This window comes from Aquimarina sp. MMG016 (assembly GCF_018100805.1).
GTDB lineage: Bacteria > Bacteroidota > Bacteroidia > Flavobacteriales > Flavobacteriaceae > Aquimarina.
On the sequence record NZ_JAGJEA010000009.1, the window covers coordinates 57,672 to 115,342 of the forward strand.

Here is a 57,671-nt window from a genome sequence, read left to right on the forward strand (position 1 = left end):
TCTAATATATCTCATAGGTTCATTTTTAGTGGTTTTTCAACTAAAATATTCTGAAAACAAAGACATTAATGATTAGAATTGATAAAACTCAGACTACAATTGATGATCCGCAAAATTTTAATACTTACAGCTATAATTCTGAATAAAGTCGGATCTAGAGTGGTTCGTCAATAATTTGAATATGTTCGTCAATAAATCAAGGGGATCGTATCCGTTTAAAAACTATTTTGTTATTTTACTAAGTCTTAAGTAATACGTTTTATGCAGATAGCATTGGATACTATCAAAAGTTCTAAGATACTTGTCGGTCTCTACCGGTACAAAGCACATCACCTCTTATTTTGGTTTGTGTATCACTATATGTGGTGGGCCATTGGGATTGGTAGTGCTAAAGAAGCTGCAATCAATATTTTCTTTTCGCCATATACTACTAAATTTCTATTCTATTTTATTTTTCAGGCGGCGGCTGTTTATTTCAATTTATATTATTTGATTCCAAAGTATTTAGAGAAAAGAAAATACCTTACCTATCTGTTTTTTTTCGGTTTAACTATATTAATTACCGTATTAATTATTACTTCCGGATATTTCGTTACGGCTTACGTTGCTAATGCTACAGTTACCGAATTATTTGGTGATCAAACTTTTATGAAGTTGGTAAAATCTAGCCCTTTGTCATCTACATTAGCAAGTATGACACTAGCAATGAGCATCAAACTGGCCAAAAACTGGATTAAATCGCAACAAAGACAGCAGTTATTAGAAAAGGAAAAGGTAGAAACTGAACTAAAATTTTTGAGATCTCAATTCAATCCTCACTTTTTATTCAATACGATCAATTCGATTTTTGTATTGATTCATAAAAACCCGGATATGGCTTCAGAATCTCTTGCCAATTTTTCGGATCTTATGCGTTATCAGTTATATGAATGTAATGAAGCAAAAATTCCTCTGAATAAGGAAATTAATTACCTAAAAAACTTTATTGAGCTAGGAAAACTCAGACTTGATAACACTGTCAAAGTTACTACTAACATTGAGGAGCAAATCTATGGTGATGTTTCTATAGCGCCTTTTATTTTGATGCCTTTTGTAGAAAATGCTTTTAAACACGTATCACAAAATCAAGATCAAAAAAATTGGATTTCTATACATTTACGTTTTTCTGAAGAAAAAGTTGTATTCAAAGTAGAGAATACTGTAATTAAACACACCGAAAATAATGTTGATGATCTTATGAAGGACAGTGGAATAGGTTTAAAAAATGTACAAAGAAGGTTGGATCTAGTATATCCTGATCAGTATGAGCTATTCATTGAAAAAACTAGAGAGATATACAAAATAAAGCTTGAATTACAATTAAATGCAATTCCAGTTTTAACCGAACAACCTATTGTTCCTGTAACCTCATTACAATCTTAAAAAGAAGATCATGGTTTTAAAATGTATTGTAATTGATGACGAGCCTTTAGCCAGAGAATGTATTTCTAATTACATCAAAGAAGTGGATTTTCTGGAACTGCAAGGATCTTGTAACAATCCTTTAGAGATTACAAAAATTAAAAATTCGCATGAGGCAGATCTTCTTTTTTTAGACATACAAATGCCTAGAATGAATGGTATTGAATTTTTAAAATCTATGAAATCAAAACCGATGGTAGTTATTACCACTGCTTTTCCGAACTATGCTTTGGATGGTTTTGATTTGGATGTTATGGATTATCTGTTAAAGCCTATTACGTTTACACGTTTTTTTAAAGCAGTTTGCAAAGTAAAAGAACAGCATCTTTTGATACAAAACAAACCTGGAGTTACTCAAAATCAAGAGAATTCGAAACCAGATCATGTGTTTATAAAATGCGAGAATACGTATAAAAAAATATATTTTGATGATATTCTATTTATCAAGTCTATGCAAAACTATGTTGGTTTTCACACTACCGATGGAAAGAAGCACCTATCCTTAATTCCGCTTAAGGAAGTAGCTAAACAACTAGATTCAGAAATTTTTATGCAAGTTCACAAGTCATTTATTGTTTGTATTCCTAAAATTGAAGCCGTTGAAAAAGAAGGAATAATCATTGGTTCTCATTACATTCCGTTAGGTCGTAATTATAGAACATCCATTATGAAAAAAATAGTCAATGATAGAATACTGAAGCGGTAATTTTTCAAACTATAATCTACTATTTAATGAATATGTGATTAAGAAAATAAAAAGGCCGCTAACTCCCATTTTTAGCGGCCTTTTATTAACACCTAATATTAAATACTAGATCACATTAACTAATTAAATTCTTGGTAAATCTCCTTCTCCTTTAAGTGGTAGATTAGAACTACCCATTAAATATGTATCTACGTGATGAGCTGCTTGTCTACCTTCGGCAATTGCCCACACGATTAATGATTGTCCTCTTCGTGTATCTCCTGCTGCAAAAACACCTTTTACATTAGTAGCATAATTATCCTCTGTAGCTTTGATATTGGTTCTGGCATCCATATCGATCCCTAATTGTTCTGCAATAGTAGGTTCTGAACCCGTAAATCCAAGTGCTAATAAAGCTAACTCACACTTCCACTCTTTCTCAGTATCTGGGATTTCTTTTAAAGTAAAACGACCATTTTCTTTTACCCATTCTACTTGAGAAGTTATCAGTCCTCTAAGGTTACCGTTTTCGTCTCCTAAAAATTCTTTCGTAGAAATACTCCAATTACGCTTTACTCCTTCTTGATGAGAAGAACTGGTACGCAAACGCATTGGCCAGAATGGCCAAGGCTGGTTAGCCGGACGTTCCGTAGTACCTTTTCCCATAATTTCGAAATTGGTTACAGAAGTAGCACCATGACGTACTGAAGTACCAATACAATCTGATCCTGTATCTCCACCACCTATTACAATCACATCTTTGTCAGTTGCCAAAATCTCTTCTCCCAAATCCTTAATTCCGTCTACTCTTCGGTTGTTCTGTGGTAGAAAATCCATTGCCTGTACCACGCCCTTAAGATCAGATCCTTTTACTGGCAAGTTACGACGAACAGTAGCTCCTGTACACAATACTACAGCATCAAAATCTGTTTTAAGCTGATCCGCTTTGATATCTTTTCCTATAGCAGTATTTGTTTTAAAAACAATTCCTTCCTCTTCTAAAACTGCCACACGACGATCGATTACATGTTTTTCCATCTTAAAATCAGGAATTCCATAACGTAACAATCCACCAACTTTTTCATCTCTTTCAAAAACCGTTACCAGATGTCCTGCGCGGTTTAATTGTTGCGCGGTTGCCAATCCAGCAGGTCCAGATCCAATTACTGCAACAGTTTTTCCTGTTCTACTTGCTGGAGGGTTAGCTTTTACCCAACCATTCTTAAAAGCTTGCTCTACAATATTTTTCTCAATATTCTCTATCGTTACAGGATCTTCATTAATTCCTAAAACACAAGCTTCTTCACAAGGAGCAGGACATAATCTACCGGTAAATTCCGGAAAATTATTAGTAGAATGCAAGATACTTGCCGCCTTCTCCCATTTACCGCGATATACGGCATCATTAAAATCAGGAATCAAATTACCTAATGGACATCCACTGTGACAAAATGGAATACCACAATCCATACAACGCGCTCCCTGATTCTTGAGTTTTTTCTCCGGCATTTCTACCGTAAACTCATTATAATCTTTTATACGATCTTTAACAGGCTGGTACTGTTCCGTTTCTCTCTCAAATTCTAAAAATCCAGTTATCTTTCCCATGTTCAATATCGTTTTATGCTTGTGCTAATTTTTCTTCTTCTAATCGTTTTAAGGCTTGCTTGTACTCTTCTGGGAAGATTTTAATGAATTTTGGTAATTCATTTTCCCAGTTTTCCAGAATTCTTTGTGCCAAAGGACTCAAAGTAGCATTGTAATGATTTTCGATCAGTTCTTTTAATTCATCAATATCCTTTTGTCCTATGACCGGATCAAGGTTCAACGCTTCTTTGTTACAATGTGCTTCAAAGGTCTTTTTATCATCATATATATAGGCAATACCTCCTGACATTCCTGCTCCAAAGTTTCTACCAACTTCTCCAAGGATCACTGCAACACCTCCGGTCATATATTCACATCCGTGGTCTCCGATACCTTCTACAACCGCTTTAGCTCCAGAGTTACGAACACAGAATCGCTCACCTGCTTTACCATTGATATATACTTCTCCAGCCGTTGCACCATATAAAGTAACATTACCAGTGATAATATTTTCTTCAGGAACAATAGTTGCTTCATCAGGTACCTTGATTACCAATTTGGCACCAGAAAGGCCCTTCCCCAAATAATCGTTAGTATTACCATTAACCACCATTGTTAATCCCTTAGTAGCAAAAGCTCCAAAACTTTGTCCAGCTGCTCCGGTAAAGTTTAATTTTAAGGTGCTATCTGGTAATCCCTGAGCTCCATATATTTTAGAAATCTCATTACTTAATATAGCTCCGACAGCTCTATCCGTATTGGTAATATCAAAATCCAATGTTGTCTTCTCCTTACGGAATAGCGCCGGGTGTGCTTGTTCTATAATTTCGAAATCAATAGACTTTCCTAAACCGTGATCCTGTTTTTCGGTATTATAAACTGCTACCCCTTCTGGAGCTTCTACCTGATGTAAAATTGGTGTAAGATCTATACCGGCAGCTTTATAATGTTCAATCGCTTTTTTATGATCTAGTTTTTGTACTTGCCCAACCATTTCATTTACAGTACGGAAACCAAGCTGAGCCATAATCTCACGTAATTCTTGTGCAATGAAATACATATAGTTAACTACATGTTCCGGCTTACCTTTAAACTTTTTACGAAGTTCAGGGTTCTGAGTTGCGATACCAACCGGACAAGTATTTAGATGACATACCCTCATCATAATACATCCTGATGCTACTAATGGTGCAGTCGCAAAACCAAACTCTTCTGCTCCTAAAAGGCAAGCTACTGCGACATCACGCCCTGTTTTTAACTGCCCGTCACATTCCAGTACAATTCTACTACGAAGATTATTACCGACAAGCGTTTGTTGTGCTTCTGCGATACCTAATTCCCAAGGTAATCCTGCGTGTTTTAACGAAGTCAATGGTGACGCACCTGTTCCTCCATCAAATCCGGAAACTAAAACAACATCGGCTTTAGCTTTTGCTACCCCAGCAGCTACAGTACCTACTCCGACTTCAGATACTAATTTTACATTTATCCTTGCATCTCTATTTGCTGATTTTAAATCAAAAATCAACTGTGACAAATCTTCAATAGAATAAATATCGTGATGTGGTGGTGGTGAAATCAATCCTACATAGGGTGTAGAATTACGGGTTTTAGCAATTTCAGGATTTACTTTAGGTCCTGGTAACTGTCCTCCTTCTCCTGGTTTTGCCCCTTGAGCCATTTTTATCTGAATCTCAGCAGCATTAGTTAAATAGTTTGAAGAAACTCCAAATCGTCCTGAAGCAACCTGCTTGATTGCACTATTCTTCCAGTCACCGTTTACATCCTTATAAAAACGTAGTGGATTCTCTCCTCCTTCTCCAGAGTTACTTTTTCCTCCGATACGATTCATTGCTATGGCAAGATTCTCGTGTGCTTCCTGACTTATTGATCCATAAGACATCGCTCCTGTTTTGAACCTTTTCACAATCTCTGTCCATGGTTCTACCTCATCAATCGGAATCGGATCATAATTAGAGAATTCTAATAATCCGCGAATTGTCATTAATGATTTAGATTGTTCATTGATTAATTCTGCATATTCCTTATAAGTCTTTGGATCATTATCTCTTACAGATTTTTGTAATTTTGCTACAGACAATGGGTTAAACTGATGTTTTTCTCCATTACGTCTCCATCTGTATTGTCCTCCAATTTCTAAATCAAGATTAGCATCAACTTCTCTTTCTGTGTAAGCTCTTTTGTGTCTTTTGGAGATCTCTTTTTCAATCTCATATAAGCCAATTCCTTCAATACGGGTAGCTGTATTAGGAAAATATTGATCTACAACTTTCGTATTGATACCAATACATTCGAATAACTGAGAGCTTCTATAAGAATTTAAAGTAGAGATACCAATCTTATTCATCACCTTCAGTACCCCTTTACCAACAGCTTTGTTATAATTATTGACTGCATCTTCAAAAGTAAGCTCGGTAATATTATTTTCAGTGATCTCTTCTCCTATAATTTCATTTACCATATATGGGTTAATGGCACTTGCACCATATCCAAATAGTAACGCAAAATGATGTACCTCTCTAGGCTCTGCAGACTCTATAATAAGGCTAACTTTAGAGCGTTTACCAAGTTTTTGCAAACCACTATTTACATATGAACAAGCTAACAATGCAGGTATTGGTGCTCTATGTTTACTTACATTTCTATCAGAAAGGATGATAATATTTGTACCACCATCTATGGCTTCTGAAGCATCTTTCAACACTTTATCTAAAGCGTCCTCAAGACCATTTAATCCTCTATTAACATTATATAATATAGGTACAGAAGTTGCTTTGAAGCCTTTATCAGAATACGTTTTTATTTTATCTAAATCCTCTTTAGAAATAACAGGATTCTGTATTTTTAACTTATTACAGTGTTTTTCATTAATATCAAATATATTATGATCAGCTCCTAAGGTCAAACTAATATCACAGATTAATTCTTCACGAATTCCATCTAATGGAGGGTTAGTAACCTGAGCAAATAATTGTTTGAAATAATTATAAATCAGTTGTGGTCTTTCAGAAAGTACTGCAATTGGTGTATCTGATCCCATCGAACCGATTGGCTCTTTACCCAACTGTCCCATTGGTGAAATAATAGTATCTATATCCTCCTGAGTATAACCAAACACTTCTTTACGTTTAGAAACGGTTTCTTCGCCTAAAAATAAAGGACAGTCGTTATATGGGATTTCTTTAAGATGTACTAAATTGTCATTAAGCCATTCGCGATATGGATGTTGCGCTGCAATTTTCTCCTTAATCTCTTCATCGTTCACAATTCTACCTTCACTCATATCTACCAGGAACATCTTACCAGGTTCTAATCGGCCATGAAATTCTATATTCTCTGGTGCGATATCAACCACTCCTGTTTCTGAAGACATAATTACATAACCATCTTTAGTTACTGTATATCTAGATGGCCTCAATCCATTTCTATCTAAAACGGCTCCTATATAATTACCATCAGTAAAAGGAATGGACGCAGGGCCATCCCATGGCTCCATAGCACAAGAATTATACTCGTAGAATGCTTTTTTAACATCAGACATCTCAGGGTTTTTCTCCCAAGCTTCAGGCACCATCATCATCATTACTTCAGGAAGTGATCTCCCGGTCATTAATAACAACTCTACCACCATATCCATAGAAGCAGAATCCGATTTACCTTTTAATACAACCGGAAGTATTTTCTTAATATCTTCTCCGAACCAGTTACTCTCGAGTAATTCTTCTCTCGAACGCATTCTGGTCACGTTACCTCTTAAAGTATTGATCTCTCCATTATGACACATATATCTAAAGGGCTGCGCCAAATCCCAGGTAGGAAATGTATTAGTAGAAAAACGCTGGTGTACTAATGCTAATCTCGTAACTACTTTAGGATCCATAAGATCTGTATAGTATAACTTAATATCCTCGGGCATTAAAAGTCCTTTAAATATTAAAGTCTTAGTAGACAAACTTGGTAAGTAGAAAAACTTACTTTCAGATAATTTAGAGCTATAAATTGTATGTTCTGTTATCTTACGAGCTGTAAAAAGTTTTAGATTAAAGTCAAAATAACTTTGATCTGCATCTTTTTTACCAATAAATATTTGTTTTATAAATGGCTCAGTAGTGGCAGCTATTTCTCCTAAATGTATATGATCTACAGGAACATCTCTCCATCCGAGTAATACGAGATCTTGATCAACTATATTCTGTTCGAATGTATCTATACAAAATTGTCTCTGATTATCTTTTTTTGGTAAGAAAACGTTGCTAACAGCATATTCTCCAGCTTCTGGTAAATCAAAATCACAATTTTCCACAAAAAAATCATGAGGAATATCTATAAGTATTCCAGCTCCATCTCCTGTCTTGCCATCAGCACTTACAGCTCCACGATGTTCTAATTTTTCAAGAATTTCTAAAGCTTTATGAATAATATCATTAGACTTTTTTCCTTCCAAACTACAGATAAATCCGGCACCACATGCGTCGTGCTCAAATTCCGGTAGATACATTCCTTGTTTCTTCATATTATTTTCCGACTTAAAAGTGTTTCAAGATGTTGAAATTAACAAAACGTTAAGGAAGAAGAAAGAAAAACTGTTCAATCCAAGGTACTTTTTAGAGCTCAACAATAAAAGTGGTAATTGAATCAAATAATCACAAAATAAAGACTATTGATTACGAATTTGATAATGCGATTTTCCTAGAAATAACCTGAGTTTACACGAATATCTACCTATCTCATTATCAATAAATTCTAATGAAAACGTTTTCGTAAAAAAGTGGCAGTAACATAGTGCGAAATCATCATTTTTTTACCTAAAAAATATATACCCCCTATTTTTTAGGGGTAAAATATTTAATATCAATAAAAATTACGTGATTACCCTATGATTTTTGGATGTAAGAAATAAAATAACATATTTTTGGTTCGAATTTAACATTAATTTTAACTTTTTAGTCTTTATGAAGAAAATAGAAGCAATCATCAGAAGATCAAAGTACCGTGCTGTAAAAGAAGCTTTACACGATAAAGGGGTAATGTTCTTCTCATACTGGGATGTAACCGGTGTTGGCCACGAGCAAAAAGGCAGCGTATATAGAGGAATTTCTTATAGTACCACGGATATTCAAAGACGTTTTTTATCTATAGTAGTGAATGACGATTATGAAGAAGCTGCTATCTCGGCTATTCTTGAAGCCGGAAAAACAGGTGAAGTAGGAGATGGAAAAATATTTGTTTCTGACGTTAAAGAAGCATATAGAATTCGTACTTCAGAAAAAGGTGGAGGGACATTAAACTAGTATTCCGATCACTAAAATTGACCAACTGAAAACAAAAAATAAATTTAAATAGTCATATATATAATGGAAATGTTAACTGTAAACAATGTATGGATGATGGTGTGTACTGCACTGGTATTTTTCATGCACTTAGGATTTTCTTTTTTAGAAATTGGATTAACTCGTCAAAAAAACACAATCAACATACTTTTTAAGAATGTATTTATTATCTGCGTAGGCCTATTATTATACTGCCTGGTAGGTTTCAACTTAATGTATCCTGGATTTGCTGAAGGCTCTAGCGGAGTTCTTGGTTTTGCAGGTTTTGGATTAACTTCTCCTGTTGTTGATGGGTCATTGGACTTAACTTATAATGAAGGATACACATACTGGACAGATTTCTTATTCCAGGGAATGTTTGCTGCTACTGCCGCAACAATTGTATCTGGTGCCGTTGCAGAACGCATCAAACTTGGAGCATTTATGATTTTTACCATCGTCTATGTTGGTTTAGTATACCCAATAGTAGGTTCATGGCAATGGGGAGGTGGATTCTTATCTTCTTTACAAATAGGTGAAGCTGAAGGGTTTTATGACTTTGCTGGTTCTACATTAGTTCACTCCGTAGGAGGATGGGCTGCATTAGTAGCTGTATGGTTGCTAGGATCCAGAATTGGTAAATTTAGCTCAGAAGGAAAACCACAAGCGATCCCTGGTCATAATATACCTCTAGCTGCTGCGGGTGTATTAATCCTATGGTTAGGATGGTTCGGATTTAATGGAGGTTCTGTGCTTTCTGCCGATGCTGCCGGAACTTCACTTACTCTAGTTACAACTTCCTTAGCTGCTGCTGCAGGTGGTGTGGTTGCATTCTTAGTTTCTACATTGATGTATAAAAACTATGACCTTACTATGTTTCTTAATGGTATACTAGGAGGGTTAGTTGGTATTACTGCTGGTGCAGATCAAATGAGTCCAACTGATGCAGTATTAATTGGAGCTATTGCAGGTGCAATTATTGTATTTGGTGTAGCACTAATTGACAAATTAAGATTAGATGATCCTGTAGGTGCTATTGCCGTTCACTTGATCTGTGGTATCTGGGGAACGCTAGCAGTAGGAATCTTTGGAGCTAAAGCTGGTTTTGATCAATTCCTTGTTCAAGGAATTGGAGTATTAGCAGCAGGTGGATTCTGTGTAGTAACTGCTTTTATAATTATATTCACACTTAAGAAGACAATTGGTATCAGAGTTTCTGAAAAAGAAGAAATCGATGGTCTTGATAGCCACGAACATGGTATGGATGCTTATCCTGACTTTAGACTTAACCAACACTAAAATCTAAATAGTGTTTAACTATAGAAACGGGCGATATATAATCGCCCGTTTTTTTATATTATTATTTTATAATTTCCATTGATAACGGATATGAAGGTCTTTCTCCATTATTAGCTTTAATTGCATTTATAATAGGAAATACAAAACACAGTATAGCTATCACAATAAATCCTAATAAACCTAGTCCAAATAAAAGTGTAAGAGGAATACAGATTAATGCATAAATAAACATACTAATCTGAAAATTCATGATCGATTTACCGTGTTCATCCATTGCTAAAACTTGCTCTCTCTGAGTCAACCATAGTATCAATGGCACTATAAACCCTCCAAATCCGGTTATAAGATCCAATAATTGCGATAAATGTGTAATAACGAGTAATGATTTGTCCTGTCTCATGATTTCTTTGTTTTTGATTGATTATTGATGAAAAATGCTAATAAAATTAGCAATCTATACTTATATGACGAAAATATCATCAAAGTGTTACAGTAAATATTCCAAATTTCATATCAACTAGATAGTAGTCTCCAAAATACAATCAACCTATCAAACGTTTATCTTTATTTTTTATTAATTCATAAATCAAAAGGCTATTGAACTCATTCAATAGCCTTTATCAATTAAAAATATTTTTAAAAATTATTCGGTCTCTTTTTCAAAAAACTCTTCTAACTCATTCTGAAAAGGAGCTTCATTAGGATTAAAACCATTAAATTCTGATACTATCTGTCCTTCTTGATTAATTAAAAAACTATTGGGGATACCTCTAATTCCATAAGTCATTGGAGCAATTCCATCCATACCTTTAAGGTCAGAAATATTAATCCAAGAAATACTATCCTCTTCTGAAGCTTTCTTCCAATGTTCTTTATTCTTATCTAATGAAAAACTTACTATTGCCAGTCCTTTTTCTTGGTAAGTTTCATGTAGATCAGTATACTGCTTACTTTGCATACGACAAGGTCCACAACCTGCTGCCCAAAAATCCAGAATCGTGTATTTATGTTGCTTTACTATTGCTGCTAAGGATTTGACTTCTCCAGAAAGTGTCTCTCCTTGTAGATCTGCCAATTGATCTCCTTTTTCTAATATTTTATCAATATTCATATATTGTTTTATAGCTTTCCCTTCATCAGTTTCTTTAAGGTCTTGGTCCAATGCATTATAAATAGCTCTCAATTCTTCTTTTGAAAGATTATCTGTTAAGTATAAGGTACTGGATAGTGACACATAATTATTAGGGTTTTCTTTTACAAAACGCATAGTGATACTATCATTTATACGCATCGCTTTTTGAACCTCAGAAGATACCCTTCTATTATTTTCGTTATCATCATTATATAGTTTTGATAAACTATCCATTCTTCTGTTAATAGGTTGAGTTAATTTAGAAAGTTCTCGATTAATGTCATGAAGTTTCAAACCACTAACTTTAGGAAACCTGAAATCATTATAATCTCCTTCAAAATTGATCACCCCATTATCCACCCAAAAAGATGTGTATTTATGAGTATCTTGGTTTTGAGGATCAAACTTAGTCGTTAAAAATAGTCGTTTAGGTTTATTAAGTTTTCCTTTAAACTGAAACTCTCCATTTATAATTGTAACACTATCAATTCTAGCTTGAGTATCAGGATCATCCAGATATAACAATGTACCTTCTTTAAAATTCGTGGCTTTTCCGTTGATTACAAACCCTTTTTCTACTTTATCTTTTTGTTGTTTGTTACATCCTAAAAGAAGTAATGCTGTGATAAGTAAAAATATTTTTTTCATAATAGTCATTCTTTTTATAAATTTTAATGTATTCCGTTATTTTATCCTTTTATATTACCCTCAATAACTTTAATCAACTCCTCTATATTCAAACCAATGCTTACGTACAAGATCACTTTTTCTTTATTGAGAAGGTAAAATGTTGGAGCTGCAGAGGTTCCGTATGAAGCGGCAGTTTTTTTACCTTTATATAGTGTAGGTATATTAACTTTTTGTTTTTTAATATACTTTTCTAATCCTTTGTCATCTGATTTTGTAAATTCTATACCGTATACTGCTAATCCTTTTTCTTTATATTTCTCTTGAATTTCATTAATATCAGGTACCGCTTTTACACATCCTATGCAATATGGAAACCAAAATTCTAACAATATAAGTTCATTATTTAATTTAGAAAGAGAAACCGGATCTCCATCAATCATTGGTAACATAAAATAAGGTGCTTTTTGGCCAATTTTATTCTCCGTTTTCATTCGTTTCCTTTTAAAATATTCTCTTTCTGACAGGATTAAATATCCTTCCGGAAATCTATTATAACTCCATATTGATTGATCTCTAGTTGCAGATATATTAAAATCACTCAATGAAACTGTAATTACTTGATCACCTATAGAATTTTTCGTCTTCACAAAAACAGGAAGTTTTTCTTCTTTAGAAATTACAAGTTCATAATAAGACTTATAACCTTTCATATTTTCCGAAACCGCTGTTAAATCGCCTTCAGAAATATATCTATTTGGTATTACGAAATTAAACTTGTAGCAAACTACATTATTAATTATTGTATCCTTGTTTTGTGTTCTAACAATTGTAGCGTCCTTTAAAAAAACTGGTAAAATAGTCCGTATTTCGTTTAATGACCTTAAAGAAAATATTGAACTGTTTACCTGATATTTATGAGGTTTATTCTCATAAAGAACTCTTTGATTTTTATTATTGGAGTCGAATTTTTGCTTTCCATTAAAAACTTGTTCTCCTGCCTCGGATACAAAATGATATTTAGCACCTATCAAGGTGTCTTTACTAGTAAAATCAAAATAACAATTTGCTTTATATGTAGTATTTTCATCTTCGTTTTTATAAAGAAATTTCACTGATGTATTATACTCAATAGTCTTTAAAGAGTTAAGTTTTAAGATCGTTTTGTTTAGAATTTCGGTACTTGATTGAGCATAGTTGTTACATAGGCTAATCATAGCCATAAAAACTAAAGTTCGTTTCATGATTGATGAGTTTTAGATATTGGTTATATCAAATGTTCAAATTTTGATTGATTGAATGTATTTCTTTTCACAAAACTATTTTATACGGTAGGTAGCACCTTCATAAAAATGCTTTCCGGATGTTTGTTCGAGATAGATATAGTATTTTTCTGCATGTTTTTTAGAAAGTCTAACATTGTTGAGTAATAAGACTCCTCCAGGCTTTGCATTAAATGCTACTTGTGCTTTTTCGTAATCCGGATCTACTAATTTATCTTTTTGTAATTCATAAACGATTTGCTTTAAAAAAGCACTATCCGCTGCTGTCAATCTAGATTTTGGAAAAGCGTTTGGATATTTGGTTCTATATTTTTTTTGTAAATCGTTTGGTATCCTTTCATCATACAAATAAACAGCTCCCAGTAATGCATATTGAACACCCCTGATAACATCATCTGGTTCCATCAAACAATATCCACTTAACTCTCTTTGAAAATTATTCCAATCAGAATTATCTTTTCTTTTACTGGCTGAAGCAATTATTTGTCCAGAAAATTTATCTATATATGTAATATCAGTATAATCGCCTTTGTAAACTTCTTTAACTTCAAAATTAGACCATAATTCATCATTTTTCATTATCCCATCTTCATAATAAGAATATTCTGTCTCACAATATAAATGTACATGTCTATGCTCATCCATCTGAAAAATTAAAGTATCTATATTAACATAAAATCTGGGATACACAATCACATCTTTAGCTATGACCTTTTCTAAAAAATCATTTTTAGTAAAAACACCAAACCCTAATGTCATAAATATAAAACCTGCTGCAAATAACCCTAACAATATACTTTGACACTTATTTTGTTTACGAGTTGAAGTTTGAAACCAGGTAAGATTTTTAATTCTAGAAAATACATTTTGACTACCAAAACTCAGTGCTAAATCATAATGCAGCTCATAAGAACGTTCTAATGCTTTTGCATACATTAATTTAGAATACCCTTCGTTAATCACATTGTAGTCACAAGAAGCTTCTCTTTCATTCTTAACCATTTTAGAAATATGTCGTACAAAAGGATTAAAAAAGAAAATAGCTTCCACCCATAATTGTATAAGATTAATCAGATAATCATTCCTCTTGATATGTATCAGTTCATGAAAAAGAATTAATTCTAACTCATCTGCAGAAAAGCCTGTAATTACTTGTATTGGAAAATACACAATTGGTTTGAAATATCCTACAGTGAATGGATGACTCCCATTACGTATAAACTTAATTACAACCTCTCTATGAATCCCTAACTTGTGAAGCAAATCAGTTTTTAAAACATCCAATCCATAATCAGAAATCCCTGTTTCCTGAATACTTTTAATAGCTCTGGACTGGTTAAAAAGTTTTACCAGATATATCATTGTTCCCAAAAACCAGAATAGGCATATATAATAATTGTAAGTAACAATGAATAGCTGAACTTTATCTATAAAATCAAAACTTATCGGTTGATGTTCAGGCGTATAATCAACCATTAATATCATTATTTTGGGTTTCAACCAGGATTGGTATATAGAATTGTACCCAAATGATATTACAAACAGTGCTAATAAAAATCCGACCAAAACAAATAAGGATATATAATATCGTACTCTAGCATATTTTCCATTAATTATCTTTAAACACATCCATAAAAACAACCAGAATACACCCCCAACCCAAATAGAGTCCAACAAAAAATCCAACCATCCACTATAAAAAACCTCAAGCATCTTTTTCCATTTTTTTGATCATTTCTTTAATGGCTTCCAATTCTTCTTTAGTAGGTTTAGTATTACCCAGAAAGCTTTGAGCAAAACTAACAGTAGATCCCCCAAAAAGCCCACTAATCATTTTCTTAATTCCAGAAACTTGAGCTTTCTTTTGATCTACTTTTGGTATGTAAATATGTTTCTTTCCCTCTTTTCTTCTATCCAAAAGTCCTTTATCATACATGATCTGAATTTTCTTCAGAGTAGTGGTATATCTACTGGTAGTATTAAGTTTTTCATGAACTTCCTGAACAGAACCTTCCTGTAATTCCCATAAAACAGTCAAAATCTCGAATTCTTTATCTGTAAACGATTTCATTCTACGAATATTTTCGTAACAAACATACGAAAGAATTCGTAACAACCAAAAAGAATAGTTACATGTTATATAAATCCAAGATAATATATAACAAAAAAGCACCTCGAATTTCGAGGTGCTTAAACTAAATTTAATGTGTTTTTTTTAATATAGAGTTATCTAATGATAAGCTTCTGAGTGGTATTAATATTACTACCTTTTACCTTAACTAGGTAAATACCTGTTGGCAACAATAGCTCACTAGCGGATAAAGTATTAACACCCTGTTTTAATCCAATCTCTGCTTTTACGCTTCCTAAGATATTATATATTGTAGCATTAATCTTTTCATTGGATCTAAAGTTACCTTTAACACGGATTGAAAACGCCCCGTTTGTAGGGTTTGGTGATATATCAACTCCTAAGAAATCATCTTCGCCTTCTGTACCCAAAGTTGGAGTAGCTCCTCCTAATTGAGCAATTGCAGCTTCCGTAGTTAATGATCCTGCACAAGATCCTTCATAAATCTTTACATTAGAGAATATAGATGTATTTCCTGATCCCACATCATCATCATTAATGAATACAAATCTATTCATAGTACCAGTATAGAAATTACCAACTGGGATTACATATGATGTTGTACCTCCAGCATAATTATCATAGTTGGTTACTCCATAATTCTGAGTACCGTGAACTTTAAAATATCTAGCAGGTGTTAAAGCATCATCATCTTCAAATCCAATTGCATGGATTTCTCCTTGTGCTGAACTACTGAAATCAAATTCTACAACTGTATTAGCGGTTACTGTATAATTAAGAGCAATTTCTTTCCAAGTATTGTTTTGCATAGATAATCCCGCCCCGCCATTTACAATAGTAGCAGTACCACCTCTATCTTGATTAGAGAAAGGATTGATTTGGAAATCATTAAGATTCAGTGCAGCACAATCTGGATCTGGTCCTGGACCTCCGTTACCATTTTGTATACTAACAGCGTCTATAGCAATATCACTTTGCCAGCCATCTCCACCACTACCAGTAACAACATTAAATCGTAATTGTACACTTGCTTCTCCGTCATAAGCTGATAGATCTACATCAGCAGTATTCCAGTTAGAACCTTGTGCTCCATTTTTATTGAATACACTTGTCCAGTTCCCAGTATTATCAGTTCTGGCTTCAACAGTTAAAGAATTAATAGCGCTACCAAACATATGATACTGGAATGTAAGTGTTGGAGTCGTTAAACCATTAAAATTCAAACAAGGAGAGTTTAAGATTGCTCTTTTGTTAGGATATCCTGTTCCATTTCCAGAAGCTTCTACATAAAGGTAGAAACTACCATCTGCTCCACTACTTGGCCCTGTATTGTTAGATGGAGTACCATTAGCATCTCTTGTCCAATCGATATCATCTCCTGATGTAGCATTTTTCCATGCCCCAAGACTGGATTCAAAACTTTCGGCATATGGAAAAGAAGAAACATTACCCGTACAATCTTCACTTGGTGGTGGAGGTGGTGGAGTACCTAATCCCATTGCATTCCAAAATGCAGGAATCGTTGCTCTTTCTCCAGAATTAGAACCTCCTGATCCTGAACAACCTCCATACGCATGAACACCTACTGCATTACCCGTTGCTGCATCAATAATTGGACTTCCTGAATTACCTCCGGTAGTATCGGTTCTATATCTCACAAAAGTATTATTCGAAGAAGATAATGGCCCTGTGTGAATCTGTTGCGTTTGGTTATCAATTCCTGTATCAGTACCAAATCCGGTTATTGTAATATTTGCTCCTGGGGCATCCCGTACTACATTGTATGATGCTCCTTGTCCTTGAATTGGTGTTAACCCTGTTTGAGAATTGGCAAAACCTTCAAAAACCGCCCAGTCGTTTGCCTGGCTTGCATTACCTGGATATGGGGATACAAAGTTACCAATTGGATACTGATCCTCTGGACCCGGATGAACAATAGTTCTATCCGGATTTGATTTAGGTACATTAAACTCTATAATCTGTGCACGGCTACCTACACAATGTCCTGCAGTTACCAATTTTCCATTAGTTATAATCCATCCGGTACAACCAATCGGTACAATTCTACCAATAGCAGCATCATTAGAATCTACTCTATCGTCTCTGGATCCACATTGAGATTTAATCGTAGGATCTAGTTCTCCAATTCCTATTTCTTTAATATTAAATCCAATAGACTTTTCTCCTGCCGCAACCGTAAGCTTAAGAGTAATTTTATCTCCATTAAAATAAGCAGTTGTATTCTTCCAGTCTTTAATGGTAGCAGAAGTTAATGTTTGTGTAGCTCCATCTAAATCTGATGTAATGGTTAAGCTACTATTTTTACCAAGGTTAACATTTTCCAGGAATAAACGCAACCATGTCGCGCCTTTTTCCGAAACAGTTTCTGTAATAACTTCAGTGGTATTCTTAGCTTGATTGCCTTTTGACTTTAAAGCAAGGCTACGTGTTTCATATCTGCTTTTTAATGGTGCAGTTTGTGCCCAATTTATAAGTGGGACAAACATACAAGTTGCTAAAATAAGTAAGCTAAATTTCCGAAAGGAATAAAAGCCACATGAATTAGTTGAGTTTGTGTGTTTAGAATTCATAAGAATTAAGGTTAAAATTATTGGTTAGACATTAAATTTAGTTCGTACATTAGAATTGCTGTAATTGTTATTACAACAAAATTGTTTCCCAATAAACCGTTATTAAGTAATTAACCTAATATCGGAAATCTAATTTTTCTCTTAATTCTTTTTCCCTAAAACGGGAAACGGGTAGATACTTTAAAGAAGTATTTTTACTTCATTCCTCGTACAAGATAACAAAAGAAAAACAACTCCTCAAAAAAAGTTTAAGAATGCGTACTTAAAGTGAATAGATTAATATCTATTTTTGCCATTCAGTACACGAATATGATTTCTCAAGATACCATAGTAGCACTAGCCACCCCTTCTGGAGCAGGAGCTATTGCTGTAATAAGAGTTTCCGGAAAAGAATCAATTGATATTTGTTCTTCACTTTTTAGATCAGTGAGCGGAAAAGATTTAAATAAACAGAAAAGCCATACGATACATTTGGGACATATTATGGATGATGAACGTGTGTTAGACGAAGTACTCGTTTCTATTTTTAAAGGAACTAATTCTTATACAGGAGAACCAACGGTAGAAATTTCTTGTCATGGATCCAGCTATATTCAGCAAGAAATCATTCAATTACTACTTCGAAAAGGATGTAGAGCGGCTAATGCCGGAGAATTCACCTTACGCGCTTTTATCAATGGAAAACTAGATTTATCTCAGGCAGAAGCAGTAGCAGATCTTATTGCATCGGATTCTGAAGCTTCTCATCAGATTGCTATGCAGCAAATGCGTGGTGGATTTAGTAATGAAATTAAAAAGTTACGAGATGAACTTCTCAATTTTGCATCGCTCATTGAACTAGAACTTGATTTCGCCGAAGAAGATGTAGAATTTGCAAATAGAGCACAGTTTCAGGATTTAATATCAAGAATTACCAGGGTTTTAAAACGATTGATTGATTCTTTTGCAGTAGGAAATGTGATCAAAAATGGAATTCCGGTTGCAATTGTTGGTGAACCTAATGTTGGTAAATCTACGCTACTGAATGCTTTATTGAATGAAGAACGAGCCATTGTTTCTGACATTGCAGGAACTACTCGGGACACCATTGAAGATGAAATCAATATTGGTGGTATAGGATTTAGATTTATTGATACTGCAGGTATTAGAGATACTAAAGATGTAGTAGAAAGTATTGGAATCAAAAAGACTTTTGAAAAGATAGATCAAGCCCAAGTAGTTATTTATTTAGTAGATAGTTCAGAATTAACTTTGGACGGTTTGCAACAATTAAAAACTGAAATTGGCAAAATAAAAAATAAGTATCCCCAAAAACCACTAATTGTGGTAGCTAACAAAGTGGATAAACTTGATGAATCTCAGATTACAACCTTAACTTCAGAAATTGAGAATATCCATTTGCTTTCTGCCAAGCAAAATGTTGGTGTAGAAGAATTACAAAACAAACTTCTGGATTTTGTTAACACTGGAGCTTTGCGTAATGATGAAACCATTGTAACGAATTCTCGTCATTATGATGCATTGTTAAAGGCTCTAGAAGAAATCCAAAAAGTACAGTATGGTATTGACAATGGTTTATCAGGTGACCTAATGGCTATCGATATCCGACAGGCGTTGTATCATTTTGGTGAAATCACTGGTGAGATCACATCTGATGATTTGCTAGGTAATATTTTTGCTAATTTCTGTATCGGAAAATAGATTTACTTTATCCTAAAAAAGTATCATCCTTTATAGACACATAAAACTTTGTGCCTTGACTCTAATTTAATACTCGGATGATTATTATTTATACGTCTCTAATAATTTACACTGCTCTTCAATAGCAGTTTTGAATTCGGTTTTCAAACCCGAAACTAAATCATTTACAGTAAGCGAATTGCTAATAGTTGCCACACCTTGACCTGCAGACCAAATAGTTGCCCAAGCTTTAGCCTCATTTTCATTGACCGTCAATTCTTCTCCAAAATCGACTTTTTTCTTCCTCGCTAACATTTCTTCTGTTATCCCCATAGCATTTAAACTTGGACCTAAAAAGTTGGCAGAAACACCAGAAATAGCTGCTGTATATACAATATCATTTGCTCCGCAATCTATGATCATATCTCTATATGCTTTTGGTGCTTTGCTTTCTTCGGTATTAATAAAACGAGTCCCCATATATGCCAAATCTGCACCCATTTGCATGGCAGAAGCGATATCTTTTCCAGTGCTAATACAACCAGAAAGTAATATGGTTTTCTTAAAGAATTTTCTAATTTCTGAAACAAATGGCATAGGATTTAAGGTTCCCGCATGACCACCAGCCCCGGCTGCAACAAGAATTAACCCATCTACTCCCGCTTCATTAGCTTTTTCGGCATGACGTTTTTTGATAACATCATGAAACACTAATCCACCATAATTATGAACAGTATCAACCAATTCTGATACAGCACCCAGCGATGTGATAATTAGTGGAACTTCATGTTTAACGCACAACGCTAAATCGTCTTTTAATCTTGGATTTGAATGATGAACAATTAGATTGACACCAAAAGGAGCAGCTTTTTTACCTGTTTCTTTTTCAAAATCTGAAAGTGCTTTTTTTATCTCAATAAGCCATTCTTCAAATCCTTCAGAAGTTCGTTGATTTAACGCCGGAAAAGTCCCTACAATTCCATTCTTACAACACTCAATAACTAAATGAGGTCCTGATATTAAAAACATTGGTGCTGCTATAGCAGGTAGGGATAACTCTTTAATAAATGGTGCTTTACTCATTATATGGTTTATATTTTAAAAGATGACTTCAGAAAAAAATATCAGCGATTTCTAATTTCTTTCTGCAATATAATACTATAATTTGTATACGACGAAAGCCTTATTAAATCAAACAAATATAAGACACAACCTGTCTATGATATAATACTAGATATAAAAGAACTCCATTTATTAATTAACAAAAATTAAATTAAGTAACGATTAAAGTTATTGAAACTGCCATACGCCATAACCAAATGGTTCTAAAACGACCTCCATAGTTTCATTATGGAGAATTACATTACTAGATTTATGTTTTATCATCGGTTTTACTTTTGAAAATGTTCTATCCAATGGATTACTTAGGTTAGTGATCATAGTCTTAGCCTTGTCGTTTCCTACATTACAAATCACCAACAACAACTTATCCTGTTCCCATCGATAAAAACTGACAATATCCTTATGATTGTTTTCTAAAAATTTTAAATTTCCAGTCTGTAAAGCTGTATTGGATTTTCTAATATTAATCATCTTTTTATAGAAGTTTAAAAGTGATTCAGGGTTATCCTTTTGCTCTTCTACAGAAATACCATCATTACTTTGGATATTTGTCTGTTCCCACCATAGCCCGGTATCTTTATACCATAATGCCATTCCAGGACCTTCGATAGTCGAATACCACTCAAAAGCTTCTCGCATTGGAATATCATTTGCATCAGTATTTCCGTACTTACCAAAACCTCCTACTCCTTCCATTCCTAGTTCTTGGCCATAATAAATACTGGGAACTCCCTTGGAAAACATCATCAAAAATGCTCCTAGTTTTAGCTTACCAGGATCGCTTTCTACCAGAGAAGCGTATCTGGGAATATCATGATTTTCTAGAAACACAAGTTGCTGTTTATCTTCTGGAGTAGCCAGATTGGTAGAATCCACTTTTTGAATATAGGTCTCTTTATCAAAAGATACGATTCCTTCTCTTATCCCAAAACCAAACATCATATCAACCTTTCCTTTTTCAAAATAGTCCTCACCATAATCCTTCCAGTCTGCCTGTTCTCCAAAAAACTTAATATTTGGGTTTATGGCTTTTAACTTTTTAAATAAAGGAGCCCAAAATTTCTTAAATAAATCTGTCCTAATACCTTTCCAATCCAAGTCGTCCATCATATGGTCAATCCTAAAGCCATCTACTCCATCCTCAAAATTACCATCTTGATTGGGGTCAACCCAAAATGTAAATAGTTCCTCAAAATAACTTTGTACTTTTTTGTTATACAAATCTGCTGTAGTAATCTCTACAGATTTACCGTCAAACCCTTCTAAAGACGTTAGATTGAAAATAATTGATTCCGGTTCTGTATTATTTGCTCCATTATAAATTATATATTCTCCATATCCGGATTCAGGGTTTTTAAAAGAATCTTTAAACCAAGTATGGTTTTTGGTTACATAATGAATTTCCATATCCATATAGAATTTCATATCTCGTTGGTGCAAATTATTAACCATTGCGATATAATCATTCAATGTTCCATACTCCAGATCTATTCCCTCGAAATCATCCGGAAAATAATTATGATAATATATAGAAGGGTACAAAGGTGTCATTAACACTGATGTTATGCCCAAGTCCTGTACATAATCCAATTTGCTTGTAAAACCATTTAGATCACCGTGATGGTCATGATTACTATCATAAAAACTACGCTGAAACACATGATAAAAGATCTCTTCTTCTGGAGATTTTAATATTATCTCTTCATCTTCAATCTTAGTATTTACTTCATTTGTCGCTACCTTTTGCTTACAACTACATAGTATACAGAGTAATACAACAAGAATGTAATCTCTCATAATTTTTTCCTTTTGTTCAAAACAAATATATGTTCAAGTAGAAAGGATTGTTTATACTACATATGCAATTAATTATACAATATTTGCCATAGTAGTATTTTTTACTAATTTAGTTTTATATGAACACTATGTTTGAACAAATTGATATTGGGGTCTCACAGTCTTTGAAGATCAAAAAATATCAAATTCCTAATCTAGATATTCCGTATCATCATCACCCGGAAATAGAATTAGTGCTAGTGGTAAGAAGTACTGGAAAAGTATTTGTAAGAAACACTATAAAACCATTTTCTCCGGGGGATCTTTTTGTGTTTGATGCCAACGTGCCCCACTTACTTATTAATGATGAGGAATTTTATAATAATACATTAAACGCAGAATTTATTGTAATACAAATACACACGGATCTTTTAAAAAACAATTTACTTCTTCTTCCAGAATTTAATAATATTAAGCATTTACTCGATCGGGCGAGTCATGGTATTAAGTTTACAGATATTAGAAACTCTGAGGCTTTTAACCTTATCCGATCTGCATACCATAAAGATGGTATCTATAGGCTAATTGATGTTATAGCATTACTTGAAAATCTTAATTCCGAGAATGATTTTGAGCTCATGGATATAATTTCAAGTACTCCGCAAAACCTGGAGCAACCTGAACGCATACAAAAGATTAATAAATTTATTTCTCAAAATTATCATGAAGATATCTCCTTAGAAGAAGTAGCTAGTATTGCGTCAATGAACAAATCTTCTTTTTGTCGTTATTTTAAAAAGTATACACGCAAGACGTTTAGCCAATATCTTAATGAACTTAGAGTGGATTATGCTTCAAAACTTTTGATAGAAAGTTCTTTTACAGTAACTAAAATCTGTTATGATGTAGGCTATAACCATGTACCTTATTTCATAAAGAAATTTACAGGTATTAAAGGCCTGTCACCAAAGCAATATCGAACAAAATATAGACAGAATGTTTAAATTTGGTCCCTTCCTCTTTTTACTGACTACTATGTTACTAAAAACGAGCAAAGGCTTCCACCATTAGTATATCTCAAACCTCTCTACCTTTTATTTATAGAAGTTTGATACATATTGTTTTGGAAAATAAGTGGCAAATGATCTATAATAAATAAGAGGGGAAAAAATCCCTCTTATATAGTTTATGCTAAAAATATGCTGCTACTTTAGCTTCACTCCACTAAAAATTTCAGTTTCAGATGGCAATCCAATTTTATCACGTAGTACCTGACCTGCTTGAAGGCCTGAAACAATAGCTCCTTCATAATATCCTACATTGACACCAAAATTGATCCAATCCCCAGTGAGAATAAGGTTATCAAAACCTGATTCATTTGCTTTAAGACGATATTTGTTAGAACCTGGAAGCGATAAGGTATACCTATCCGTTGGGTTTACATTAGCGCGGAAAAACTGGGTTTTCAGCCTACCATAATCAGTTTTGGCAGTTTTTGAAAAATCGTGGATTACATCCAACTTCATTCCTTCAGGATACTCTAGTGTAGTAGCATTAGGAAAAAACCATCCCATCTTATCTCTTAGCCATTGTTCTGAAACCCTCATAATACGTTCCAATTGCTCATGAGGATACTTATGATCTGAGTAAGGAGGTACAACTTCTGGATCCAAGAATGAACCCGTGTAGTATATCAATACTCCAGGTTGATCTTCTTTCCAATCTTCATATGGCATTACCTGCGACATATCTATAAATGAATACTGTGGATCCGCATAGGTAACCAAGTTAGGTAAGGCCCCTTCTGGGAATCCCCAATCCGGTAAATGCATACCTAATTCTTTTAACGTAGGTTTAATCCATAATTGCATAGACATGGTAGGAATACTTTTAACGTGATTGTACATATTTTGCCATGTCTCGTTATTATCAATGATCTCCTTGCAAATACCTTCATCACCACCCAAAACATCAATAGGAATCCCTAAAATCACATAATCAAAATCTTTGCCTTTCTCTAAAGAAAGTTGACTCACATTTTTCCAACCACACCAAGCCTCTTCCAAGTCATAATCACCTTCCTTAAGTGCTTTGGCTTGTTTATCATCTATTTGGTCATACAGTGGTTCTCCCGGCCAGACATCAATGCCTTTAAATTTATAAGTAGGATTATAGATATCATTTTTTAAGGTTACCTGCTTCGCCATAGATATTGTTTCTATGTCTCCTGAATCCGAATAGTGGACCTGCTCAACCTTATGGAAAAACTTGAATTGTACTCCTCTATTTTTAAGTGCCAAATAAATTGGAGTGATCATCGTATCCGCAGTTCCGGCTTTGAATTTCCAAACGAAAGATCCTTTGTAACCTGCTGAATTTGTTAGAAAATGAAGCCCTACCCCAGCAGCCAAAATACCTTGCTGATCAGATCCTGTTAGGTTATGAAATGTTCCTGTATACAAAAATCTAACCATAGCAGAACTTAACAATCGCTCACTGGCACCGTGATTTTTTAGCCATGCACGATAATCCAAATCATTAATACGTTCATAATCCAGTTCATGAGTTTCAGGAGTATACACATCTGCAAATGTTCCTTTCATATTAACCAGTCCGAATTCTACAAATACAGCTAACCAATAGAAGTATTCGTTATGGTCGGCTACAGAGTCAATAAGTTTAGCTGCCCATTTAGAAAGTAGATCCAATAGTTCATTGATAATAGAATGATGGTCTTTTCTACTGCTATGATTATGATCCTCGTTGGTCAGATTATGCACCAATTCCCCAACATAATTTAATAATTTTTCACCCTCATGCTTAAAGACTTTATCCTTTACAAATGCTTCAAATTTAGATTTAAAATTGTCCCAAAGCGAATGATCCTCTGGTGCCTTAATATCTTTTGAAGCATAAGAGGCAATGCTCATTAGACTGTGCTTATTTGGATCTGTACCAAACAAAATTTCAGCGATTAAACCAATAGCTTTTTTAATAATAGCAGAAAATGGTAATGGACCACCTTGACCAGGTAGATAATCATTAGATGGAAAAACAATATTCTTTTTAATCCATTGATTGGTCTTAGGATCAAAGTGAGTGAGTAACGTAGTATCTTCTCTATCAAAAGCATCTTCCCAGGATTTAAAAGGACTATCAGGCATTAAATTATGTTTTTCACATTCTTTATAAGAGTCCTGTATCAGGCGGAACGCATTTTCATACCACCCTTGAGCAATATGAATACCATGTTCCTGAATCCTTTCGTTTGGACCTCTACCGGTTGCCGTTTTACCTCCTAGCCTCCAACCCATTTGATAAATAGTGATATCATAATGATCTTGCCAGTTATCGTAAGAACTAAGTTCATAAGCGGCTGTAAGCGATGACATACCACTTCCTAGTATGGCTATTTTCTTCTTGTTTTCTGAGTTTTGCATTGATTTGTTGGTTTTAAGAAATAGATTTTTTAAGTTGTTAATGTATTATCGAAATGAGCTGTATTCATCTCGTTTTTGGAAATAGGGTAAATAGGTTTATTATTTTTGACATACTTCATAACCATTGGGGAGTTATTCCATGTAACAGCTTCAGCATATAAAGTATTCAAATGTGGTAAGATCAGAAGCTTATCAAAAATATCTTCAACGAATCCCATAAAATTATGTGCACGATGAGTCACGTACTTAATATCTTTTTTTGACATTGGATAATGGTTTGGATAAAAAGCTTTTATACCAGTAATGATAGTAACTGCAAATCCTCTAGGGTTGGCAAATATTTTACCCAATAAACCAAAACTTACACCTTCGACCATCGATTGAGCAAACAGCAAGCGATAAAGAACGATATTCATAAAATATTGCTCATAAATAGTTTCTTTATAAGCTAATTTATCAGCTACTTGATACCCTGAAATGATACTTGAGTTATGAGCGCGATACCATGAACATTCATTAGGTGTATTGATATAATCAAGCCAAAAACTAACAGGAACCGGTAACTCTTGAAACGTTTCTCCGGATTCTTTGATTAATTGTGCAAGTGTAGCTACATAAAGAAAATGGCTATTGACTTTTCTCCACCATGGGCTTCCAGGATGAGAGCCACTTATGGGATTGAGGGTACCTCTTTTTGTTTCCCACTCAATAAATGCCAATTCAGAATTTCCAAGTCCTTCGCTTCTTTTAGTGAAAGGATCTCCATATTTTTTGTAGAATTCATAACGTAGTTGATAGCGTCCCTGTGGATTATCGGATACACTAAATACAATTCCTTTAGCTTTTTCCTTAAGTATTTGAAGTTTGTTCATATATTAGTAAAAAGGTTTATAAACTTACAAGTTAAATTGTTAAATACAATAAATATTTTAGTAAATTCAAGTAGTATAATTTTATAAAAATTCCCTTGTTAAGTAAAAAATAATTTCTCTAAATATTAAACATTAAGAATGACAACTGGTTTCAAATACTATTTAGGGTTCTTATCAATACTATTACTGTCTACTTTTAATTCATTCGGTCAAAAAGTGATTGTTTTGGATGATACGACAGCATTGCAAGATATTGGAAAGCAAACCTATTATCTGGAGGATGCCTCTCTTGGATTATCCATTGAAGAAATCATAAATAGCAAACAAGAGAATGATTTTCAGGAATATACCCAAGAAACCATAAATTTTTCGAGTACTGCTTCTGCTTATTGGTTAAAATTCAGAGTTACTAAGGAAATAGCTGATAATTTTTATCTGAATATAGGCTCGGCTTACATTGATTCTATATCTCTTTATGAATTTGATGACAAAAATGAATTAGTTTCTACCAGTCATACTGGCGATGATTTACCTTTTAATACCAGAGAAATTGAAGTAGGCAATTATTTATTTGCCCTTGACTTTGAAAAGGATATCACACGGACCTTTTATCTTAGAGTAAAGAGCGACCAACCCTTGTTTTTTCTTCTTAGAGTAGGAACACTTCCTAATTTTGTAGCATACGAGCATGATTTAGACTTTCTACAAGGAATTTATTTTGGTTTTATGCTACTGATCTTCCTGTATAATCTCTTTTTATATTTTTCAACTAGAGAAGGAATATATCTATACTATATCGCATATGTATTTAGTATTACCTGGTTTATGGCTTCGGTATTCGGTTATTTTTTTGAATACTTTTGGCCCAATACTCCCTTTCTTAATGGGCTGGTTGTGATCAGTTCCGGATTAACCATGATTACTGCTACTTTATTTACCCAAAAATTCTTGAATACCAAGAAGTCTGATTCTCGATTGCACAAAGGCTCTATGGTATTTCTTGTACTGGGCTTTTTGGTATGTGCATTAGTACTGTTTGGTTTTAAAATAGAAGGTCTCAAGGTTGCACAAGGTGGTCTCTTAATCATGGCTGCGTACTTTCTTATCCTGGGTATTCGATTTAAGTTAAAAGGGTTCCGTCCTGCAACATATTACTTATTTGCCTGGGGGGCTCTTATTATAGGTATTTTCTTTGCCATCCTCGAGTCATTAAATATCACTTTTGTAATGACCTATTTAAATGCGATGCAAATTGGTTCTGCTCTGGAAGTATTACTTCTTTCCTTTGCGATGGGTGATCGGATTAATATGTATAAAAAACAAAAAGAAGATGCACAGTTAGAATCCCTATTGGCAGCCAAAGAAAATGAAAGATTAATTCAGGAACAAAATATAATACTAGAAAAAAAGGTTGAGGAACGAACCGCTGAGGTAGCAAGCCAAAATGAGAGACTCATCAACCTTAACAAGGAGAAGGATATGCTTGTCAACGTAGTTGCTCATGATCTTAGAACCCCTTTGAGTCATATAAGACTATTAATACAATTAATTGATATGACATCTTTGGACTTGACAGAAGATCAAGAAACTTACTTAACTGAAATTGACAACTCTGCGGATCGTCTCTCACAGATGATTGGTCGTATCTTAGATATACACGCTTTGGAGACAAATAGAGTCAAGTTAAAAAATCAAATTATTGATTTAGTAGAATTGGTTAATTATGTAGTAAAGTGTTTTCGTCTCACCTCTGAAGATAAAGAGATTGAAATAACCATTATATCAGAACCAGGAAATCACTTTGTAGAAATAGACAAAAATTATATGATCCAAGTGTTAGAAAACTTGGTTTCTAATGCCATCAAATTTTCTGAAAGAGGAAGTAAAGTAATATTACAAGTAAAATCTTATGACGGAAGAACATATGTTGTAGTTGAAGATCAGGGGCCTGGGATTAGCGAACAGGATCAAAAGAAACTATTTGGTAGATTTCAAAGACTTAGTGCCCAGCCTACAGAAGGTGAGGCATCAATTGGACTAGGATTATCAATTGTAAAAAAATATATCGAATCTATGAATGGCGAAATTCATTGTGAAAGTGAATTAGGTATCGGAACCAAATTTATTATATCTTTTGACACTAAAGACGAATTGGAGCAAGTTCAGAGTTGATATCAAATTATGCTATTTTTAAAGATGTGATGTAACAGGAAAGAATTCTATGAGGATTATATATTGAATTACCTCACTAAAATAGTAAACAAACAACCTATTAATATCTTAATCAACTGCCTTTATAGTATTCTCCATAAAGTTATATAATGCTTGCATTTCCTTTTTTCCTGCGTCCCTTCCTAAACGACCAGCAAAATACAATACAAACCAAGTGATAAACAACAATACCATTGCCAAGATAGGATAGATATACTCATGTCCTAAACTTATATTGACATACATCCAGATACCGGCTCCAATAAAACACGTGGCCACAATGAAATGTGCAAACATAAAAAATGTCCAAACCGTTGGACTTGGACCAAAAAGTCCTTTGAGTTTTGGTTGATCATCTACGTCATAAATCTCTAAATGTAATTGCGGAGACCAAAAATGTTGTTCTTTTTTGGGAATACGGATAAATACGTGATGATCGATACGGCTTATCTTAAAATCTTTACAGCTTGCACCTTTCAGTTCAAAAGCTTCCAATGCCTCTTCTGATGAGACGTCCAAATCCTGAAAAAATCTGGGGCGTAACGCAATATTTTTTGAGGTCTTCATACCTAAGGATTACATCTCAATGTTACCATTTTTATAGTTCTTTATTCCTGACTTTTGTCAGTTTTCGAAATTCTAATATTAAAATTCATCTAAATTAAAAACAAAAATATTGGTTATTACTTGTATAAATACTTCATCAATATTAATTGTTAGCACATAACTATTATTTATCAGGTTCTTTATAATTCCGTCATTAGTATTCTATATTTTGCATAACAAGAAATCATAATACTTATTATTCCTATTTATGGATTTAGTCAATGCATTATCAATTATATCCTATCAATCTTTATTTTTTGCTCTTTTAATACTTCTAAAGAAACAAAAAAATCAACCGGATTGGTTCTTATTTTGTTTCTTCATTTTAGCATTCACAATTGTTCAGTTAAACATATTTACGAACTTTAATTACAAGATTCCTCATCTCAGTCATTTTTTTATTTCCATGCCAATTGGGGCATTAATATTTGCTATATTATATCTATACGTATCCTCACAAACAAAAAAAATTGAATGGAAAGATTACGTACATTTTTTACCTTCATTTTTCATTCTTTTTCTTGTACTTTATAATTATACCATTTTAGATTTTCAGAAAAAACTAGAGGTACTTGAGCATATATCCATAAACGGACTGCCGCTTTGGATTAAAACCATTAGGTTTTCTATTCAGTTTATTATCATTCCTTTTTACATCTACTTAACATGGCGCAAAATAAAAAGTCACGAAAGACTACAATTCATGCAACTTTCATATTCTGAGGGAATCAGTATTAATTGGTTGAAACGTTTATTGTTCTGCCTATTCATTATTTGGGTTTGCCTTATCGTTTGTTATTTTATTATAATCAAAACAGGTTTCTCATATGATAAAATACAGATATATCCCTACTTACTGTTTACATTATCACTTTTATATATGGGGATTTACGGTATCAGAAATGACATCGCTCTTACTGAAATTGCCGGAATCTCTGAAACTAAAAACACCAATAAAAAACAAGTATCTTCAAACCATGATACATCTTGTACAGTAGAAGAAAAACAAATTCTAAAATATAAACAACAGCTATTAGAATGTATGTCTTCCAAGAAACCTTATCTAAATGCTAAACTTTCCTTGCGATCTTTGGCAGACATATCAGAAATTCCGTATTACCACCTTTCTACCATTTTTAAAGTAGGATTAAACACTACTTTCTACGATTTCGTTAACCAATATCGGGTTGAGGAGTTTATCGAGAAAGCCAAAAATCCTGAAAATAGTAAATTCACCTTACTCACTTTAGCTTTTGAAGCTGGTTTTAATAGTAAATCATCTTTCTATTCTATATTCAAAAAACATAAAGGAATTTCACCTTCTGATTTTGTTAAATCCAATCTTTAAGAATCACTTATTTTTATGATTTACAAGAGTATAACTGATTAAAATATGAATGTCACAATATCCTTATTTTAAGATCGGGAATAAAAAACATTCTGCAAAAAGATAATAGTCTAATACCAATAAAGTCCAGATTGTTCAATCTGGACTTTATTGGTATGACAATATTTCTACGTTATTAATTAAAAATAGTTCTTAGCGGTTCATAATCCATTAAACAACAGCACCAATGAAAAACATCTTATTAATTATATCCCTATTCGTTTATTCAGTCGCAACCGCTCAAAAATCAACTGACAATTTCGAAGGAAACTGGAAAATGGAAGAGGGCTTTATAGTACATATTGATAAAGAAGAAAAAATCTTTCGGGGTACAATTGTGAAAAAGAACAAAGTAATTTTAGAAAATATTGCTTTCGAAAATAATCAATGGACTGCTACCTTGATTAAACCCAAAGATGGTAAGAAGGTAAACTGTACGCTTCTTTTAGAAGGTCAAAAACTGAAAGTTATCGTGAAAAAGGGATTTGTCTCTAAAACACTTACCTGGAGCAAACAATTGTAACTAAACAAAAATCATTTAAACTCAATCGTCATGAATTTTAATAAGACTTCTTTCTTATTAGTAAGCTTACTAGTAATAGTAACTTCTTTGGTTGCACAAGATCAAAACGACTCCAAATATTACATCGGGATCTCAGCTGGATCTAGTTTCCCGTTAGGGGATTTTAAAGATGTATCTGAAAACAATGCAAACTCCGGTTTCGCCGAAACCGGAGCTAAATTTGATATCTACGGTGGATATCGATTTCAGGAAAAGCTAATCCTAACGGGAACCATCAGATTGCAAAGGTATTCTACAGATACAAATGATTTAATAAACTCTCTAGAGATTAACAACCCTGGAATTAATTTTACGAATGATTCCGATAATTGGAACGTATTGTATCTATTGGCCGGACTTGCCTATCAAATTGATATTTCCAAAAAGTTTGCTGTATCACCACGTATTGGTATAGGTCCTATGATTGTTAATAGTCCTGATATTTTTGTAACCGCAACAAATGGTTCCTCTACAGTTAATTACCAGAGAGATGGTGATGCTGTTACAGGTTTTGGATATGAAATCGGTATTGGTCTAAAAAGAGATTTAGGAAAGCATTTCGCACTGATGCCCACTTTTACATTTACAGGTGGTTTTATTACCATAGAAAGCGCGACAAGAATTGGAGGAGTAATTGTATACTCAGAATATCAACCTAATATCATCACATTCAACTTGGGATTGTCTTTGGCATATAAGTTTTAATATATCATCCCTGAAAACGAAATTTCTCTCCGTTATTCCTTTCGACAAAAACAGGGCGTTATTTCCGTATTCACCTTTATCACTATAATCAACAGTATCGTAATACTGAATTATTAATACACCCTACATAAATGAATAAAATAAGTTTACTAATACTTATGATCCTGATTATGGGTTGCAACAGTGGTCCGGATTACATATTATCCGATCAAAATCCTCCTGTTACTAAAGAAAGGAAAGCTAAAATAATCTCTGCCTTTTTTGGCTTAGATAATTCGCTTCCACTAATATCTGCCGGTCTATGGAGTGATGCTCCCGGACAGGATGGAATGCCGTTGGTATTCTCCCATGAGCTAGATCCCAATACACTAGATCCGCAAGATTTCTTAATTACCACTGCAAACGGAGAAAAAAAGCAAGTAGACTTTGTAACGTTAAAGCCTGCTTCGGAAGCATTTGAACTAAGAACAGTGCTACTAATTGGCGAATACGGAAATGCGCCAGAAAATGAACCTGTACAGATAGAAATTATTGGCCTACTACGAAGTAGAGATGGGCAAGAGATACAAGGACAGAAAATTGCAGTAACTCCGCTGGCTGATGGTCCATTTATAAGCTACGCAGAACATTTTATTATTGACGAAGCATATCCTTATAACAATGAGAAAACAGGTTGCGATTGCCCAAAAGATAGAACTACAACTGTCGTACGAACTGTATGGGCAGGAGGAATTGTTGCCACTAATGGCGAAGAACTCGGACATGATCAATTAGAAAACTTTACCATCACCCTAAAAAGAGATGAAGACTCCATTAAAGTCAAACCTTTTCAGATAGCAGATCTTAACGACAATGATAATAATATTGACTTATGTATTAAAGAGGAAGGTACTCCGATATCCGTAGAGGTAGATAAACATATTGTAATCGATCCTAATGGCGACCGGAATCCCAAAACCTCATCATCAATTGTATCCAGATGGTAATTACAAATCAGACGATAATCAATAAAAGAGCTATGAAGAAAATAAAGGTAATGATCATTATAATTATTATTACTCAAATGGTAGATGCCATACTGCATCTTAGTTCGGATCGCATTGAACCATTAAGGTTTACTGCCAACTTAGTTATCATTTTATCGGTTGCCAGTAGTTTAAACTTTAAGAAAAAAAGTTTTAACATACTCATGTGGAGCCTTTTTCTTTATGTGCTTCTAAATTCTATTTGGTTTGTTGCATATATGATGAAAGTCATCTATGAAAATACCGAATTGCCAGAGCTTTTTTTCTTCTTCTTTTTTCTTCTCCTGACAATTATTTTCCAATTTTTTATGATCAAAATAAACCTTAACATAAAAAGTAAAATTGATTTAGAAAACATTAAATCATTTAAAATCAAACTATAAATAAACTATTAAATCATTGTATTATGAAAATTAATCTAAAAAATATAATATCATTTTTATTATGTACCTCTGTCCTGACTCTCGGATATTCTCAGAACAAAACCTTGGTAGAAGGAACCTCTGAAGCAATAGGTAAAGATTTAGATTTAGAAGCAGTAGCCGTATTATTTGGAGAATCAAAAAACCTCGAAGATTTCGAAAAAAAACTAAATAGCCCGGAAACTAAAATTTCTAACCTGGATCTAAACAATGACGGTGCGGTAGATTATTTAAGAGTAGTCGACACTTCTCAAAAAGACACCCATTTGATTACGGTACAAGCTGCGGTAGCCAAGGATACTTTTCAGGATGTAGCTGTTATAAATGTCGAAAAAGATCCTACCGGAACTACCAAGGTGGTCATTACCGGAAATGTAAAATTATATGGCCCAGATTATGTAATTATCCCTACCTACAAAACTTCTCCAATTATTATAACCTGGTTCTGGGGACCTGCATACAGACTTTGGGTGTCGCCTTACTATTATAGATACTACCCAAACTATTACAGACCTTGGCCAACCTATACTACTACAAGGTATAGAACCGCAGTACGCAGGAATGTAAATGTACGCACCACTACATTTAGAGGTCCATACTCTACAAGACGAGTTCGGGTGAGATACTAACATATGAATCAGATAATTATAATAGCATGAAAAAATTAACATTCTTTTTTGTAGTAGCTCTACTATATGCCATAACATCTTGCAAAAACCAGGATTTTTCTAATAATATTCCCGCGGTTGAACAAACACAGTTTACTAAGCCTCCTAAAAACTTGCGTGATTATAGATATGGAGAAGTGATTCCAATATTTCAAAATAGCACTACCATCTATATAGAAGTATACAATACTATAGGTTTAAACGAACTTCCGGCAGAACAATGGGAAAAACTAAATGCCGAGGAGCTAGCAGAAAGCTATGGAGCTAAAATGGTGCGATTAAACGGGCCAAGATATTGGGTTTTAAATTCGATGCGAGGAAGTGGGAAAACCGTGAATGGAAAAACTGTTGATTTTGAAGGTATTGAAATGACACTTAGAGCAACCTTGGAGTTTAAAATTTGGGATGGATCCGCACTTGAGGAGCATTACTCGGATAATGAAGTAAACAGAGAAACAATTTGGATGTATCATAAAGGAAATATGGTCTATGAATTAACAAATCCGGATGGAGAGATATATCGAATGCAATCCTACTCTCAAGAAATTGATCCGACCTTAAGTATTAGGGACTTAGAAAAGTTACAAGAACGTCTCCAACTTCCAAAAGGATGGTCTTATCATTTTCGAATACTAGAAGAAAATTCCGAACTCAACTCAAACGGAAAAGCCTATGTGATTACAGATGATCTGAACAATACTTATCAAAAAATAAATGCTCATTAGATAAGAGCATTAGTCTTTCTGTTCATATAGGTTCCTCACTATCCTAAACCATTACATAATGAAACAAAAAAGAGTTCCAAACACTCAACCAAATACTGCCTTTAAAAGTTTTTACGCACTTTTACTATTGCTTACTTTAATCGCTTGTAAAACCATTACAGCACAAGATTTAAAAATTGGTATCATTTCTGATTTTGAAGAAAACAACTCTTTATTAACCAATTTTAAAGATAATCTTTCCAACGAAATAAAGAAGACCATTGGTTCTTCAAATAAAGCTTCTATTAATGATAACGATTTCATAGTAACTGATACCAGCGTCCCGAAAACTATTGAGTCGTATAAACTTCTGTCACAAAGATGTGACATCGTTATTGTTATAGGGCTTTTGGCTACAAAGACCATTTTGGCTAATTCAACACTAAGAAAACCTACATTAGCAATAGGTATTTCTAACGTGGATTTACAGGAAATTCCAACTACAGCAGAAGGAACTTCTGGCAAAAAAAACTTCTCCTATATCCTCACTTCTAGAAATATTGTTGAAGAACTTACCCAGTTTTATGAAATGATTCCCTTTCAAAACTTGGCAATTCTCGTACACGAGAAAACTGCTTCGGCTATGAATGGAAATAATCTGCGACAACGATTAGATTTCATTTCCAGAGAATTCAATGCTAAAATTCAACCAGTATTGGTTTCGGATGATATTCAAGATTCCCTACAAGGAATATCAAATGAAACCGATGCTGTTGTAGTTGCTTTGTCCTACGAATTTGGTGAAGAAAAGATTAAAGAAATCTCTGACTACCTAATTTCAAAATCACTTCCCTCCTATTCTCCCTCAAAAGATTATGTTGATCTGGGAATTCTATCAGGTTTATCTTCTGATAATAGCACATTATCAATTCTCAGAAAACTTGCTATCATGGTCGATGATATCCGAAGAGGAGCCAAAGCAGAAAATCTACCGGTAACGTTAGGTTCCAGAAAACAGCTTTATTTTAATATGGAAACTAGTAGAAAAATTGGGTTTTCTCCTAAATTTCAAACATTATTTACCGCTAATCTGATAGGTCAAAATGAATTAGAAAATCAGCAAAAATACACTTTAAACGATATTATAAGAAAATCGATTGAAGAAAACCTTACTGTACAAATTAGTCAGAAAGATCTGGAAATTGCTGCTCAAAATGTACGTGAAGCTACATCAAATTATCTCCCTACGGCAAATGTGCAATTACAGGGCAAGCAGATTAATGAAGATGCTACGAATGAACTATTTGGTCAGTCAGAAAGAACATTAACCCAGGCAGCAGGATTAGAGCAAGTCATTTATTCGGAATCTGTTATAGCCAATATAAGAATTCAAAAATATATCGAAGAAGCTCAAAAACAAGCTACCAAACTACAGATCAACAACACAATTTATGAGGCTTACAGAACATACCTAAATATTCTTTTAGTAAAATCCAATTTAACGATCCAAAAGGAAAACTTGGAAGTACTGAAGAAAAATCTGGAACTAGCACAAATTCAATCTCAAATAGGCGCCGCTAATAAAAGTGATGTGTATCGATGGGAGTCAGAAGTTGCTAATGCCACTCAGTTAGTGATCGAGGTACAGACCGATCTTATCTTCGCTAAGTCGCAATTGAATCTGTTTCTTAATAATTCATTAGATCCCTCTTTTGATATTGAAGATGTAAGTTTAGAAGACAATTTATTCAGTTTTTATCAGAACAACCTACTGCCACACGAAATTCGGACTCCGGAAGACATCAGAAATGTTTCAAAATTTCTTACGGACTTTGCAAATGAAAATTATCCCGGAATTAAGCAAGTGGATTATTCCATAAAGGCATTAGAACGGCAGCAAAAAATGAATAAAAGAGCCTATTACTTGCCAAACTTATCATTAGGAGTTAATCAATCTGGGATACTTAATCGATCAGGAGCTGCTTCAGAACCTACACCCAATAGTAATTTTATTGATACTAACTGGAGCGTTTCAGTAAATCTTTCCTATCCAATTTTTGACGGAAATCGAAGAGCGATTGCGCTCCGTAAAACAAAAATCGAAAAAGAGCAATTGTCGCTTCAAAAAAATGCATTATCCAACGATGTGTTTCTTAATGTTCAGAGAAATATGATCGACTTGGTCACCGCAAAAACGAACATCAATTTTTCAAAAACATCTGCAAATAACTCCTGGAAGAATTTCGAGATTACACAAGATTTTTATCGTCAGGGATCTATCTCTATAGTTCAGTTATTTGACGCTCAAAATGCTGCTCTTCAAGCAAAATTGAATTATATCAATTCCGTGTATCAATATGTTTTGGCTTTTGTCTCCTTGGAAAATAGCATTGGATATTTTAGTCTTTTGGCAAACCCACAGGAAAAATCAGATTTTGAAAATAGATTGAAATCCTATCGTGCCAAATAACAATTTCAAAACTCAATCTCACTCATACTAAAAATAACAAACTACTATAATGATGAAACCAAAAACATTTATTCTACAAGACATAAAAGTAGTATTTATGGTATTCGTAGTACAACTCATGCTATTCTCTTGTAACAACACTGAAAAAAAAGAAGTACAACAAGAACTAAAGACCGTTAAATACGCTTCTATAACCTCATCTGGTGGCTTACAGAAAAAAACCTTTACCGGAGAATCTAGATCTGGATCCGAAACAAATTTAAGTTTTAGGATGAGCGGTCTTATCACAGAAATTAATGCTAAAATTGGAGAACGCGTAAAAAAAGGAAAACTTCTTGCAAAATTGGATACCAAAGATATTGATCTTAGCTACCAGCAAGTAAAAGTTTCAGTAGGAAGTTCTAAAGTACAAATGGAAACTGCAAAATCTGAATTAGATCGTGTAAAACAATTGTATCAATCTCAAAGTGCCTCATTAAATGATTTGGAAAATGCCAGAAATGCCTATGCAGGAGCCAGAGCAAGTTATGAGTCTAATCTAAAGTCTCAAAGTCTACAAGGGTCACAATATGCATACGCGCAAATAAAATCCCCTATTAGCGGTGTGATTTCCAAAATTACTGCAGAAATTAATGAATTTGCCCAAGCTGGATCACCCATTATTACCATGGATTCCGGTGATGGAGATATAGAACTTAATATTGGTGTTCCAGAAACCTATATTTCTAAGGTAGCCATTTCCGATAAGGTCGAAATAAGCATAAATAATAAAACACTTTCTGGAGTTGTAACCGAGGTTGGTTATTCGTCTTCTGGTTCTACATTTCCTGTTATCATAAAACTAACAAATCCCGGAAACGATATAAGACCAGGAGTGCCTGCTTCAGCTACTTTTAGCTTTGGATCCGATACAGATGCACAAAAACTTTTATCCCCAACAAAAGCAATTGGCCAAGATGCCAATGGAAATTTTGTATTTAAACTAGTTCCTACCGAATCGGATATCTATACGGTTCAGAAGACCGTGATTGAAATTGGCCAATTAACCGAAGAAGGCTTCGTAATACTTTCTGGAATAACGGAAAATGAACTTGTCGCAGTTGCTGGATTAAGCTCCCTATATGATGGTATGAATGTAAAACTTCTGGAAAACTAACAACTATGAATCTTACAGGTCTTACACTTAAAAATAACAGGGTTACAATCATGTGTCTTATCATTATTGTAATCCTTGGTTTGGTAGAGTATGGAAAACTATCTAGAGATAGCATGCCTAGTTTTACAGTGCGTACAGCCACTATTGTTACTAAATTTCCTGGCGCTAATCCAGAACGAGTAGAATCTTTAATTAGCGAGCAGGTTGAAAAAATTATTCAGGAAATTCCTGAAGTTAAAACAATAACAAGTACAAACCGTACTGGTCTATCTGTAATCAGGGTATCGCTTTACGATAATGTGAAAGAAAAAGATATTCAACCGTTATGGGATCGAGCACGAAGAAAAATAGAATCAATCAAAAATGATTTACCAGACGGAATCTCTGGTCCTGATCTTGACGACGAAGATATTGGCGTCGTCTACGGAATCTTTGTAGGATTAGAATCAGATGGTTTTGAGTATGTAGAAATCAAGGAATATGCAGATGAATTAAGAGATGAACTAATAGCATTATCGGATGCTGCCAAAGTTGTTATTGGTGGTGAAACAGAAGAAAGAATATATATCGAATATGAAGATGCCCAACTATCAAAACTAGGGCTTTCTGCTGGTAAACTCCAGACGATTATCTCCACAAGTAATATTATCATTCCTTCAGGAGAAGTGACCTTAGGTGAAGAAAAAATCACGGTCGAATCCTCTGGGAATTTTGAATCTATAGATGCTTTAAAAAACCTTCTTATCAAAACGGGAAAAAATGGAGAGATGATTCCTCTTGGAGAAATCACAACGGTTCGAAGAGGATACATTACACCAAAAAAGAATATGGTTCGTATCAACGGAAATGATGCTTTAGCATTATATGTTTCCTTAAAAGAAAATGCAAATATCATACATCTTGGAAAACGCATAGATGAAGTTCTGGTAGCGTATAATAAAAAACTACCTGTAGGAATGAAGGCTTTACGAATTGCTTCTCAGGACGAAGATGTACAATTCAAAATTTCAGACTTTGTAGGTAATCTTATTCAAAGTGTCATCATAGTTCTATTCGTAGTATTACTTATCTTAGGTTGGAGAGCTGGTGTTGTTATTACAAGTTTAATTCCAACTACTATGATTATGACCTTCTGGGTAATGAGCCTTTTTAATGTTGGGCTTAATCAAGTTACATTAGCTTCTCTAATCATGGCATTAGGTCTCTTAGTGGATAATGGGATTGTAATGATTGAATCACTTTTGGAAAAACTGGAAGCAGGCCAATCAAAATTTGAAGCCGCAGTAAACTCCTGTAAAGAATTTATGATCCCATTATTAATTTCATCCTTAACAACCTGTGCCGCTTTTATGTCTTTTTACCTTGCACAATCTGTTATGGGAGAAATCATGGGAAATATATTTTTGGTGATTACCATGGCATTACTATCCTCATGGTTACTAGCTTTTACTGTAATCCCCATATTTGGAACAGCTTTATTAAAAATAAAACATCACCAAAAAGACAAAAAAACTCTATTTGATAGAATCAATGTACATTACAATCGCTTTTTAAAAGTAAGTCTTGCAAAACCCTGGCATATCATAATATCTATTACTGTCTTATTTATGATGGCTATGTATGGTTTCAGCAAAGTTCCATCCATTTTTATGCCTCCTAGCGATCGCCAATTAATAACGGTTGAAGTGAACTTACCGTTAGGAACTACGATTGAGCAAACCACAGAAAACATTACCAAAATAGAACAATTTATAAAAGATGATTTGTTAATTGAGGAAGGAAGAGAAACGGGGGTTCTTAGTTGGTCTTCTTATATCGGAAGAGGTCCGGAATCTTATGATTTGGGATACAGCCAAGACCAACCGAACTCTTCCTATGCGTATATGCTACTAAACACTAGTTCTAATCAAGCAAACGATTTGGTAATAAAAAAACTAAATGCTTTTACTAAAAACAACCTTCTGGATGCTGATGTAAAGGTGAAAAGATTAACCGGTGCAGGAGGGTCAAGCGTACCTATTGAGGTTCGCTTATCTGGAGAAGATCCTGATGAGTTATTTAAAATTGCCAATGAGATAAAAGTAAAATTAACACAAATTCAAGGCACAAAAAATGTTGGCGACAATTGGGGGCCAAAAATAAAAAAGGTTTATGTAGACATTGACGAAAACAAATTATCAAGATCAGGATTAACCAATCAAGATGTAGCGCTATCTTTAAATACTGCCTTATCTGGATATAGCGTGGGCGAATATCGAGAAGATAAAGAGAACATCCCTATTGTGATGACCGATCAAAATAGGGAAACACTAAGCTATTCGGACTTGGAGACTTTGCGTGTATATTCTCAAAACACCGGAAAAAATGTAGCGTTGATACAGGTAGCTTCTATATCACCACAATGGGTATTTTCGAAAATACTGAGAAGGAACCTTAAAAGATCCCTTACTATAGAATCTGAAGTTGTATCTGGCTATCTAACTTCAGATATAGTCAAGGAATTAAAAGAATGGTTATCTGAACAAAGTACAACCTGGAAAAGTGGATACACCTATGAATTGGGTGGAGACGCAGAGAGTAGTAATGATGCTATGGGTGCCATTGCAGAAAACCTGCCTATTTCTTTTTTTATTATTATTCTTTTACTGGTACTTCAGTTTAACTCCTTCAGAAAAGCCGCTATTATATTGTTTACCATCCCACTTGCCATTGTAGGAGTTACTGGTGGTCTTTTAGGAACAGGTGCTTTTTTCAGTTTTACTGCTTTTTTAGGTATTATTTCCTTAGCGGGAATTATAATTAATGATGCTATTGTTTTGGTAGACAAAATTAATTTTGAAATTGTTTCAGGAAATGGATTAGAAGCCAGCATTATCAAAGCATCCAATGATCGTTTTAGCCCTATTTTGCTCACTACACTAACTACTTCTTGTGGTATGGTACCGTTATGGACAGGTGGTGGAGAGTTATGGTCGCCTATGGCGATCAGTGTGATTTTTGGTTTATTCTTTGCTACCATCATACTCCTGATATTTGTTCCAGTGATTTATAAACTTCTTTTTAGAAAACAAATCAATTAAACGAATAATAATGTATGATAGAAAACCTATATAAAGTACGTTTTCCTATTTTTCTAACCATCCAGCTGGCAATTCTATTCGGAGCTATTATCATCCCAAGCAATGTTTTCGAATATCGAATTCTTTCAATACTGTATTTATTTAATCTGCTAGCTGGAATCCTAATGATACTCAAACATAAAAAGCTTACTATATTCTTAATAAGCTTATGCATCACGTTGGTAATCATATTTATCATTTCCATTGGTTATGAACAAGAACCTTATTTTAATCGCTTACTTAGATTATTTATTTACTTTGCATTTAATCTTGTGGTTACTTGGAATCTAATTCTTCAGGTTTGGAGAGCAACGGAAGTAAACAAAAATGTGATTTTGGGATTAATTAGCGGTTATATTGCATTAGGGTTCTTGTCCTTTTTTTTGTTGCTATCCATAGAATTAACCCATCCGGGAGCGTTTCAAGGAGCTTTATTAGACAATAACAATATCGAAATGCTTAGCGAATCTTTACTCTATTATGCCTATATAACCCTATTAACAATTGGTTATGGAGAAATTACTCCAGCAGTATCATTAGCACAAAAAGCGTCTATCTTAATCGGATTAATTGGCCAGTTCTACTTGGTTATTGTTACTGCAGTAGTGGTTGGTAAATATATTGCAGGAACTAAAAGAAGGTAATAAGTTCTATAAAAGCTTAGAATATGAATCTTAAAATGAGTAAAAGCCATTGGGATATACAATAAAGATTTTGTATCCAACCAATACTGCATTCAATTCATAAAGCACTACATTTCAGTTTGTTAAACTCTTATTAAAATCAGTCTTTTTCATTGATTTTAATTTCACTTTTCAAATATTAAACAGAACTTAATACACTAATTAACAACCTCTTAAAACCTATATCCATGAAATTTTACACAGATAATTACTTTAAAACATTACTCCTAACCTGTTTGACTTTGTTAATTTCTATAACAATGACTAGTCAGACTATTTTTAGAGATGCTTCTTCATTTATTCCTCAATCTAATATTAGCGGAACGGATACCGTAGATTCTGATCTTGTAGATATTGATGGAGATGGTGATCTTGATATTTTTATTGCAGAAGGAACTGCAAGTATTGAAGGTCGTGCCAATCGTCTTTTACTTAATGATGGTAGTGGCCAATTTACGGATGTTTCAGAAAGCAACTTACCTTTTTCCCCAAGACCGGCTAATAGTCTGAGTGCAGACTTTGCTGATTTTGATAAGGATGGGGATCTAGATATTGTTGTAGCCAATCTGGGACCTACACAATTATTACTCAATAATGGAAATGGAATCTTTACGGATGCCAGCAGAAATTTACTTCCTTCACCTCCAGCTAATATTTTTGATGATATATCTACAGAAGTAGCTTTTGAAGATGTGAATCAAGATGGTAGATTGGATATTTTTGTCACTAATGAAATTCCACCGATACCGGATATAGGTCCTGGAGGGTCACAAAATTTTCTGTATATCCAAAATGAAGATGGAACCTTTACTGACGAATCTCTTCTTAGACTCCCTAATGTAAAAAACCAAAGTGCCAGTTTCGTATTTGGAGATATTGATAGTGATGGGGATAATGACCTGATTGTGGCCAATGTGGGGCAAAATCAAATATTGATCAATGATGGAAACGGTTTTTTTACCACTGAAACAGAGCCTAGAATTGCATCACAAACCACTACCAGTCGCGCCATTACTTTGGTCGATATAGATGGTGACCAAGATCTTGATTTAGTTGTATCTAATAGTAACCTGGAACAGAATCAACTCTTTATCAATAATGCTCTAGGCTTCTTTGAAGAAAACACAACTAATGCCTTGCCTGTACAAAATGACACTAGTAGTGATGTAAAAGTTTTTGATTTTAATTATGATGGTCATCCTGACATTATTTTTGCTAATTCTATTCCCAATCCTGCAGGACCCATTGGTGGTGGCCATCCATTGGCGCCAGCTCCAAATACTTTATATATAAATAATGGATCGGGTGTTTTTACTGATACATCTTCAGATTTCTTACCGGAAGGTATTGGAATTAGCTTTGATATCGATATTGCTGATGTTAATGGGGATCGTCTGGAAGATATTTTAATTTCTAATGCTAATGATGGAGAAGAAAAATTATTACTACGAGATATAACCCCTCCCACACTTTTCAGAAATATCATTCCTTTTGTAAATTGTATAACTGATAATAATGACAGGACTTATACAGCAAGTTTTGGATATAATAACTTTAATGATACACCTGTTTATATCCCTGAAAGCTCAAGAAACAAATTGTATCCCTCTCAGATCGATACCGCTATAGATCAACCGGTTGTTTTTCTGCCAGGAATGATTGAAGAAGCGTATGTGGTAACATTTAGTCGAAATGTAATCTGGAGAGTAAATGCCAAAATAGCTTATGCAAGTCGAAGGACTCCTATATGCGATGAAGAGCTTCTTGTAGAGAGCACTAATCCATCTATATCTAACATCACGAGCTATCCTAATCCTTTTTCTAATACTGCTACGATTGATTATACACTAACCAATACCAATGCCATAACTATAAAACTATATAATCAATTAGGAAAAGAAATTAAGACGATTGAAGATTCTTATATCAAAAAAGGAAATCACCAATTACAAATAGACGGATATTCTCTTCAACTGAAGCCAGGTATTTATTATTATAAAATTTCTTCTGGTAAAGATACTATTGTGAAATCTATCATATTTAAGGGATAAAAGCTTTTTGGTTTTCATAGAATTAACTGTCTTTTTATTTAAAGGGCCGTTAATTCTATATTTTTAAATTTAATCAAAAAACATTTTGGCGCCATTTTTTTCTCTTTATCGATTTATGCTTAAAAACCTGTTCTAAAAATATTACTTCAAGACAATAACCATAGTACTTTTGACTTATGGAATATTTAAAAGACTCTATCTTTTACCAAGATGCTATACAAGAAATAAATTATCCTTTTGGCAATTTCTATTTATTTGAAAACTTCATTGTTGGAGAGATTAATAAGGAAGTTGTTTTTAACTGGGAAGATCACGCAAAATTGGTAGTCGAAGAAATAACTAATTTATACGATCAAAACGGTAAAGACTTGGTCTACATTACCAACAGAGTGAATCCATACTCTGTGGTTCCAAGTGATTGGATTTATTTTTTTAAGTATAGTTACTCCTTAAAAGGTTATGGTATTGTTAGTTATCACCCTAAAGGGTTACTAAATGTAGTATTAGAAAAATTATTCATGAGAAATAAACTACAAAGTTTCAATACTCTTACTGATGCTATCAATTGGGCTAAAAGTATAACCAAACTAAAAGATACTGCTGCTTAGTATAATATTACTCAATTTGATAATTTTGGTTCCAACCATAACCGGAATTACATACCCACATCTGAAGAATATCGAGATGTAATACAGAACAAAAAGCTAATTGGTTACTACAAAAAGATCTCTTTAGTTATTTCACCCAAATGAAGCTTTTCATCTCAAACCCTATTCTCGATACACTCCTCCTAAGGTCGAAGCACTCGAATTGACGGATTTGAGATACAGAAAAACACTCGATCTGATGGGCGTATTGGAATTGAATCTGAACCACAGCTGTAGCTAGTTTCCCACTCGGCTTTAGGTAAAAAACTTAATAATCACTATATCAAATATGATCTATCATCTTTTAGTATTTGCTTAAAGGTATCACCTCTAGTCACACTTATCCGCCTGAGGCGGAGATTAACTGATTAACTGTAGTGGGGTCAAAATAAGCTGTTAATTTTCTTTTTTCTTACCCAAGGAAACCTTGTAGTCATCTATGCTGCCTTTGATCTTTAGATTCAGATACTTTACTTTTTTGTTAGGATCTACTTCTACAATTTCATCTTCTTGCTCCTCACTAATCGCTGTAGTATCACTCTTGCTTCCAAATAATTTTTTCCAGGAAGCTTTTCGTACAGTTTTCCAGGGAATACGTATATAATAATCGATATTTTGATTGTTATCATGAGTACCTGACAATTCCATATGGCCCAAAGTAGATTCGATCCTCATAGCCGGAATGGTAATCTTCCCTTTCTGTATATCCAGGTTATTTTGTAAGGTGTCAAACCGAATGTTTTGCAAGTTTTTATCTCCCATATAATCCGAAAGCGCCAGCATTGGATCGTAATTTTTTAATCTTCCATTTAATACTTTTACATCCATTTCTATAGTAGATTGGTCTAGATCCGGCACCAAATCCGGATATACTCTAATCTTACCTTTAATTCTGGAAGTGAGTTTTCCTTGTAAATTTTCTGAAACGAGATGATCTTGCCCAAAATTTTCAAATTTGAACAGCAATTTATCTAAATCAACATTATTCATCACCAAATCCGGCTGCATATAGATATGCTTTGGATCACTACCATTAAAATATCCATTTAATCGAATATTACCTCCTGCTGCATCCATATGTAAGGTATCTATATAAACGTAGTGGTTGGGTGTTGTTCTTAAATCTGCCTTGATATTTTGAAGATCTATCCTATGGTATATAAACTGAGCAATATCTGCCTTAAATCGCATATCCGTAAACGGCAACTCATATAAATTAAATGCTTCTGCATGTGCTGCCACATCTTTAGCTTTTGAAGTAACAATTGCTGCAGGTTTTGGCGGACTTACATCGAACTTAAAAAGTGCATCAAAGTCAATATAATTCGCCCTTAATCCGAGATAATTATCTCTTTTCTTTATTTGCTGATCTTCTCCTAAATAATAGTTTAAATCAAAATTAAAATTGGTGGTTCCTATTTCGCCATGAAAGTCTTTTATAACGATGTGCTGATCTTCATAATGGATGTTTCCTCTAAAATCATGAAACCGAAGCGGATGCAATTTCATTTTTGTATCTAACTTATCTAAAGCGAGATCGATAGAATGTAACGCAGAATCTTTATAGTGCATACTAGAAGCAAAATGCAATGCCAAATCATCAAAAGTTTCGTGTCTGTACTCTTCCGGAACATAATTTTCTCCCTTATACGAAAAAACATCTTCTAGCCTTAACTTATTAGAAGTAAGATTGATATCTAAATCTACATCTCCGTTCAATTGGGGTTGCATCCAAAAAGCGTACTCATGTACAAGCCCATCCAAATGAAAATCACTATCATCTATATAACCGGTAAAATCTACTATCTCTAAATCCTTATCATCGATTAACACATCAGCATGAAAATCATGAAGTTTATGTGGATAATGCTTCAAGTCTGCATATAAACTATCGATAAAAAATTCGCCTTTTGGTAAATATTTAGATTCTGTAAAATTTTTCGCAGAAGCTTTAAAAGAAAGTCCCAAACTCAGGTCTTTTATTTGTTCATCAAAACCGGTTTTGGTAGTGTCCTGTTTTGAAAAACCTGTTAATTGGGCAATATCTAAATACTTAGATGTAATATCTAAATGGGCTTCTACCGGGATGTTTGTATGATGCACAATGGCAGGTAAGTCTGAAAGAAAACCACTAATGGATAGATCTGAATTTCCCATCAACAGTTCAAACTGGTTCAGGGTTGCTTCCTTGCCATTCATTACTAAATGTACATTTAGATCGTGCAAGGGTGCGGGAAGTTCTTTGGCGACTAAACTCAAGTCTTTTACAATCAATTCTGTAAAGTACGCCTGATTGAGTTTTTGTAATGCCTTTTCGGGCTCGTCGATATCTATAATATCATGAAAATTCATTTTCAGTGAAACCTCTCCAGAGGCCTCTTGTACTCGCTCTAGTTCAAAAAACTCTGCAATAAAATCGAGATTAAAATTTGAGTTTATTTGCATATCCACTTCTGGGGATTCAAAATTCTTTACAAAAACAGAGCCCGCAAATTCTCCCTTTTCCAAAGAGGCTGTCATATCGGTTAGCGAAAACTCCATGGTACTTGCATCTCTATTTTTTCCATTCGTAAAATGACCGTTGAAGCCCATATTATCGATCTTTTTCGCTTTTTCAGTATTTTCTAAAAAGGCTTTTCCAGCTCCAAAATTGGCTTTGATAAAAGGTCTGTTTCCTTTATTGGCGGGTCCTTGGATAGTAGCATTAAAATAGATTTCGCCAGCATTTCTGTATTTCTCTAATACCGGTATGACATCCGTTGGAGCAAAAGCAATCAGCATATCAAAATTGGGCTTTGTTCCTTTTATAGAAAGATCAAGATCTACATCATTCTTTGTATCTATAGAGCCTTCTAACTCAAAATCGCCATTTTCCATGACTATACCCGAAGGTTGAATGTCAAGAATGCCCGTGTATTCATTAAATACCAGGTCTGTATGCACTTCAAGGTGTTTATTATGGATGAAGGTGGTATCGCCGTCTTTAATTACATTCAACTCAAAATGGGTGTCTATATGTCCACTGATGATACTATCTTTTTGTCTAAAACCTCCTTTACCAGCGTACATAAATTTTTCGACATCTGTATTCGTAGCCTCGTCTAAGGTATGGATGTCCAGTTTTTTAAATTTAATTTTTTTGAGATGAATATTGGTAGAGGGTGTTTCGGTTTCAGAAGTGCTGGTTAAAGAGTTTTGAATATTCGTAGTATTATTTTCATGAATCACAATATTAAAAACGCCTTCTTCTACTACCAAAGATTGAATATCATAATCTCCTTTCACCATATCCCATAGGTTAAAACCTATGTATATGTCTTTTACATCCATGATGATGGGCGCATTGTCTTCTTTGGTCTCAAAAACTTGCACATCATACACTTTGATTGAGATATATGGAAAGTTACCAAAAAGGGATAATTTACTTTTACCAACACTAATAAGACCTTTGTGCTCTTGGTTTAGTATTGCAATCTCCTCTTTAATAATTTCAGATTGGTTACTCTGAATATATAGTATGAGACCTCCTACCACTAAAATTGGAACTAAGATTAGTCCTAACAAAATTCGTTTCCAGATTTTTTTAATCTTCACAGCAGGTTTCTTTAGGTTATGACCTTAAAAGTAACGAATTAGTATGAAAAATCTTATGTAGCACTCTATTTAACCTTTGGCTTAGCCGCATTGTATGGGTTAGATATTTTAACCAGTAAATGTTATGATGTTGCTATCGTCGCTGGTTATACTTGTTTGCCTTGTACGGAGACTCTAGCGATAGTTGAGCGAATTAAAAATTAGATTTGAACCTCCTCCGTCATATCGAGTATTTTTTGTGTAGCGATAGCGATACAAAAAATGTATCGAGATACAATAAAAAACGAAAAGTCTATATTTATAATATGAAATTATCTCACGTCTATATTTTGAAATGCACGGATGACTCCTATTATACTGGCGTAACCTCAAATCTTAGTCAACGATTATTCCAGCACCAGTCTGGTTTTTATATGGATTGCTACACTTATAACAGGAGACCTTTGGAATTAGTGTATAATTGTGAATTCACAGATATACAATTAGCAATTGATACTGAAAAACAAATTAAGAAATGGTCAAGGGTTAAAAAAGAGGCTTTGATTAATGAAGCTTATGACAAGTTACCTAATTTGGCTAAAAAGAAGTTTTGACAATAAATGGATCTCGATACCTCTACCGTCACATCGAGTGTTTTTTGTGTAGCGGTAGCGGAACAAAAAATGTATCGAGATGCAATCAAAACTAAAAGTATTAAAGGATCTCGATACAATCCCGATTATCATCGGGATCACTCGATCTGACGTCCGTTTTCTTTCATCGAATTGACAGGTTTTTACTCTCTTCCGATTTTAGGAACTAGCCATAGATATCCCATACACAACAGAAAGAAAATATAAAATCCAATGGGATTTATGGGTGCCAAAGGTGATATTTGTTTTGTGTTTTTTGTAGAAGCTCTATCAAAGTGTCTGCGATTTCTTTGTATGTTGTCATACCCTGATTTTGATTTCCAGGTGGTAGTATCCGTTACAAAATACTCCAAAACGGCTGTGGTGTCTTGTGCCATAGATAACCGATTCCAGCCTGGTTTCTTAGGATATGTTGTACCATGCCATAGATTTGATATATCTATATCGCTGCGCAATGCAATCCGATATCCTTCTTCAGTTTTTATTTCAGGTTCAGAAATAGCTGTTCTTAGTATAAAGGTATACGATTGATCTTTTATAGCCAGAATACTATGCTTATCCCAACTGACCTCAGCACTTTCTTTTTTACTGATAGTACTTATAATTGCTGACCATAACTGCTGGTACTCGGTTGTTTTTCCGTTTAACAATAACTCATAGGTACTTTCTAAAACCGTAGTGCCTACTTTCCCTTTTCCAAGATGTTTATAGGCGGATACGATATGTTCAGTATCATTTTTATGTATCGCTTGTAACTGAAATTGATCTTTAAAGATAAATGGATACTTTGTTATTTTAATTTTCGGGGAATTCATCAGATTTGTTTCGGTACTTTTCTCTTTTACAAAATCAAAAGCTACCATATCCTTTCTAAATCGAAAAAAATCATCATCCGGTTGAATAAAAAGCCCTAAGCCATTTTGCTTGATGGAGTTCGTAAGGGCTGTTCGTGAACTCCGCCCTAAATTATTTGCGGTAGCAACATCCAACATCACCAGATCAAAAGGTGCTACATTCTTTTCAGAAAAAGTGCCCATCAGTATTCGATCCATATTAAAATATTCGAACTTATATTTTCCTCTGGTGATCCTACTTTTTACCAATACCTCGTGCCCCATTTCTGCCAAATAGTTCTTAAGATATTTGGTTTCAAAAGTTGGGAAACTATTGACGATTAAGATTCTTAACCCTTTACGATTCTTAACAGTAACAGGAATAGGGTCTTGTGAAAGAACCGCGCCCAATGAATCTTTTTCTACCAATGAAAAAGTATAGGTACCTACTGATTTAAGATGTGTAGCTAATTGAAAGGATTGTTTTTTACCCGATTCTAAAGCGATAGAATCCAACCGATTTCCTCCTGGTCCTTCCAGAATCAATCGGTTTCCTTTTTTTGGATTGTTATACATTCCTTCAAACTGTAACTGCTCTCCTACTACCCTACTATGATCATATGTAAACCTAACCACACCAGAAGGCACATCACTTTTTACATAATCAACCTTATAGTTTTCTAGCTGCCAAAAATCAAAAGACTCTAACCCTTGTCCTAATACAAAAACCGTATCTGATGTGTTTACCTTACCGAAAATTGGTTGATTCGCTTTGTACGGAAACATTTTTAATCGTTTATGAACCTTTTTTAAACTATCTAATTGCTTGGTGTCATAACCACTGGTAAGGATGGCAACCTTAGTTTTTTTGCCAAGTATCGGTAATGCAGGTTTTAATGCAATCACAGCAATCGACATTATCGCAAACAAGGCAACTGTTATTCTGATCCAGAATCGGCGTTTCCCAAAATCAGATCCTTCTTTCCAAACAAAAACCAACCATAACACTATGGCACCAATACTTATATACGTTATCCAATTACTATGTAAAAAAGTGATATCCTCAATCATTGATTTCGAGCTCTTTTAATAGTAAATCGTTGATTTCGCTTGTTTGTTGTTGCTTTTTCACTGCATTAGGTTTCAATTCCGGAAGCGTCAAAAACAATCCTTTTTGCAAGGCTACTAGTGCTTCTTGTGGAACTGTTACATCCTCAGAAATCCATTTTAATCGTTGTAATGTTTCCAGATATTGCCCAGGATTTTCAATAGCTTTTTCTGCTAACTCATTTCCGGCTTGTCCAAAAAGTAGTTTATCCTCTTCTGTAATCGCTCCTTTTTCAAAAATTAATTGTTCCAGCCTTGCCAAGATTATACGTATGGAAGGATATGCATCTTCTTGCTCTAGTTCAGCACTTTTTCTAAAACCTGATACCTCATCGATTTCTCCCGTAAGTCTTTTATCTTCTTTAATAGGTGGAGGATCAAATCCGATGCGATGTACATAAATACGCGCACTGTTTTTAATTTCCTGGATCAGTTTTAGAGCTCTGTATTGATAGGGTAATGATTTTTCTGGTGTGTACAACCTAAGATATAATTCTGCATCCCACATTTCATTCAATGCCTGTCGTAACTTACCTTTTAAAGATTTTGTAAACAGCGTAGATTCTTCGGGGTCTTCGTGATTATGCAGGTACTCTTCTAAAGGGTCTTTCTTTTTTTCTTCTTCCACCAGATTGTGCTCATTTTCGCTATCGTGCTTATGGGTATATTTCGCCAACGGATCTTCTTCTTCATGTCCTTCTTCGTGATGATCTTCGTCCTCATGTTCTAGAGATTCTACATCTCCTTCTGCTGTGCCTCCGAATTCTGACTCATCTCCCATAAATTCAGCATATTTAAGACGTAGTACTTTTTGATCAAAACCTAATTCATTACTCTTAGATTTATAGTCTTTAGTCGATAGTTTTGCTTTGTCTTTCAGCAATTTCTCTGTATCGATAATCAACTGTCGCTGACTTCTAAAATAATCAGGCATCAGATCGACTCCCATCGTTCCTTCTACCGCAAAGTTATCAGAAACTGTATCCTTAATCACTGCAAAAAAGGTTTCGCTTCTGGATATATTAGGTTTCGGACGTTTACTATCCAATGCTTCTACATAAAAATATAATTCGTCACCGGGTTCCATCTTCATTTGATCCAGATCTATATTTTTGGACAAACTCAAGTTCCTCTTACCTTTTGAGATCTTATTATTAAAGTTTAGTTTTTCTTCTCTGAACTTAACAGACTCTCCTGAACCTTTACTAACGGTAGCTATAATATAGGAGTCTTCAATCCCAAAATCATCCGCAATGGCAGTTGTAAAGGATACCTTTTTATCTTCGTTAAAAGCAAAAGAGGTAAACTGTTTTATTCCTTTGATTTCTACGGACGGACTCTTGTCTTTGATCACCTCAATAGCGTACAATTCGGACACATATGATCTGTCTTGAAGGTCTGTAAATTTAAAATTATAAAAACCGGCATTAGTGAGTATTGATTTGCCTGTATATGCTTCATCTATTAATTTCATAGGATAACTATTCCCCATGCTTTCCATGGTCACGCTTTTAATTTCTTGGTCAAATCGTATCTTCCAGGAAACCTTTGATCCTTCTACCGCCTTTATATCCATTTTGGAAGTCTCTACAGAAGGAACTTGCGTATAGTTTGGATAGTTAATGGTTAGTTGTTGACGTATTAATTTTGGTGATTCAACTGTTGTTGATGTCGTATCGGTTGGTTTAAAAACAATTGTTTCCGGAGTTACTTTTGGTTGTTGTGACCATTGCAGGTTTGATAATAATTCATACTTATAGATCACTGCTCCTATCAAAATAAAAGAACATAGAATAATAGCTCCACGTACTAAGTGATTAGGAGGTTTGACAGTTTTTAGTTTTTCGACAAGTCTGGTTGTTACTCTGTTTTGTTGAATTCTGGCCAAGCCGGACAGCTTTTCTTCGGGTAATAACAAAAGACCGGTACTATATTCTGTAGCTTCGAGATGAAGATCTATATAACTCGCTACATTTTCTAAACTATGTTTCCAGGGTTTTATAAAAAATAGGATCATCCCCGCAACTAAAAAGAGGATCACCAATGACCAAAACACCTTAAAAAATATCAGATACGAAAGGATGGCTGGTCCTAAGGCATATAATGCAATCTCTAACCAGAGCATCAGTCGCCATCGCCTTCTAAACTCAACCAACATGTCGTGTCCTGATCTCATTATTGTTTCCTGAATTTTGCTATAATACGTTCCATCACTAACAAGGTTCCCATTAACAACCATAACCATTTTGATATATCAAAAAGCTCAAATTGTTTTTTACCCGCCTCCAGACTAGCCATTATCGGTTGCAGTTCTGATATATCAATAGTTCTTATATCATACTCATTAATTTCATTCTTTACATCTTTATGAAAATCAAAAAGCTTTAGCAACTGTTCGGATAAGTTTCTATCAATACTATTCTGTGTATTCAGCACTTCTGTAAGATAAAAAATCCTATTCGAAGATCCTGCTTCAATAATGTTATTGGTAAGGTTATCTGGTTGATACACTAACATCTTTGTTGGTGTGTTTGGAACCACATTCGAAGATAACCAAACTACCAGATCAAAAGCATCAGCATCTAAACCCTCTATACTCTGAACCGTTTCTATATCTATTTGTCTATTCAAGTATTTCGATATTGCCTTCAGTGATGCTTCTATGTATGTTTTCTGATTGACCAAACTATCTTCATAAAACAGCAGTACTTTTGTTGGCATTTCTGAAGTAAGAGATACACTTTCCTCCTTTCCGTTTAACATTAGCATCACACTGTCATTTGCTTTATTAAATTTCAGTCTTTTATCATCCGCAGCAATTAATGCTTTATTAAAAAACAATTGATCCTGATTACTTATCATTGATAGGACTTGCAGAGCATCTTCTTTCTTTAAGACCTTGAGATTTTTTTTAACCGACGCTTCTGAATCTAAAGATATCCAAGCTATATTCTTATTCGTATTTGGTCTTCTACCTTTGATTCCGCTTATGAATGCGTTCGTGAAAACGACAATACTATCCGTTTGTAATGCCTCCATTTCTTTGGCTAATTGCCAATAATTAGGAGTTGTATTGCTTTCTATATCTATTTGATCGGTATCCAATTCCGGAAATCCGAATTCCAAAAGTCTTAATGATGCTCCCGCATCTATAATATCGATGATTGTTTGTATCCTATCATCATCTAATAATGAAGGTTCCACTATATAAGTTACCGGTATGATAGCAGCTTTCTTTTTAATCTGAAAACCGGCCATTAGTAAAACCAAAATACCAATCAATAGCATTCTCACTACTAGTAGAAAAAACTCATTTAACTGAATACTCCTTGATTGTTTAGAATCGGATTCTTCAAGTAGTTTAATACTTCCTATTTTAATAGTCTTTCCTTCTTTCTTACTCCACAGATGTATAGCTATCGGCACAAGAAGTCCTAATAGAGCCCAGAGATATGTGGGGTTAAGAAAAAACATATTACAGTAATCTATTTCGTTGTTTTAAAAAGGCTTGTAATGCCTCTCCTATATGCTCATCTAATCGAAACATGTGATAACCAATATTATGGGTCAATAAAGTATTTTTATTTTTTTTGATTGCAGCATTCAATGCTGATAGATATTGCTTTTTAGCTTCCTTTGCATCAATCTTTCGTTTGGCACCTGTTTCTAAATCCTCAAAAGTGACTGTTCCTTTGTAATTAAATTCTAATTCATTTTTACCCATCAAATGTAATACTACGACTTCATTTCTGGGGGTTTTTAAACGTTTGATAAAAGCAGTAAGTTCTTCTTGATGTTCATATAAATCTGTAATAAAAAACACTAATTCCTTATGATTACGGTCATGTAAACTTTTAGAAGCATTGGGATTTTCAGGCCATCTTCCTTTATTTTCTATATCAATTAACCCTTGTAATAATCGATTATAATGTTGTTTTTGTACTTTAGAATAAACGCTGTGCAACTTTTTATCATTCAAAGCAAAAAGCCCAATAGCATCTCCTTGTTTTTGAGAAAGATAAGCTAACGTAGCTACCAATATTCTAGCGTACTCCATTTTAGAAAATTTATCTTCTTTATGAAGCATAGATGTACTAGCATCCACAATAAACTTCACTGCAATATTGGTTTCGATATCTGACTGTTTGATATAATATCTACCTGATCGTGCCACCATTTTCCAATCCAGCAATCGTAAATCATCACCTTGCTCATAATTCCGAAATTGACTAAACTCCATTCCTGAGCCTACACTTCTACTATGTTGAAGTCCTGACAGGTACCCATCAACGATTACCCGAGCAACAAGTGCTAATCCCGATACCGTTTTAACTAGTTCAGGTTTTACTAATTGATGATACGCTTCTTGTTTCATTTTTGTTATGTCAAAATGTAACTACAGTATAGTCTTTAAGAGCTCAAGAGTAACATCATCAGAGGTGATTCCTTCGGATTCTGCTCTGAAGTTTACAATAATTCTATGTCGTAATACAGGAAATGCAACCTGTTTTAGATCTTCGGGAATTACCGATAAGCGTCCTTGTATTAAAGCTCTGGCTTTTGCCGTCAATATCATAGCCTGTCCTGCCCTAGGTCCTGCTCCCCAATTCACCCATTCTTTTACATAAGCATTGGTAGTTGTTTCGGGTCTTGTAGCTCTAACTAGTTTACTAACGGCAGCAATAAGATCATCACTGATATGTACTTGGCGTACCAAATGTTGTAACCGTAAAATATCTTCTCCCGTAATTACTTTGTTTAAAGTAGTTTTAGCCACTCCGGTGGTACTTTTTAGTACAGCCATTTCTTCAGATTCGGTAGGGTATCCAATTTTAATGTATAATAGAAAACGATCTTGTTGTGCTTCCGGAAGTATAAAAGTTCCGGACTGCTCAATTGGATTTTGCGTAGCAAGAATAAAGAATGGTCTGCCTAATTTATATGTCTTATTAGCATACGTCACTTCAAACTCTTGCATCGCTTCAAGCAATGCCGCTTGCGTTTTAGGCGGTGTACGATTGATCTCATCCGCCAGTATAATATTAGAAAAGATGGGACCCTTGTTAAATTTAAAGAACTTCTTTCCCGTACCGTGCTCTTCTTCCAAAATTTCTGTTCCAATAATATCCGAAGGCATTAAATCGGGAGTAAACTGTATTCTTTTAAATTTTAAATCTACAGCTTGCGCCAAAGTTCTAATCATTAATGTTTTTGCTAATCCAGGAACTCCTTCCAGTAAAGCGTGACCCCCTGCTAAGAAAGTAATTAGTAGTTGCTCTACTGTTTCTTCCTGACCAATAATTACCTTACCTATCTCTTTCTTTAGATTTATTAATTTTTGTGTCAGTATATGTACCTCTTGCTCAATACTTGCTAAATCTTTATCCATATATACTTTTTTTATGAGGTCAATGCATACATCACTATATTAACCCCAAAACGAGTATTATCTATTTTATACCAACGTTTATTTCTAAAATCATAATCCCACTCACACCCATAGTCTTTATTGCTAAACAACACTCCTATTCTACCATTGATCACAATAGCTTTTAAATAATCATGCACAATGTCATCACCCCATCCATTTAGTTCTTGCGAGGTGGTAGGTGGTCCATCTTCAAATTTGAAAAATATACTATAAATCTCATGGGTATTAGGGATTTTCTTTAACTCACCTGAACCAAAAATATCTTCCATCTGCCTAACAAATGATTTAGAAAACAAACCATCTATATCATGATTACAATCATCAGCAAATACAAAACCTCCATTTTTTACGTACTTCTCAAAGTTCTCACGTTCTTTTTTTGTGAACTGCACAAGCTTATGACCGGATAAATAACAAAATGGACTTTTGAAAATCTCATCACTACTTAGTGGAATAATTTTTTCCTGCGTATCCACTTTTAGCGTAGTATATTCCACAAGAGAATTCAGAAGATTAGAAGGCATTCTTTGATCCACATCCCAATCTCCAGATTCATACTGTAACCTTGTAAAGAAAAACTTATTAGCCAATGCACAATCATTTTGACTTTTGAAAAAAGAAAAACTGGTCATTATGATATACCAAAACAACCAGTTTTATATTATAATTATACCGCATCAG

General features: G+C 34.1%; 42 protein-coding genes (1 of these 42 only partly in view). 21 read left to right on the forward strand and 21 right to left on the reverse strand.

Annotated elements, in window-relative coordinates; translation table 11 throughout:
• The first annotated feature begins 261 nt into the window (after positions 1–261).
• Both J8M14_RS16380 and J8M14_RS16385 read left to right on the forward strand, forming a co-directional pair.
• Positions 262–1,422: a histidine kinase gene (locus J8M14_RS16380; protein WP_211075892.1), complete on the forward strand. Its 1,161-nt coding sequence runs from the start codon at positions 262–264 to the stop codon at positions 1,420–1,422.
• A gap of 10 nt (positions 1,423–1,432) precedes the next feature.
• Positions 1,433–2,167 (forward strand): LytTR family DNA-binding domain-containing protein, encoded by a 735-nt coding sequence (locus J8M14_RS16385; protein ID WP_211075893.1) that lies wholly within the window; start codon positions 1,433–1,435, stop codon positions 2,165–2,167.
• A 123-nt stretch (positions 2,168–2,290) separates the two neighbouring features.
• Here the strand turns inward: J8M14_RS16385 and J8M14_RS16390 are convergent, their stop codons facing one another.
• Positions 2,291–3,754, reverse strand: coding sequence for a glutamate synthase subunit beta (locus tag J8M14_RS16390; protein WP_211075894.1), 1,464 nt, complete (start codon positions 3,752–3,754; stop codon positions 2,291–2,293).
• A 13-nt stretch (positions 3,755–3,767) separates the two neighbouring features.
• On the reverse strand, positions 3,768–8,267 hold the full coding sequence (gene gltB / locus J8M14_RS16395) for a glutamate synthase large subunit (RefSeq protein WP_211075895.1): 4,500 nt from the start codon (positions 8,265–8,267) through the stop codon (positions 3,768–3,770).
• A gap of 439 nt (positions 8,268–8,706) precedes the next feature.
• Here gltB and J8M14_RS16400 point away from each other — a divergent pair, with 439 nt between their 5' ends.
• Both J8M14_RS16400 and amt read left to right on the forward strand, forming a co-directional pair.
• Positions 8,707–9,045: a P-II family nitrogen regulator gene (locus tag J8M14_RS16400; protein ID WP_211075896.1), complete on the forward strand. Its 339-nt coding sequence runs from the start codon at positions 8,707–8,709 to the stop codon at positions 9,043–9,045.
• Positions 9,046–9,108: 63 nt separating this feature from the next.
• Positions 9,109–10,362 carry an ammonium transporter gene (amt, locus tag J8M14_RS16405; protein ID WP_211075897.1) on the forward strand — a complete coding sequence of 418 codons (1,254 nt, stop codon included), beginning with the start codon at positions 9,109–9,111 and terminating at the stop codon, positions 10,360–10,362.
• Between the two features lie 61 nt (positions 10,363–10,423).
• Here amt and J8M14_RS16410 read toward each other — a convergent pair whose 3' ends face one another.
• The 6 genes from J8M14_RS16410 to J8M14_RS16435 form a co-directional block, all read right to left on the reverse strand.
• Positions 10,424–10,762, reverse strand: coding sequence for a DUF4870 domain-containing protein (locus J8M14_RS16410; RefSeq protein ID WP_211075898.1), 339 nt, complete (start codon positions 10,760–10,762; stop codon positions 10,424–10,426).
• Between the two features lie 243 nt (positions 10,763–11,005).
• The gene (locus J8M14_RS16415; RefSeq protein ID WP_211075899.1) at positions 11,006–12,142 is read right to left on the reverse strand and encodes a TlpA disulfide reductase family protein; all 1,137 of its coding nucleotides are present in this window, start codon (positions 12,140–12,142) and stop codon (positions 11,006–11,008) included.
• Between the two features lie 41 nt (positions 12,143–12,183).
• Positions 12,184–13,365 (reverse strand): TlpA disulfide reductase family protein, encoded by a 1,182-nt coding sequence (locus J8M14_RS16420; protein WP_211075900.1) that lies wholly within the window; start codon positions 13,363–13,365, stop codon positions 12,184–12,186.
• A gap of 75 nt (positions 13,366–13,440) precedes the next feature.
• A complete protein-coding gene (locus tag J8M14_RS16425) occupies positions 13,441–15,117 on the reverse strand; it encodes a M56 family metallopeptidase (RefSeq protein WP_211075901.1) in 1,677 nt (558 codons plus the stop codon).
• Positions 15,110–15,475, reverse strand: a complete 366-nt coding sequence (locus J8M14_RS16430) for a BlaI/MecI/CopY family transcriptional regulator (protein WP_211075902.1) — start codon at positions 15,473–15,475, stop codon at positions 15,110–15,112. The genes J8M14_RS16425 and J8M14_RS16430 overlap by 8 nt, the downstream gene beginning before the upstream one ends.
• A 155-nt stretch (positions 15,476–15,630) precedes the next feature.
• Entirely contained in the window at positions 15,631–18,003 is a 2,373-nt protein-coding gene (locus J8M14_RS16435) for a T9SS type A sorting domain-containing protein (RefSeq protein ID WP_211075903.1), read from the reverse strand.
• Positions 18,004–18,396: 393 nt separating this feature from the next.
• On the opposite strand from J8M14_RS16435, the gene mnmE reads away from it, so the two are divergent.
• A complete protein-coding gene (gene mnmE / locus J8M14_RS16440; RefSeq protein WP_211075972.1) occupies positions 18,397–19,788 on the forward strand; it encodes a tRNA uridine-5-carboxymethylaminomethyl(34) synthesis GTPase MnmE in 1,392 nt (463 codons plus the stop codon).
• Between the two features lie 84 nt (positions 19,789–19,872).
• Here mnmE and J8M14_RS16445 read toward each other — a convergent pair whose 3' ends face one another.
• Both J8M14_RS16445 and J8M14_RS16450 read right to left on the reverse strand, forming a co-directional pair.
• A complete protein-coding gene (locus J8M14_RS16445) occupies positions 19,873–20,850 on the reverse strand; it encodes a nitronate monooxygenase (RefSeq protein ID WP_211075904.1) in 978 nt (325 codons plus the stop codon).
• A 207-nt stretch (positions 20,851–21,057) separates the two neighbouring features.
• Positions 21,058–22,686: an alpha-amylase family glycosyl hydrolase gene (locus tag J8M14_RS16450; RefSeq protein WP_211075905.1), complete on the reverse strand. Its 1,629-nt coding sequence runs from the start codon at positions 22,684–22,686 to the stop codon at positions 21,058–21,060.
• Positions 22,687–22,805: 119 nt separating this feature from the next.
• On the opposite strand from J8M14_RS16450, the gene J8M14_RS16455 reads away from it, so the two are divergent.
• The gene (locus J8M14_RS16455) at positions 22,806–23,669 is read left to right on the forward strand and encodes an AraC family transcriptional regulator (RefSeq protein WP_211075906.1); all 864 of its coding nucleotides are present in this window, start codon (positions 22,806–22,808) and stop codon (positions 23,667–23,669) included.
• Positions 23,670–23,870: 201 nt separating this feature from the next.
• Here J8M14_RS16455 and J8M14_RS16460 read toward each other — a convergent pair whose 3' ends face one another.
• Positions 23,871–26,105 (reverse strand): NAD(P)-binding protein, encoded by a 2,235-nt coding sequence (locus J8M14_RS16460; RefSeq protein ID WP_211075907.1) that lies wholly within the window; start codon positions 26,103–26,105, stop codon positions 23,871–23,873.
• 29 nt (positions 26,106–26,134) lie between these two features.
• Positions 26,135–26,977 (reverse strand): hypothetical protein, encoded by an 843-nt coding sequence (locus J8M14_RS16465; protein WP_211075908.1) that lies wholly within the window; start codon positions 26,975–26,977, stop codon positions 26,135–26,137.
• Positions 26,978–27,115: 138 nt separating this feature from the next.
• On the opposite strand from J8M14_RS16465, the gene J8M14_RS16470 reads away from it, so the two are divergent.
• Positions 27,116–29,149 carry a sensor histidine kinase gene (locus tag J8M14_RS16470; protein WP_211075909.1) on the forward strand — a complete coding sequence of 678 codons (2,034 nt, stop codon included), beginning with the start codon at positions 27,116–27,118 and terminating at the stop codon, positions 29,147–29,149.
• A 108-nt stretch (positions 29,150–29,257) separates the two neighbouring features.
• Here the strand turns inward: J8M14_RS16470 and J8M14_RS16475 are convergent, their stop codons facing one another.
• Positions 29,258–29,755: a GTP-binding protein gene (locus J8M14_RS16475; RefSeq protein WP_211075910.1), complete on the reverse strand. Its 498-nt coding sequence runs from the start codon at positions 29,753–29,755 to the stop codon at positions 29,258–29,260.
• A gap of 919 nt (positions 29,756–30,674) precedes the next feature.
• Between J8M14_RS16475 and J8M14_RS16480 the strand changes: the two genes are divergently transcribed.
• The 13 genes from J8M14_RS16480 (at position 30,675) to J8M14_RS16540 (ending at position 45,354) form a co-directional block, all read left to right on the forward strand.
• Entirely contained in the window at positions 30,675–31,142 is a 468-nt protein-coding gene (locus J8M14_RS16480) for an AraC family transcriptional regulator (protein ID WP_211075911.1), read from the forward strand.
• Between the two features lie 226 nt (positions 31,143–31,368).
• Positions 31,369–31,704 carry a DUF2147 domain-containing protein gene (locus J8M14_RS16485; RefSeq protein ID WP_211075912.1) on the forward strand — a complete coding sequence of 112 codons (336 nt, stop codon included), beginning with the start codon at positions 31,369–31,371 and terminating at the stop codon, positions 31,702–31,704.
• A gap of 30 nt (positions 31,705–31,734) precedes the next feature.
• Positions 31,735–32,448 carry an outer membrane beta-barrel protein gene (locus J8M14_RS16490; protein WP_211075913.1) on the forward strand — a complete coding sequence of 238 codons (714 nt, stop codon included), beginning with the start codon at positions 31,735–31,737 and terminating at the stop codon, positions 32,446–32,448.
• A gap of 131 nt (positions 32,449–32,579) precedes the next feature.
• On the forward strand, positions 32,580–33,434 hold the full coding sequence (locus tag J8M14_RS16495) for a hypothetical protein (RefSeq protein WP_211075914.1): 855 nt from the start codon (positions 32,580–32,582) through the stop codon (positions 33,432–33,434).
• 32 nt (positions 33,435–33,466) lie between these two features.
• On the forward strand, positions 33,467–33,856 hold the full coding sequence (locus J8M14_RS16500; RefSeq protein ID WP_211075915.1) for a hypothetical protein: 390 nt from the start codon (positions 33,467–33,469) through the stop codon (positions 33,854–33,856).
• A 23-nt stretch (positions 33,857–33,879) separates the two neighbouring features.
• Positions 33,880–34,524 carry a hypothetical protein gene (locus J8M14_RS16505; RefSeq protein ID WP_211075916.1) on the forward strand — a complete coding sequence of 215 codons (645 nt, stop codon included), beginning with the start codon at positions 33,880–33,882 and terminating at the stop codon, positions 34,522–34,524.
• Between the two features lie 26 nt (positions 34,525–34,550).
• Positions 34,551–35,288, forward strand: coding sequence for a hypothetical protein (locus tag J8M14_RS16510; protein WP_211075917.1), 738 nt, complete (start codon positions 34,551–34,553; stop codon positions 35,286–35,288).
• A 58-nt stretch (positions 35,289–35,346) separates the two neighbouring features.
• Entirely contained in the window at positions 35,347–37,737 is a 2,391-nt protein-coding gene (locus J8M14_RS16515; RefSeq protein WP_211075918.1) for a TolC family protein, read from the forward strand.
• 49 nt (positions 37,738–37,786) lie between these two features.
• A complete protein-coding gene (locus tag J8M14_RS16520) occupies positions 37,787–38,893 on the forward strand; it encodes an efflux RND transporter periplasmic adaptor subunit (protein WP_211075919.1) in 1,107 nt (368 codons plus the stop codon).
• 5 nt (positions 38,894–38,898) lie between these two features.
• The gene (locus J8M14_RS16525) at positions 38,899–41,973 is read left to right on the forward strand and encodes an efflux RND transporter permease subunit (RefSeq protein WP_211075920.1); all 3,075 of its coding nucleotides are present in this window, start codon (positions 38,899–38,901) and stop codon (positions 41,971–41,973) included.
• A 14-nt stretch (positions 41,974–41,987) separates the two neighbouring features.
• Positions 41,988–42,656 (forward strand): two pore domain potassium channel family protein, encoded by a 669-nt coding sequence (locus J8M14_RS16530; RefSeq protein ID WP_211075921.1) that lies wholly within the window; start codon positions 41,988–41,990, stop codon positions 42,654–42,656.
• Between the two features lie 227 nt (positions 42,657–42,883).
• Positions 42,884–44,746: a T9SS type A sorting domain-containing protein gene (locus J8M14_RS16535; protein WP_211075922.1), complete on the forward strand. Its 1,863-nt coding sequence runs from the start codon at positions 42,884–42,886 to the stop codon at positions 44,744–44,746.
• A gap of 176 nt (positions 44,747–44,922) precedes the next feature.
• Complete coding sequence (locus tag J8M14_RS16540) at positions 44,923–45,354, forward strand: hypothetical protein (protein WP_211075923.1); 432 nt, start codon at positions 44,923–44,925, stop codon at positions 45,352–45,354.
• A gap of 435 nt (positions 45,355–45,789) precedes the next feature.
• On the opposite strand, the gene J8M14_RS16545 is transcribed toward J8M14_RS16540, so the two are convergent.
• Positions 45,790–48,987 (reverse strand): AsmA-like C-terminal region-containing protein, encoded by a 3,198-nt coding sequence (locus tag J8M14_RS16545; protein WP_211075924.1) that lies wholly within the window; start codon positions 48,985–48,987, stop codon positions 45,790–45,792.
• 305 nt (positions 48,988–49,292) lie between these two features.
• Here J8M14_RS16545 and J8M14_RS16550 point away from each other — a divergent pair, with 305 nt between their 5' ends.
• The gene (locus tag J8M14_RS16550; RefSeq protein ID WP_211075925.1) at positions 49,293–49,580 is read left to right on the forward strand and encodes a GIY-YIG nuclease family protein; all 288 of its coding nucleotides are present in this window, start codon (positions 49,293–49,295) and stop codon (positions 49,578–49,580) included.
• A 182-nt stretch (positions 49,581–49,762) separates the two neighbouring features.
• On the opposite strand, the gene J8M14_RS16555 is transcribed toward J8M14_RS16550, so the two are convergent.
• From J8M14_RS16555 to J8M14_RS16585, 7 genes are all read right to left on the reverse strand, one after another.
• Positions 49,763–51,523 (reverse strand): hypothetical protein, encoded by a 1,761-nt coding sequence (locus J8M14_RS16555; protein ID WP_211075926.1) that lies wholly within the window; start codon positions 51,521–51,523, stop codon positions 49,763–49,765.
• Positions 51,516–53,798: a tryptophan-rich sensory protein gene (locus tag J8M14_RS16560; RefSeq protein ID WP_247672676.1), complete on the reverse strand. Its 2,283-nt coding sequence runs from the start codon at positions 53,796–53,798 to the stop codon at positions 51,516–51,518. Before J8M14_RS16560 ends, J8M14_RS16555 begins: the two co-directional genes overlap by 8 nt.
• Positions 53,735–55,033 carry a BatA domain-containing protein gene (locus J8M14_RS16565; RefSeq protein ID WP_211075927.1) on the reverse strand — a complete coding sequence of 433 codons (1,299 nt, stop codon included), beginning with the start codon at positions 55,031–55,033 and terminating at the stop codon, positions 53,735–53,737. Before J8M14_RS16565 ends, J8M14_RS16560 begins: the two co-directional genes overlap by 64 nt.
• Before the next feature lies 1 nt (position 55,034).
• Positions 55,035–55,934 (reverse strand): DUF58 domain-containing protein, encoded by a 900-nt coding sequence (locus J8M14_RS16570; protein WP_211075928.1) that lies wholly within the window; start codon positions 55,932–55,934, stop codon positions 55,035–55,037.
• Positions 55,935–55,955: 21 nt separating this feature from the next.
• Positions 55,956–56,948 carry a MoxR family ATPase gene (locus J8M14_RS16575; protein WP_211075929.1) on the reverse strand — a complete coding sequence of 331 codons (993 nt, stop codon included), beginning with the start codon at positions 56,946–56,948 and terminating at the stop codon, positions 55,956–55,958.
• Positions 56,949–56,959: 11 nt separating this feature from the next.
• Entirely contained in the window at positions 56,960–57,580 is a 621-nt protein-coding gene (locus tag J8M14_RS16580) for a DUF4159 domain-containing protein (RefSeq protein ID WP_211075930.1), read from the reverse strand.
• A gap of 77 nt (positions 57,581–57,657) precedes the next feature.
• A protein-coding gene (locus J8M14_RS16585) for a TldD/PmbA family protein (RefSeq protein WP_211075931.1) crosses the window boundary here: on the reverse strand, positions 57,658–57,671 show its final stretch. Its footprint extends 1,303 nt past the window's final position; only the last 14 of its 1,317 coding nucleotides appear in the window; its start codon lies beyond the right edge, outside the window — the gene reads right to left on this strand; its stop codon occupies positions 57,658–57,660.

What these genes read in the sequence shown, in the direction of transcription:
- J8M14_RS16445 (WP_211075904.1), bottom strand. Translation starts at nt 20,850, where the DNA reads ATGAGTAAAGCACCATTTATTAAAGAGTTATCCCTACCTGCTATAGCA.
- J8M14_RS16455 (WP_211075906.1), top strand. Translation starts at nt 22,806, where the DNA reads ATGAACACTATGTTTGAACAAATTGATATTGGGGTCTCACAGTCTTTG.
- J8M14_RS16435 (WP_211075903.1), bottom strand. Translation starts at nt 18,003, where the DNA reads ATGTTTGTCCCACTTATAAATTGGGCACAAACTGCACCATTAAAAAGC.
- J8M14_RS16495 (WP_211075914.1), top strand. Translation starts at nt 32,580, where the DNA reads ATGAATAAAATAAGTTTACTAATACTTATGATCCTGATTATGGGTTGC.
- J8M14_RS16490 (WP_211075913.1), top strand. Translation starts at nt 31,735, where the DNA reads ATGAATTTTAATAAGACTTCTTTCTTATTAGTAAGCTTACTAGTAATA.
- J8M14_RS16570 (WP_211075928.1), bottom strand. Translation starts at nt 55,934, where the DNA reads ATGAAACAAGAAGCGTATCATCAATTAGTAAAACCTGAACTAGTTAAA.
- J8M14_RS16525 (WP_211075920.1), top strand. Translation starts at nt 38,899, where the DNA reads ATGAATCTTACAGGTCTTACACTTAAAAATAACAGGGTTACAATCATG.
- J8M14_RS16520 (WP_211075919.1), top strand. Translation starts at nt 37,787, where the DNA reads ATGATGAAACCAAAAACATTTATTCTACAAGACATAAAAGTAGTATTT.
- J8M14_RS16465 (WP_211075908.1), bottom strand. Translation starts at nt 26,977, where the DNA reads ATGAACAAACTTCAAATACTTAAGGAAAAAGCTAAAGGAATTGTATTT.
- J8M14_RS16560 (WP_247672676.1), bottom strand. Translation starts at nt 53,798, where the DNA reads ATGGTTGTTAATGGGAACCTTGTTAGTGATGGAACGTATTATAGCAAA.
- J8M14_RS16535 (WP_211075922.1), top strand. Translation starts at nt 42,884, where the DNA reads ATGAAATTTTACACAGATAATTACTTTAAAACATTACTCCTAACCTGT.
- J8M14_RS16480 (WP_211075911.1), top strand. Translation starts at nt 30,675, where the DNA reads ATGGGGATTTACGGTATCAGAAATGACATCGCTCTTACTGAAATTGCC.
- J8M14_RS16460 (WP_211075907.1), bottom strand. Translation starts at nt 26,105, where the DNA reads ATGCAAAACTCAGAAAACAAGAAGAAAATAGCCATACTAGGAAGTGGT.
- J8M14_RS16550 (WP_211075925.1), top strand. Translation starts at nt 49,293, where the DNA reads ATGAAATTATCTCACGTCTATATTTTGAAATGCACGGATGACTCCTAT.
- J8M14_RS16510 (WP_211075917.1), top strand. Translation starts at nt 34,551, where the DNA reads ATGAAAAAATTAACATTCTTTTTTGTAGTAGCTCTACTATATGCCATA.
- J8M14_RS16390 (WP_211075894.1), bottom strand. Translation starts at nt 3,754, where the DNA reads ATGGGAAAGATAACTGGATTTTTAGAATTTGAGAGAGAAACGGAACAG.
- J8M14_RS16425 (WP_211075901.1), bottom strand. Translation starts at nt 15,117, where the DNA reads ATGCTTGAGGTTTTTTATAGTGGATGGTTGGATTTTTTGTTGGACTCT.
- J8M14_RS16400 (WP_211075896.1), top strand. Translation starts at nt 8,707, where the DNA reads ATGAAGAAAATAGAAGCAATCATCAGAAGATCAAAGTACCGTGCTGTA.
- J8M14_RS16555 (WP_211075926.1), bottom strand. Translation starts at nt 51,523, where the DNA reads ATGATTGAGGATATCACTTTTTTACATAGTAATTGGATAACGTATATA.
- J8M14_RS16410 (WP_211075898.1), bottom strand. Translation starts at nt 10,762, where the DNA reads ATGAGACAGGACAAATCATTACTCGTTATTACACATTTATCGCAATTA.
- J8M14_RS16530 (WP_211075921.1), top strand. Translation starts at nt 41,988, where the DNA reads ATGATAGAAAACCTATATAAAGTACGTTTTCCTATTTTTCTAACCATC.
- J8M14_RS16430 (WP_211075902.1), bottom strand. Translation starts at nt 15,475, where the DNA reads ATGAAATCGTTTACAGATAAAGAATTCGAGATTTTGACTGTTTTATGG.
- J8M14_RS16500 (WP_211075915.1), top strand. Translation starts at nt 33,467, where the DNA reads ATGAAGAAAATAAAGGTAATGATCATTATAATTATTATTACTCAAATG.
- J8M14_RS16470 (WP_211075909.1), top strand. Translation starts at nt 27,116, where the DNA reads ATGACAACTGGTTTCAAATACTATTTAGGGTTCTTATCAATACTATTA.
- J8M14_RS16385 (WP_211075893.1), top strand. Translation starts at nt 1,433, where the DNA reads ATGGTTTTAAAATGTATTGTAATTGATGACGAGCCTTTAGCCAGAGAA.
- J8M14_RS16565 (WP_211075927.1), bottom strand. Translation starts at nt 55,033, where the DNA reads ATGTTTTTTCTTAACCCCACATATCTCTGGGCTCTATTAGGACTTCTT.
- gltB (WP_211075895.1), bottom strand. Translation starts at nt 8,267, where the DNA reads ATGAAGAAACAAGGAATGTATCTACCGGAATTTGAGCACGACGCATGT.
- J8M14_RS16485 (WP_211075912.1), top strand. Translation starts at nt 31,369, where the DNA reads ATGAAAAACATCTTATTAATTATATCCCTATTCGTTTATTCAGTCGCA.
- J8M14_RS16540 (WP_211075923.1), top strand. Translation starts at nt 44,923, where the DNA reads ATGGAATATTTAAAAGACTCTATCTTTTACCAAGATGCTATACAAGAA.
- J8M14_RS16450 (WP_211075905.1), bottom strand. Translation starts at nt 22,686, where the DNA reads ATGAGAGATTACATTCTTGTTGTATTACTCTGTATACTATGTAGTTGT.
- J8M14_RS16475 (WP_211075910.1), bottom strand. Translation starts at nt 29,755, where the DNA reads ATGAAGACCTCAAAAAATATTGCGTTACGCCCCAGATTTTTTCAGGAT.
- J8M14_RS16420 (WP_211075900.1), bottom strand. Translation starts at nt 13,365, where the DNA reads ATGAAACGAACTTTAGTTTTTATGGCTATGATTAGCCTATGTAACAAC.
- J8M14_RS16415 (WP_211075899.1), bottom strand. Translation starts at nt 12,142, where the DNA reads ATGAAAAAAATATTTTTACTTATCACAGCATTACTTCTTTTAGGATGT.
- mnmE (WP_211075972.1), top strand. Translation starts at nt 18,397, where the DNA reads ATGATTTCTCAAGATACCATAGTAGCACTAGCCACCCCTTCTGGAGCA.
- J8M14_RS16380 (WP_211075892.1), top strand. Translation starts at nt 262, where the DNA reads ATGCAGATAGCATTGGATACTATCAAAAGTTCTAAGATACTTGTCGGT.
- J8M14_RS16575 (WP_211075929.1), bottom strand. Translation starts at nt 56,948, where the DNA reads ATGGATAAAGATTTAGCAAGTATTGAGCAAGAGGTACATATACTGACA.
- J8M14_RS16505 (WP_211075916.1), top strand. Translation starts at nt 33,880, where the DNA reads ATGAAAATTAATCTAAAAAATATAATATCATTTTTATTATGTACCTCT.
- amt (WP_211075897.1), top strand. Translation starts at nt 9,109, where the DNA reads ATGGAAATGTTAACTGTAAACAATGTATGGATGATGGTGTGTACTGCA.
- J8M14_RS16515 (WP_211075918.1), top strand. Translation starts at nt 35,347, where the DNA reads ATGAAACAAAAAAGAGTTCCAAACACTCAACCAAATACTGCCTTTAAA.